This window comes from Kitasatospora sp. MAP5-34, assembly GCF_029894335.1.
Taxonomy (GTDB): Bacteria; Actinomycetota; Actinomycetes; order Streptomycetales; family Streptomycetaceae; genus Kitasatospora.
The window spans coordinates 285721-333741 of the sequence record NZ_JARXZC010000004.1; the positions used below are offsets into that span (position 1 = coordinate 285721).

Annotated in this window: 35 protein-coding genes (1 of these 35 only partly in view); 12 read left to right on the top strand and 23 right to left on the bottom strand. The window is 70.4% G+C overall.

Going from position 1 to position 48021, the window contains the following annotated elements:
* Positions 1 to 722, top strand: the 3' portion of a protein-coding gene (locus P3T29_RS06545; RefSeq protein WP_280715322.1) for an SDR family NAD(P)-dependent oxidoreductase. Its footprint begins 265 nt before the window's first position; only the last 722 of its 987 coding nucleotides appear in the window; its start codon lies beyond the left edge, outside the window; it ends in the stop codon at positions 720 to 722.
* 26 nt (positions 723 to 748) lie between these two features.
* Here P3T29_RS06545 and P3T29_RS06550 read toward each other — a convergent pair whose 3' ends face one another.
* From P3T29_RS06550 to P3T29_RS06570, 5 genes are all read right to left on the bottom strand, one after another.
* Positions 749 to 1111, bottom strand: coding sequence for a hypothetical protein (locus P3T29_RS06550; RefSeq protein ID WP_280715323.1), 363 nt, complete (start codon positions 1109 to 1111; stop codon positions 749 to 751).
* A gap of 209 nt (positions 1112 to 1320) precedes the next feature.
* Complete coding sequence (locus tag P3T29_RS06555) at positions 1321 to 1683, bottom strand: hypothetical protein (RefSeq protein WP_280715324.1); 363 nt, start codon at positions 1681 to 1683, stop codon at positions 1321 to 1323.
* Positions 1680 to 2033, bottom strand: coding sequence for a hypothetical protein (locus P3T29_RS06560; protein ID WP_280715325.1), 354 nt, complete (start codon positions 2031 to 2033; stop codon positions 1680 to 1682). Before P3T29_RS06560 ends, P3T29_RS06555 begins: the two co-directional genes overlap by 4 nt.
* Before the next feature lie 49 nt (positions 2034 to 2082).
* Positions 2083 to 6165, bottom strand: coding sequence for a hypothetical protein (locus P3T29_RS06565; RefSeq protein WP_280715326.1), 4083 nt, complete (start codon positions 6163 to 6165; stop codon positions 2083 to 2085).
* Between the two features lie 288 nt (positions 6166 to 6453).
* Positions 6454 to 7131: a TetR/AcrR family transcriptional regulator gene (locus P3T29_RS06570; protein ID WP_280715327.1), complete on the bottom strand. Its 678-nt coding sequence runs from the start codon at positions 7129 to 7131 to the stop codon at positions 6454 to 6456.
* A gap of 434 nt (positions 7132 to 7565) precedes the next feature.
* Between P3T29_RS06570 and trxA the strand changes: the two genes are divergently transcribed.
* The 4 genes from trxA (at position 7566) to P3T29_RS06590 (ending at position 12010) form a co-directional block, all read left to right on the top strand.
* Positions 7566 to 8567 carry a thioredoxin gene (gene trxA / locus P3T29_RS06575; RefSeq protein WP_280715328.1) on the top strand — a complete coding sequence of 334 codons (1002 nt, stop codon included), beginning with the start codon at positions 7566 to 7568 and terminating at the stop codon, positions 8565 to 8567.
* Between the two features lie 686 nt (positions 8568 to 9253).
* Positions 9254 to 9904 carry a DUF6230 family protein gene (locus tag P3T29_RS06580; protein ID WP_280715329.1) on the top strand — a complete coding sequence of 217 codons (651 nt, stop codon included), beginning with the start codon at positions 9254 to 9256 and terminating at the stop codon, positions 9902 to 9904.
* Between the two features lie 124 nt (positions 9905 to 10028).
* Positions 10029 to 10562, top strand: coding sequence for a DUF6114 domain-containing protein (locus tag P3T29_RS06585; RefSeq protein WP_280715330.1), 534 nt, complete (start codon positions 10029 to 10031; stop codon positions 10560 to 10562).
* On the top strand, positions 10559 to 12010 hold the full coding sequence (locus tag P3T29_RS06590) for a hypothetical protein (RefSeq protein WP_280715331.1): 1452 nt from the start codon (positions 10559 to 10561) through the stop codon (positions 12008 to 12010). The genes P3T29_RS06585 and P3T29_RS06590 overlap by 4 nt, the downstream gene beginning before the upstream one ends.
* 184 nt (positions 12011 to 12194) lie before the next feature.
* Here the strand turns inward: P3T29_RS06590 and pyk are convergent, their stop codons facing one another.
* From pyk to P3T29_RS06625, 7 genes are all read right to left on the bottom strand, one after another.
* The gene (pyk, locus tag P3T29_RS06595) at positions 12195 to 13625 is read right to left on the bottom strand and encodes a pyruvate kinase (RefSeq protein ID WP_280715332.1); all 1431 of its coding nucleotides are present in this window, start codon (positions 13623 to 13625) and stop codon (positions 12195 to 12197) included.
* A 102-nt stretch (positions 13626 to 13727) separates the two neighbouring features.
* On the bottom strand, positions 13728 to 14936 hold the full coding sequence (locus P3T29_RS06600) for an acetate kinase (RefSeq protein ID WP_280715333.1): 1209 nt from the start codon (positions 14934 to 14936) through the stop codon (positions 13728 to 13730).
* On the bottom strand, positions 14933 to 17077 hold the full coding sequence (gene pta, locus P3T29_RS06605; protein ID WP_280715334.1) for a phosphate acetyltransferase: 2145 nt from the start codon (positions 17075 to 17077) through the stop codon (positions 14933 to 14935). The genes P3T29_RS06600 and pta overlap by 4 nt, the downstream gene beginning before the upstream one ends.
* 238 nt (positions 17078 to 17315) lie before the next feature.
* Positions 17316 to 19787 (bottom strand): 1,4-alpha-glucan branching protein GlgB, encoded by a 2472-nt coding sequence (gene glgB / locus P3T29_RS06610; protein ID WP_280715335.1) that lies wholly within the window; start codon positions 19785 to 19787, stop codon positions 17316 to 17318.
* A gap of 43 nt (positions 19788 to 19830) precedes the next feature.
* Entirely contained in the window at positions 19831 to 21306 is a 1476-nt protein-coding gene (locus P3T29_RS06615; RefSeq protein WP_280715336.1) for a maltokinase, read from the bottom strand.
* A 239-nt stretch (positions 21307 to 21545) separates the two neighbouring features.
* Positions 21546 to 23267 (bottom strand): maltose alpha-D-glucosyltransferase, encoded by a 1722-nt coding sequence (gene treS / locus P3T29_RS06620; RefSeq protein ID WP_280715337.1) that lies wholly within the window; start codon positions 23265 to 23267, stop codon positions 21546 to 21548.
* Positions 23264 to 25219 carry an alpha-1,4-glucan--maltose-1-phosphate maltosyltransferase gene (locus P3T29_RS06625; protein WP_280715377.1) on the bottom strand — a complete coding sequence of 652 codons (1956 nt, stop codon included), beginning with the start codon at positions 25217 to 25219 and terminating at the stop codon, positions 23264 to 23266. The genes treS and P3T29_RS06625 overlap by 4 nt, the downstream gene beginning before the upstream one ends.
* A gap of 913 nt (positions 25220 to 26132) precedes the next feature.
* Between P3T29_RS06625 and glgP the strand changes: the two genes are divergently transcribed.
* Positions 26133 to 28823, top strand: a complete 2691-nt coding sequence (gene glgP, locus P3T29_RS06630; RefSeq protein ID WP_280715338.1) for an alpha-glucan family phosphorylase — start codon at positions 26133 to 26135, stop codon at positions 28821 to 28823.
* Between the two features lie 118 nt (positions 28824 to 28941).
* On the opposite strand, the gene P3T29_RS06635 is transcribed toward glgP, so the two are convergent.
* From P3T29_RS06635 to glgX, 4 genes are read right to left on the bottom strand one after another with little or no spacing between them, the layout of a single operon-like run.
* Complete coding sequence (locus P3T29_RS06635) at positions 28942 to 29451, bottom strand: DinB family protein (RefSeq protein WP_280715339.1); 510 nt, start codon at positions 29449 to 29451, stop codon at positions 28942 to 28944.
* Between the two features lie 41 nt (positions 29452 to 29492).
* Complete coding sequence (locus P3T29_RS06640) at positions 29493 to 31325, bottom strand: ABC transporter ATP-binding protein (RefSeq protein WP_280715341.1); 1833 nt, start codon at positions 31323 to 31325, stop codon at positions 29493 to 29495.
* On the bottom strand, positions 31322 to 33247 hold the full coding sequence (locus tag P3T29_RS06645; RefSeq protein ID WP_280715342.1) for an ABC transporter ATP-binding protein: 1926 nt from the start codon (positions 33245 to 33247) through the stop codon (positions 31322 to 31324). Before P3T29_RS06645 ends, P3T29_RS06640 begins: the two co-directional genes overlap by 4 nt.
* A 43-nt stretch (positions 33248 to 33290) precedes the next feature.
* Positions 33291 to 35495: a glycogen debranching protein GlgX gene (gene glgX, locus P3T29_RS06650; protein ID WP_280715378.1), complete on the bottom strand. Its 2205-nt coding sequence runs from the start codon at positions 35493 to 35495 to the stop codon at positions 33291 to 33293.
* A gap of 354 nt (positions 35496 to 35849) precedes the next feature.
* Here glgX and P3T29_RS06655 point away from each other — a divergent pair, with 354 nt between their 5' ends.
* The 3 genes from P3T29_RS06655 to P3T29_RS06665 all read left to right on the top strand — a co-directional run bounded on the left by P3T29_RS06655 (position 35850) and on the right by P3T29_RS06665 (position 39256).
* Positions 35850 to 36947, top strand: coding sequence for an Ig-like domain-containing protein (locus P3T29_RS06655; RefSeq protein ID WP_280715343.1), 1098 nt, complete (start codon positions 35850 to 35852; stop codon positions 36945 to 36947).
* A gap of 357 nt (positions 36948 to 37304) precedes the next feature.
* Complete coding sequence (locus P3T29_RS06660) at positions 37305 to 38528, top strand: Ig-like domain-containing protein (protein ID WP_280715344.1); 1224 nt, start codon at positions 37305 to 37307, stop codon at positions 38526 to 38528.
* Between the two features lie 176 nt (positions 38529 to 38704).
* Positions 38705 to 39256: an ATP-binding protein gene (locus tag P3T29_RS06665; protein ID WP_280715345.1), complete on the top strand. Its 552-nt coding sequence runs from the start codon at positions 38705 to 38707 to the stop codon at positions 39254 to 39256.
* Between the two features lie 135 nt (positions 39257 to 39391).
* Here P3T29_RS06665 and P3T29_RS06670 read toward each other — a convergent pair whose 3' ends face one another.
* From P3T29_RS06670 to P3T29_RS06690, 5 genes are all read right to left on the bottom strand, one after another.
* Positions 39392 to 42415 (bottom strand): FG-GAP-like repeat-containing protein, encoded by a 3024-nt coding sequence (locus P3T29_RS06670; protein WP_280715346.1) that lies wholly within the window; start codon positions 42413 to 42415, stop codon positions 39392 to 39394.
* A 54-nt stretch (positions 42416 to 42469) separates the two neighbouring features.
* On the bottom strand, positions 42470 to 43459 hold the full coding sequence (locus P3T29_RS06675) for a hypothetical protein (protein ID WP_280715347.1): 990 nt from the start codon (positions 43457 to 43459) through the stop codon (positions 42470 to 42472).
* A 241-nt stretch (positions 43460 to 43700) separates the two neighbouring features.
* Entirely contained in the window at positions 43701 to 44867 is a 1167-nt protein-coding gene (locus tag P3T29_RS06680; RefSeq protein WP_280715348.1) for a damage-control phosphatase ARMT1 family protein, read from the bottom strand.
* 47 nt (positions 44868 to 44914) lie between these two features.
* On the bottom strand, positions 44915 to 45166 hold the full coding sequence (locus tag P3T29_RS06685; protein WP_280715349.1) for a DUF397 domain-containing protein: 252 nt from the start codon (positions 45164 to 45166) through the stop codon (positions 44915 to 44917).
* The gene (locus P3T29_RS06690) at positions 45163 to 45975 is read right to left on the bottom strand and encodes a helix-turn-helix transcriptional regulator (protein WP_280715350.1); all 813 of its coding nucleotides are present in this window, start codon (positions 45973 to 45975) and stop codon (positions 45163 to 45165) included. Before P3T29_RS06690 ends, P3T29_RS06685 begins: the two co-directional genes overlap by 4 nt.
* Before the next feature lie 173 nt (positions 45976 to 46148).
* Here P3T29_RS06690 and P3T29_RS06695 point away from each other — a divergent pair, with 173 nt between their 5' ends.
* Positions 46149 to 46637, top strand: a complete 489-nt coding sequence (locus P3T29_RS06695; protein WP_280715351.1) for an ATP-binding protein — start codon at positions 46149 to 46151, stop codon at positions 46635 to 46637.
* Between the two features lie 109 nt (positions 46638 to 46746).
* On the opposite strand, the gene P3T29_RS06700 is transcribed toward P3T29_RS06695, so the two are convergent.
* Positions 46747 to 46929, bottom strand: a complete 183-nt coding sequence (locus P3T29_RS06700) for a hypothetical protein (RefSeq protein ID WP_280715352.1) — start codon at positions 46927 to 46929, stop codon at positions 46747 to 46749.
* Positions 46930 to 46972: 43 nt separating this feature from the next.
* Here P3T29_RS06700 and P3T29_RS06705 point away from each other — a divergent pair, with 43 nt between their 5' ends.
* Positions 46973 to 47194 carry a hypothetical protein gene (locus P3T29_RS06705; RefSeq protein WP_280715353.1) on the top strand — a complete coding sequence of 74 codons (222 nt, stop codon included), beginning with the start codon at positions 46973 to 46975 and terminating at the stop codon, positions 47192 to 47194.
* Positions 47195 to 47250: 56 nt separating this feature from the next.
* Here the strand turns inward: P3T29_RS06705 and P3T29_RS06710 are convergent, their stop codons facing one another.
* Complete coding sequence (locus P3T29_RS06710; protein ID WP_280715354.1) at positions 47251 to 47373, bottom strand: hypothetical protein; 123 nt, start codon at positions 47371 to 47373, stop codon at positions 47251 to 47253.
* A gap of 187 nt (positions 47374 to 47560) precedes the next feature.
* On the opposite strand from P3T29_RS06710, the gene P3T29_RS06715 reads away from it, so the two are divergent.
* Positions 47561 to 48021, top strand: a 461-nt coding sequence (locus P3T29_RS06715; protein WP_280715355.1) for a transposase, incomplete at its 3' end; no start/stop codon positions are given.

Sequence of the window (48021 nt, forward strand, 5' to 3'; positions counted from 1 at the left end):
TCCCGTACAGCTACCAGTCGCCCGAGGCGTACGTGCAGACCAACGTGAGCGGCACCCAGAACGTCGCGGCGGCCTGCCTGCGGCACGGGGCCTCGCTGGTGCACACCTCCACCAGTGAGGTGTACGGGACGGCGATCACCGCACCGATCAGCGAGCAGCACCCGTTGCAGCCGCAGTCGCCGTACTCCGCGTCGAAGATCGGCGCGGACATGATGGCCCTCTCGTACTGGCACTCCTTCGAGCTGCCCGTCTCGGTCGTCCGCCCGTTCAACACCTTCGGGCCGAGGCAGTCCGCCCGCGCGGTGATCCCCACCATCCTGGCCCAACTCCACTCGGGTGCACGGGAGATCAGGCTCGGCTCGCTCACCCCGACCCGCGACTTCAGCTACGTCACCGACACCGCCGAGGGCTTCCTCGCGGCGGCCCGCTCGGAGCGCGCGTACGGCGAGGTGCTCAACCTGGGCACCGGCAGCGAGATCTCCATCGGCGACCTCGCCCAGGCCCTGATCACCGCCTCGGGTGCCGACGCCCGCGTGGTCGTCGACCCCTCCCGCCTCCGCCCGAACGGCAGCGAGGTCGAACGCCTGCTCGCCGACAACACCAAGGCCCGTGACCTGACCGGCTGGCAGCCCCGGATCCCACTGGACGAGGGCCTGCGCCGCACCTCCGCCTGGATCGCCGCCAACCTCCAGGCTTTTGCGCCGGACCGGTACCAGGTGTGAGGCCTGAGGCTTCGTACTGGTTGGTGCTACACGTCGTCGCTCTGCTGTTGGGCCTTCCAGTCCGCCATCTCCTGGCGTAGTTCGGCCTGGCGCTGCCGGGAGTGTTCCCGATCTGCGGCCCGCTCCTCGGGAGTGCGTTGTCTGGGTGCGGGGCGGGTGCGGGTCAGCAGGTCATAGACGTGCTGACATGCTGCTTCCTCGGACTCGAAGTAGCGGTCGACGTTGAGGCGACCGCGTTCCACTCCGCCCACGAACCAGCGGCCGTCCTCCGCCTGATCGAGCACCCCGCCCTCATCGAACCAGCCGGGCAGCCTGTGGCCCCGGATACAGAACGACTGGTCGTTCACCCCGGCCTGCTGAAGGGCAGCCAGCAACTGCTGGTGATCCATCAGTGGAGGTCCTTGCAGCACCTGGGGCCGATCACTCCTGGACGGTATTAGTGGTTTGGACCTGGGAGCTGAGCCAGGTCGCCGCCTAGACATAGCCCGTGATGCTATCTCAGGAGGTAGTCGAACGCCCCCGACCTGCCGGGCAACCGGTCTGGTCGGGGGCGTCGCAGTCGTGAGGGCCGCAGTAGGGCACGACCCTGCTTTCGGGTTCAACGACCTCGGGTGAGGACCCTGCGGGAGATCAGAGCGATGGTCTTCACGTCGCCGACTGCGGGAACCGCTCTGTCCCAACCATCGGATACGGGGTAGACGCCGTTGAGCGTGGTCCGCACGGCTTCCTGCGCTGCCGGAGCAGCTTGATGCGCCAGCACCTCCAGCACCTGCCGGTAAAGGGGCGCGGGCAGCTCAGGCAGATACAGGTGCACGGCGTCGGCGGACTCCCGCACGCTGTGGTCGCTCATTCCGGGCACGCGATCCCGAAGGAAATCCACGAGCCAGTCGAACATCGGAGCCTGCCCGTAGTACATAATCCAGCCGTAGTCGTCGGAGACGGAGACGCTGTAGTACTTCACTGCGCCTCCCCGCCGTTCAGCTCCCGCAGGACCTCGGCAGCCATCATCGAGAGAATCTCCAGACTGCTGATGAGGCGGCGGATTTCGGCCCGTTCCTGTGGCGACGGAAAGCGCCACGTGGCGTACGCTTCTGGCGCCCCCTCGGCCAGCACCCGCAGGACCCGGTGGCGGTGAGGCTCAGGCAGGTCGCTGACGAAGAAGTTGTCGACGGCCGCATAGCCCTCGGCTTCAACGAAGTCCCACAGTTCCCGATCCGGAATCCGGCTCTCCAAGTACTCGAGGACCCACTGGTACAACCCTGTGCTCGTGGTCCAGATGTACTCGTCGGAGACACTGATCTCCTTGCTCATTGCCCTCCCGCCACCATGCTCGTAGCCCCGCTGTTGTACCGCCGCCTGGTCAACTGTGCTCTCCGACCAGTACCACCTTCGAGAGCAGGTTGTTGTCCGTGAGATAGGTCCTGAGCGTGGCGATGTTGTCGGCGCCGATGTTCGTTACATCGAACACTGTCACATCGCACTTCGCGACATGCTTGGTGATCGTCGCCATGAGGCCGCTCTTCCCCGTCTTGGCCCACATCTGTTTGAAGAGGTCAGCGGTGAGATTCCGACCCATGGCGTCATAAGTCTTCCCCGCCGCGTCGACCCAATCCGGTGATGGCGGAGTCGACTGGCCAGGAACCGGCGCCGGGGGCTCGTACCTGATCAAGTCGGTCCCGGCTTGCTTCTCGAACAGGATTGCTGTCTGTGCCTCGTCGGCGAGGAACTTCACCTTGGTGGAGTCCCAGCCGAGCCGGTACACGTGCACCAGCCGGGCGAGTTGCTCGGCTGTCGTACCGCTCGCTGTGATCCCGGTGACCATCTGCAGCCGCGCGATCACCGTCGCGCCGACGCCCGCCTTGCCCGTGACGTTGAGGGCGTCAACTGCCTTGTCCAGTCCAACACCCGTGCGGATGGCCTCCTCCACGGCCAGCAGCAGCTTGGATGCCTCGAGGATCTTGGACGTTGGGACGAACCAGGTGGCGGCCCAGGCGCAGCCGCTGACGCTGCCCTTGGAGCAGTCGACGAAGTCCTTGGCAATGCCTGCCCACAAGCTCTTGAGGAGGGCCTTGTCGACTGTCGAGACGATGTCCCAGTTGCTGAAATGGTGGGTGACCTTCGCGGTCTGCTCGGGTGTGGTCTGGCTGCCGAGCCAGATGATGTCGGCGGCCGGGCAGGTCGCGGCGGTGACGTCGGCAGGGGCGGTCTGGTCGTCGCAGAGGTAGAAGTCGACCGTCAGGCTGAAACGGAGCGTGAAGGTGACGTCGCAGCCGCTGTTGCCGAGCCCGAGGACGCACTCGTTGTCGGGTGTCGGATCACCCAGTGGGGTGACCTTCTGCTGGGTGAACATGTGCGGGACACCAGTCGCCCCGCCGTTGCTCAGCGTGGTCTGGGCCTGCTGGTTTTCGGCCTGCTGCGCGGCCTGCTGTGCCTGTTCGGCGCTCTTTCGGGCGTTTGCTGCCGCCTGTTCGGCTGCGGTGGCGTCTTTGTCGGCCTGGGTTGCGGCGGTCCGGGCCTGGTCGGCTGCGGCGGTTGCCGAGGCGGCTGCCTGACGGGCGCTCGCGGCGTCCGTCTCGGCGGCGGTGGCGGAGTTACGGGCTGCCTCCGCGTCGCCTGCCGCTGCTGCGGCGGCAGTGGCGGCCGCAGCAGCGGCTTGCTGGGCCTGGGCGTTGAGCTGGGCAGTGTCCGCGTCGGCCTTGGCGGCGGCTGCCGCGTCGGTCGCTGCTGCCGCTGCTGAGGTGTGCGCGTCGGCGGCTGACTGCAGTGCGTTCGCGGCTTCGCTCGCCGCCTGGGCGGCGGACTGGGCCGCTGCCTTGGCGTCCTTGTCGGCCTTGGCCGCAGCGGCTGCCGCGTCCTTGGCGGCCTGGGTCGCCTGGGCTGCCTTGGCCTTGGCCAGCGCGTCCTGCTGCTGGGCGAAGGTCTTGGCGTCCTGTCCGACCAGGACGGCCAGGCCGGCGGAGGAGTCGGTCTCGCGGAACGGGGTGCCCAGGGCGATCGCGTCGTTGGCGGGCCTGGTCACGGCTGCGGCTGAGTCACCGGCCGCGCTCGCGGCGAGTGCGGCGGCGTACGCCTGACCGGCCGTCACAGCGCTGTCCGCCTGTGCCTGGTCGGCCTCGGTACGGGCCGCCGTGGCGTCGGCCTTCGCCGCGTCCGCCTCGGCCTTGGCCTTGGCTGCCATTGCCTGGGCGATGTTGGCGTTGCCGTTTGCCTGGTCGGTCGCGTTGATGGCGTCGGCAGCGGCCGAATGCGCCGTCGCTGCCTGGGCCTTGGTGGTGGCGGCGTCAGCGGCGGCCGCGCTCGCGGCGGCCTGGGAGCGGTCTGCGGCGCCGGTGGCCTCGGTCGCGGCCTGCCGGGCGGCCACCGCTGCCGTGGTGGCGTCGCCTGCCGCAGCGCGAGCCGCCGTAGCGGCCGTACCGGCGTCATCCGCCTCGGCACGTGCCTGCGTTGCCGCTGCCCGTGCGTCGGCTGCGGCCTGGGTACCGTCCGCAGCCGCTGCGGCGGCCTCGCTGGCGGCGGCCTTGGCGGCCAGCGCGTCGCGCCGCGTTTCGGCGTCCAACGCCGTGTTACGGGCGGTGGCGGCCTTGGCCTCGGCGGCGTCGGCGTCGGAGCGCTTGGTCGCAGCGGTACCTGCGTCGGCCTGGGCCTTGTCGCGGGCGGCCTGGACGGCGTCGTCCTGGGACTTCGCGGTGGCCTCGGCCGTGCCGGCCTTGGCCCGCTCGGTATCGGCGGTGGTCCGGAAGTGGGCGGCGTTGCCCCGTTCCTGCTCTGCGACCGCCTGCTGCTGGGCGGCCCGGCCGGCCGCGTCGCGGGCGTTCTGTTCCGCCTTCTCGGCGGTCGCCCGGTCGGTGTGCGCCCGGGCCGCCTGCTGCGCAGCCTGGGCGGCCTGCGTCTTGGCGGCGACCGCCGCCGTGTGGGCCTGGTCGGCGGCCTCCTGGGCGGCGGCACGCTGGAACTCGGCCTGCTGCCCGTGCGCCTGGGTCTGTGCCAGTGCGATCAGTGCGGCACTGTCCGCGCTGATCGCCTTGGTGGCGTTGTAGGCCGTCTCGGTGGCCTTGGCCGCAGCCTGCGCGGCGGCGGCAGACGCCTTGGCGACCTGCGCCGACTGCTGGGCGTAGGCGAGACCCCGGCCGTACGGGGTGCCGTTGGCGGCGGCGATGCCGCCCGCCTTGGCCTGGGCGGCCGTCACCTTCGCCGTCTGGGTCTGCGCGTCGGCAGCGGCCTTGTTGGCGATGTCGAGCTGGGCCTTCGCCCGGTTCTGGTCGTCCGCGATCGCTCGCTTGACCTGGTCGAAAGTGGCCGGCTTGGGGTAGGAGAGGTCGTCCTTCTTCTTGTAACTCAGCCAGTATGCCTGCCACTTGGTGAGCTGACCGGCGGTCCAGGACCGTCCGACCGCCTCGACCATCGCCTCCGAGGCCGTGGCCAGGTCGGCGGACGCGACGGACTCGGCGGCGAGGATGTCGGCTCGGGGCCCGGCCTGCGCGTCGAGCTCGGCCTTCCACTCCGCAGCCGCCGTCACCGATTCCGCCCCCAGCACGTGGTGGGGGTCGAGCGGGTTGGTGCTGGTGCAGCCCGCGAAGCGGACCTTCAGTGCCTCGGCGTCCATCCGGAAGTCCACCGAGCCGGGCGCCGGAGCGGCGGTGGGGAACCCGCCGTACTGCAGGAACATGCGGTAGTCGTCCGCCCACAGCGGGCTCGTGGGGTCCTTCGGGTGGAGGACGTTCTCCCAGGTCTGGCGGTCCCCGGCGTTCGCGGGGACATCCTGGCCGTAACGGGCGTTGTAGACCTTCACTGCTGCGTCCACCGAGGCCTGCGAGGCGCGCGGGGACAGCTCGGTGTTGGTGAACGACAAGTCGTCCAGGAAGATCCGGTTGCCGTAGAACCCGCCGATCTCCTTGCCGAAGTCGGGCGAGTGCTGGAAATCCCAGTCGGACTTCGCGGGCGGCCCGGTGAGGCCGGCGAGCTGGCTGTTCCAGGCATCGTGCCGCTTGTTCAGCTCGTCGGTCTTGGCCAGTGCCGCAGCACGGTCCTGCGAGTTGGGGTAGATGAACGAGGTCGAAGCGGTGATCTTCTGGGTGTCGCTGCCGGACAGGCCCGCCTGAGCCGCCGCTTTCACGGCCGGGCCGCCCTCCTGGAAGGCGTAGCCGAGGCGGCAGACGGCCTCCCGGACCTTGGCCGCCTGCGCCAGGTAGTCCGGGGCCGACGGTGCGGCCACGACGCGGGCTATGTCCGCGTCGGTCAGCGCGCCCTGCCAGGTCCCGGAATCACTGAGTGTGCCGTCCGAGCCCGGCACGTAGTTGTGTGCCGTGGCGCCGGAAGCATCGCTCAGGGGGTAGTAAGCCAGCTCCGTAGCCGACGCCGCATCAGCTGCGACCCGGGAAGCGGCGTGGGCGGTAGCCGGCGCCACCGACACGACCAGCGATGCCGCCGTCGTAAGGGCGGTCACCCCCAACACCCGTGTCAGAGCGTGACGCGCTGCACTCGCGCGCCTGGGGACTTTTTTCTGCATACTTTCGCCGTTCTCCTCGGTAGACAGCTGTGTCCAGGGAGGAGGCCGCGTCGTCCTGCGACGCGATCAGTCGAGATGCAGAGATATCGTCAGAATTTGCCCTCTTCGCAGTGCGCGACCTCATGGGTCGCCTGTGCGTGAACGGATGCCACCCCCCGGTAGCAAGGCGAATCGTCACACACTGCGGTCGCCCGGCGACACCGACTTTCGGTGGGGGTATCCCCGCTATTCGGCGGGGGGCGGCTCGGCGGCGGCTGCGGTCAGGCCCGGGAGGGGGCTGAGGAGGAGGGTGGTGAAGCGGTGGATCCACTGGGGGGTGGCGGGTTCGCCGATCACGAGCATGCGGTGTTCGACGGCGCCGGCGATGGTGTCGAAGATGATGTCGATCTCCTCGCAGGCGGTGGCCTCGTCCTGGTCGAGGCTCAGTTCGCCGCGTTCCTGGGCGAGGGCGCGGCCCTGCTGGACCAGGTGCTTCTGGGGGTCGACGATCCGTTCGCGGATGCGGCGCCGGAGCAGCGGGTCGCGGGAGCCCTCGGCGAAGAGGGCGAGCAGGGCCGCCTGGGTCTCCGGGCGGGAGAGCAGGTCGGCGAACTGGGCGACCACGGATTCGATGTCCGCCCGCAGGCTGCCCAGGTCGGCGATCTCGAGGTCGTCGAAGAGCGACGCCACGGCGTCCACGACCAGCTCGTTCTTGGACGGCCAGCGGCGGTACAGCGTGGTCTTGGCGACGCCGGCCCGGGTGGCGACGTGGCCCATGGTGAGCCCGCCCCAGCCCAGCTCGGCGAGGGCGGCCCGGGTGGCGTCCAGGATCGCCCGGTCGGCGGTGGCGCTGCGCGGGCGGCCCTTGCCCCGTGGCGGCGCGGCGGGGCCCGGGGAGACGGGCTGCCGGGTGGTGGGGGCCACCGAGCCTCCTTGCGATTTACTTGCCAGTAACTTCTCTGAGATGCGTAACGGTAGCGACATGTGGACCCCTGCGGCAGTCGGACATGCCGGGAAAGTGGGACAGCTCACGTCCCGGGATGGCCAGGGGGGCTTGCGACGGGGGACCGGGGTAGAGATACGCTACGACCTGTAGCGAAAGAGCGACAACCACGCGTCCGGACCCAGGGATCGGGCGGACGCGGGGCGCGGGTGGGGATCCGCGTCGGCTCCGGGTCGGCTCCGTGGGGGAGGAGACCCCACAGGAGCGCTTCGGCGGCTACAGGTTCGGTGGCTGCAGGTTCGGCGGCTACGAGGGGGCGGCCGAGTACGGACGGTCCGGGGAGTGCGGGAAATCCGGGACGGGCTTTCCCGGCGGTTGGTGCCCGTCAGTCGGGCGAACGGGGGAGGATAGTGCCATGCAGCCACGGAATTCGCATCTCAACAGCTCCGCCCTGCGCGGTGCGGTCGACCTCGCCGCAGTGAAGGCGGCCGGTGAGGCCGCTCAGAAGGCCGAGCAGGCCAGGGCCGAGCGGGCCCGCCAGGCAGCCGCTGCGGAAGCGGCCGGAACCGCCCCCGAGGGCCCCCTCTACCCGCTGGTCATCGATGTCACCGAGGACACCTTCGAGGCCGAGGTCGTGCAGCGCTCGGCCGAGGTCCCGGTGGTCGTCGACTTCTGGGCCGAGTGGTGCGGCCCGTGCAAGCAGCTCAGCCCGATCCTGGAGCGGCTGGCCGAGGAGTACTCCGGCCGGATCGTGCTCGCCAAGATCGACGTGGACTCCAACCAGCTGATCGCCGAGCAGTTCGGCATCCAGGGCATCCCGGCCGTGATGGCGGTCGTCGCCGGCCAGCTCGTACCGCTCTTCCAGGGCGCCGAGAACGAGGCCAACGTCCGCAAGATCCTGGACCAGCTGATCGCCGTCGCCGAGCAGCGCTTCGGGATCGTCGGCGGCACCGGCACCCCCGGCGGTCCCGCCGGCGAGGGCGCGGCGGCCTCGTACGCACCGGTGGACCCGGCGCTCTCGGCCGCGCACGACGCGCTCGACCGGGGTGACCTGGGCGGCGCCGTCCAGGCGTACCAGAACGTGCTGGCCGATCAGCCCGGCAACACCGAGGCGAAGCTCGGACTGGCGCAGGCCCAACTGCTGCGCCGGGTCGAGGCGCTGGAGCCGCAGGCCGTCCGTACGGCCGCCGCCGAGAACCCGAAGGACGTCGCGGCCCAGCTGGACGCCGCCGATCTGGACCTGGTGGGCGGCCATGTCGAGGACGCCTTCGGTCGGCTGGTCGACACGGTCGGACGGACGTTCGGTGCGGATCGCGACACCACGCGGCTGCGGCTGCTGGAGCTGTTCGAGGTCATCGGCCCGGAGGACCCGAGGGTGACGGCGGCGCGCAGCGCGCTGGCCCGGGTGCTGTTCTGACGGTGGTACGACGCTGGCGCCGACCTGCTGAAGTCGGGCCGGGTGGCACGGTCGGTGACCTGCGGTGTCCGTGGTGATTTGACGACAAAACGGCCAGAACATCAGAGCTTTATCAAATCTTGACAATACCCCTCGGCGGTCACCAATGGTGGCCGCCGAGGGGTGTTTCGCCCTTGTTTCGACGGAGTTTCGGCGACACGAATCCTCCATGGCGTCACGCTGAGTGTCCACGCCTTGGATTCCATGATCAATGACATCTGCTGTTGGATTACCCGTCAGTAACGAACCCCTTGTGCTTCGCCCGGGATTCAAGCACGATCGGCGACGCCCGGTCCCCTCTGTTTGGGGATCCCCACCGGGCGGCCCCCGGCTCCGGTCGGAGGCACTCAGGGCAGGGGGGTATCCGCGGATCCCACGCGCGGTTCCTGTCCTTCAAGCGGTCGCGCATCCCGCGCGGTCGCTGGTTGTCGCTCGGGGGTGATCGCCGGTGTCGTCGGTCGTACCCGCTGCCGTGAGGCAGCCGGTGCCAGGAAGGGAGTGCCAGCAAGTGACGGCAGCTCCCCGTTCCGCCGATTCCCGAGGCGCTCTCCGCTACCGAGGACGTAGCTCTCTCCCATCCCAGGCCAACTCCCGTGCGGGAAGCACCGGATACGGCCGGAGATGTACGTCCTAGAAGGAGGACTCGCATGTCCCAGACTTACGGCAAGACCAGCTGGAAGCGCTTCGCCCTGGTGATGGTGCCCAGCATCGCCGCGACCGCCGCGATCGGCGTCGGCCTGGCGAGCAGCGCGCTCGCCGCCTCGTTCAGCGTTTCGGGTATGAAGTTCAAGGTCACCGCCGCCGACCTGGACGGTACGAACTTCGCCCAGTACGGCTCGGTCGACCAGGGCTCGGGTGCGGCTCACCCCGTCGCCGTCTCGGCGTTCGACTCCGCCACCATCCAGCACCTCTGCCAGTCCGTGCCGATCCCCGTCCCGGGGCTGGGCACGTACATCCTGAAGCTGCACGCGGGCGACGACGTCTCGAACCCGGTCAAGGCCACCAACCTGATGATCGGTCTCGACTCGCTCAACGCCGACGCCACGTTCGACAACCCGGGCGACACCACCACCCCGGGCGGCAAGGGCGGCATCAACATCGGCCAGGACGCGGCGACCCTCCCGGGCCACGCGCAGGGCACATCCGGCATGTTCGGCCAGGCCGCGCCGCACGCGCACCTGACCAACGTCCAGCAGACGGCCTGGTCCACCTCGGCCGGCACGTTCAAGCTGCCCGGTCTCAAGCTCTCGGTGACCAAGGCCGGCGACCCCGGCGACGGCGGCACCGAGTGCTACTAGGCCTCTGACGGCCGACGGCGGGTGCCGTTGGCCTCAGAGCCTGCGGTCGGGAGCCTCCCAGGTCGGTCGCTCCCGGCCGCACCACCAGATATCCCCTCGTACCCATCATCGAGGAGCTCGCACCATGTCCAGCGCAATTGCCGCCGAGTGGCCCGAAGAGACGGGCGGCTTCGGCCGTCTGAGGCTGAAGTTCCGCACGTGGCGGCGTACCCGCCCGTTCTGGGGCGGCCTGCTGGCCATGATCGCGGGCCTTCCGATCATGTACTTCCCCTACGCCAAGCTGCACCTGGCCGGGCTCACGATGACGATGGCGACCACGGCCGGGGCCGGTTCGCTGATCATCGGACTGCTGATGATGACCCTGGGGCTGACCGCCTGGTTCCAGCCGCTCGTCCGGATCTTCTGCGGAGTGGCCGTCACCATCCTGGCCCTGATATCCGTCCCGGTCTCGAACCTGGGCGGCTTCGGCATGGGGCTGATCACCGGTCTGCTCGCGGGCGGTCTGCTCTGCGCCTGGGCCCCGCTGAAGTTGCAGCCAGGGACTGAAGGCGTCGCCGAGACCGTGGCCCAGGGGCCGGAGCGGCAGTACGTCGCTGAGCAGTACGCCCCCGAGCAGCACGCCCAGTCGGAGGCCGTGGACCCCGGGGAGCAGCGGTGACCGACAGAGGCGACCGGGCCGCCGAGCGCGCGGCCGTGCCGGGGCCCCGGCACGCGGCCCCCAGGATCAGCACGCGCAACCGTCTGCGTGGCCGGGCGATCGCGATCGCCGCCGTGCCGACCGCGCTGCTGATGGGGACGATCCCCACGCTTGCGATGGCCGACACCCAGAAGAGCCAGACCTGCGCGAGCGCCGCGGACACCGTGCTCCAGGAGACGCCGGTCCCGAAGAGCGCGATCACCCCGGTGCCGAACCCGTCCGGGTCGACCGTCCAGGTGCCCACGGCGCTGCCCTCGCAGCCGGCCAAGCCGACGCAGGCACCCACCCAGCAGCCGGGTACCCCCGCGCCCGGTCCGAGCACGCCGCACTCGTTGGTCTCGCCGCCCGCCATCACCGACCACGCGGTGACCCAGCACGCCGTGACCGCCGCGCAAGCCGCAGCCATCGCGCCCACCGCCATCGCGCCCACCGCTTCGGGATCACCGAGCACCTCGGGATCACCCACCGCGTCGGCGTCGCCCACCGCCTCGGCGTCGCCGAGCGCGTCCGCCGCCGGGGTGCAGTCGCACGGGATCATCGGCGACATCCTGGACGGCCTCCTGCACCCCGGTAGCCACGGCGGCCTGCACCCCAGCCAGCCGCCCACCCCGCCGCCGACCACCGACCCGTCCACCCCGCCCGTGCCCGTGCAGCCGCCGTCGACGCCCGACCCGGGTACCACGCCCGCGCCGGGGGCTCCGTCGTCCGCGCCCGCCGCGCCTCCGGCGGGCGAGGCCGGCGCCGTCGCGTCCGCCTCTGCCTCCACGCCCGCGTCGGCCCCGGCCACTGCCCCGGCTTCGCCCTCGGCGCCCGTGAGCAAGCAGCCCAAGCCCGCTGCCTCGCCGTCCGCGTCGCCGTCCAAGAACCCGAACTGCCAGGTGAGCACCAACGCGCTCACCGCCCACAGTGAGGAGTCGGACCGGGTCGTTCCCGAGCAGAACTGGACGCTGCTCTCGACCCGGCTGGGCCTGAACCACGCCCAGTTCTTCGGGCTGGTCGACGTGAAGACCGCCACGACCACCAAGCGGGTGCTGAAGTTCGTGGTCCAGAACGTCGACATCGAGAATCTCGACATGTCGACTCTGGAGGGTAACGGCGTGACGTTCCACGTGCAGAGCCGTCCCGGCTCGACCTCCACCATGCGCAACGGCCCGGTCACCATGTACGTGGAGCGACTCTCGGGCCACCTCAGCAAGGTGCTCGGCCTGCCGATCCCGATCGACCTCGGCGAGATCACGCTCACCCCGACCACGTTGCCGCAGTGGCTGTACGACCTGATCGGCGCGATCCCGATCCCGCTGGACCTGGAGTTCACGCAGGTCACGGCCGTACAGGCAGGCCAGTTCGGCGGTGCCCTGACCATCCCGGGCATGCACATGTTCAACGACAACGCCCCATACGCCAACTGAGGGCGCCGGCTACAGACAGGGGCGCGAGGAACTGCGCGAAGCGGAAGGCTGCGGACCGTTGCCTTCCGTTTCGCGCAGTTCCTCGCGCCCCTTGGGTTACCCGATCCTGAAGAGCAGACACGCCCGTGGGGCGCCCCCTCCGACCGGAGAGGGCGCCCCACAGGCGTATGCAGGAGCGCAGCGGTCAGACGCCGCCGCGCGCGCCCAGGTGGTGGACCTGGACCATGTTGGTGTTGCCGGGGATGCCGGGGGGCGAGCCGGCGGTGACGATGACGGTGTCGCCCGCGCTGAGACGGTTCATCGCCAGCAGCTCACGGTCGACCTGGAGCACCATCTCGTCGGTGGTCTCGACCTGCTCCGTCACGTACGCCTCGACGCCCCAGCTCAGCGAGAGCTGGTTGCGGGTGGCGGCGTCCGGGGTGAAGGCGATCACCGGGATCGGCGAGCGGTAGCGGGACAGCCGGCGGGCGGTGTCGCCGGACTTGGTGAAGGCGACCAGCGACTCGGCGTTCAGGAAGTCGCCCAGCTCGCAGGCCGCGCGGGCGATCGAGCCGCCCTGGGTGCGCGGCTTGCGGCCCGGGTTGAGCGGCTGGAGGCCCTGGCGGACCAGTTCCTCCTCGGCCGTCTCGCAGATCCGGCTCATGGTCTTGACGGTCTCGATCGGGAACTTGCCGACGCTGGACTCGGCGGAGAGCATGACCGCGTCCGCGCCGTCGAGGATGGCGTTGGCGACGTCGGAGGCCTCGGCGCGGGTCGGCCGCGAGGCGTGGATCATCGACTCCATCATCTGGGTGGCGACGATGACCGGCTTGGCGTTGCGGCGGGCCAGGGTGATCAGCTGCTTCTGGACCAGCGGCACCCGCTCCAGCGGGTACTCCACGGCCAGGTCGCCACGGGCGACCATGATGGCGTCGAAGGCGAGGACGATCTCCTCCATCGCCTCGACGGCCTGCGGCTTCTCGATCTTGGCGATGACCGGGACGCGGATGCCGACCTCGTCCATCACCTTGTGGACGTCGTCGATGTCACCGGCGTTGCGGACGAAGGAGAGCGCGATCATGTCGACGCCCAACGCCAGCGCGAACCGCAGGTCGTCCTTGTCCTTCTCGGACAGGGCCGGCACGTTGACGGCCGCGCCGGGGAGGTTGATCCCCTTGTTGTTCGAGAGCACGCCGCCCTCGACAACGACGGTCTTCACGCGGGGGCCGTCGACGCTGACGACCTCCAGGGCGATGACGCCGTCGTTGATCAGGATCGGGTCGCCGGGCTTCACGTCGCCGGGCAGGCCCTTGTAGGTGGTGCCGCAGATGTGCTGGTCCCCGGGCACATCCTCGGTGGTGATGGTGAACTCGTCGCCGTTGTCGACGGTCACCGGTCCGTTGGCGAAGGTCGCCAGCCGGATCTTGGGGCCCTGAAGGTCGGCCAGGATACCGATGGTGCGGCCGGTGTCCCCGGCCACCTGGCGGACCTTCTGGTACCGCTCCTCGTGCTCCGCGTGGGAGCCGTGGCTCATGTTGAGTCGGGCGACGTTCATGCCCGCTTCGACGATGGCCTTGAGCTGTTCGTAGGAGTCCGTGGCCGGACCCAGGGTGCAGACAATTTTCGCTCGGCGCATATCCGTCAGTCTATCCGTTCGTGTTATAGGTGCATTCCGCCCGAGTGGTGAGGAATCGCCAACGAAGCATTCCGAGGAGTGAGACAGGCGGCTGACATGCGGTCAGCCGGCCGCGTGTACCAGGGCGAAGGTCTGCTGCGCGATCTCCAACTCCTCGTCGGTCGGTACGACCGCCACGGTTACCCGCGAGTATTCAGGTGAGATCACCCGCGCCTCGCCGGAACGGACCGAATTCAGCTCGGCGTCCACCGAGATGCCGAGCTGCTCCAGCCCCGCCGTCGCCGCCGCGCGCACCGGCGCGGCGTTCTCGCCGACCCCGGCCGTGAACGCGATCGCGTCCACCCGGCCGAGCACGGCGTAGTACCCGCCGATGTACTTGCGCAGCCGGTGGATGTACGTGTCGAACGCGAGCCTGGCGTCCGCGTCCCCTTCGTCGGACCGCCGCATGATCTCGCGCATGTCGTTGTCCCCGCAGAGCCCGAGCAGGCCGCTGCGGCGGTTCAGCAGATCGTCGATCTGATCGATCGTCAACCCGCCGACCCGGTGCAGGTGGAAGACCACGCCGGGGTCGACGTCACCCGAACGGGTGCCCATCACCAGGCCCTCCAGCGGCGTCAGGCCCATCGAGGTCTCCACGCAGACGCCGCCTGCCACCGCCGACACGGAGGCGCCGTTGCCCAGGTGCAGCACGATCACGTTCAGCTCGGCCGGGTCCTTGCCGAGCAGGGCGGCCGTCGCCCGGGAGACGTACTGGTGCGAGGTGCCGTGGAACCCGTACCGGCGGACCCGGTGCTCGTCCGCGACCGCCTTGTCGATCGCGTACCGGGCGGCGTGCTCCGGCATGGTCGCGTGGAAGGCGGTGTCGAAGACCGCGACCTGCGGGAGGTCCGGGCGCAGCGCGCGGGCGACCTCGAGGCCGGTGATGTTGGCGGGGTTGTGCAGCGGGGCGACCGGGATCAGGCGGCGGATCTCCGCCAGCACCTCGTCCGTCACCATCGTCGGCGCGGTGAACCGCAGCCCGCCGTGCACCACCCGGTGGCCGATCGCGGCCAGCTCGGGGGAGTCCAGGCCGACCCCGTCGGCGGCCAGCTCCTCGGCGACGGACTTCAGCGCCGCGTCGTGGTCCGGGAAGGCCTGCAGCGACTCCCGCTGGAGCCCGCCGCGCTGGGTGTGGACCAGGCGGCCGTTGGTCTCGCCGATCCGCTCGACCAGGCCCGACGCCAGCCGCGAGCCGTCCAGCATCTCGATCAGCTGGTACTTGACCGACGAGGAGCCGGCGTTGAGGACGAGGACGCGGGTGCCTGCGCTCACTGGGTGGTTCCTAGGGGGTTCTGGGACTGTCCGCTCTGGGACTGGATGGCGGTGATCGCGACGGTGTTGACGATGTCCTCCACCAGCGCACCGCGCGACAGGTCGTTGACGGGCTTGCGCAGCCCCTGCAGGACGGGTCCGACCGCCACCGCGCCGGCCGAGCGCTGGACGGCCTTGTAGGTGTTGTTGCCGGTGTTGAGGTCCGGGAAGATCAACACCGTGGCCCGCCCGGCGACCGGGGAGCCGGGCAGCTTGGTCGCCGCGACATGGGCGTCCACGGCCGCGTCGTACTGGATCGGACCCTCGACCAGCAGGCCCGGGCGGAGTGCGCGGACGAGTTCGGTGGCCTTGCGGACCTTGTCCACGTCCGCGCCCGAGCCCGAGGTGCCGGTCGAGTACGAGAGCATCGCCACCCGGGGCTCCACGCCGAACTGGGCCGCCGTCTCGGCCGACTGGATGGCGATGTCGGCGAGCTGCTGGGCATCCGGGTCTGGGTTGACCGCGCAGTCGCCGTAGACCAGGACCTTGTCCGCCAGGCACATGAAGAAGACCGAGGAGACGATCGCGGCGTCCGGCGAGGTCTTGATCACCTCGAAGGCGGGGCGGATGGTGGCGGCGGTGGAGTGCACGGCGCCGGAGACCATGCCGTCGGCGATGCCCTCCTGGACCATCAGGGTGCCGAAGTAGCTCACATCCGTCACGACGTCCAGCGCCAGTTCGACAGTCATGCCCTTGTGGGCGCGGAGCTTGGCGTACAGCTCGGCGAACTGCAGGCGCAGCGGGCTGGTCGCCGGGTCGACGATCTGCAACTGGGCGCGGTCGGCGGCCGGGTCGGCGTGCGGGAGGTCGATGCCGAGGCCGGCCGCCTTGCGGCGGACCAGCTCCGGGTCGCCCAGCAGGGTGAGGTCGCAGATGTTGCGGCGCAGCAGGATCTCGGCCGCGCGCAGCACCCGCTCCTCGGTGCCCTCGGGCAGTACCACGCGTCGGCGGTCGGCCCGGGCGCGCTCCAGCAGGGCGTGCTCGAACATCATCGGGGTGACCCGTTCGGACCGGCTCAGCTCGATCCGGCTGGTCAACTCGGCGGTGTCGACGTGTAGTTCGAAGAGTCCGAGGGCGATCTCGGCCTTCCGGGGGCTGGTCGAGGTGAGCTTGCCCTCCAGGTGGGTGAGTGCGGCGGCGGTGAGCCAGCTGCCTTCCGGGACCACCGCGACCGGGGTGCCGGGGGCCAGCCGGGCGGCCAGCGCCAGCACGTTCGAGCCCGGGTGCTGACCGAGTGTCAGTAGTACGCCGGCGATCGGCGGGGCGCCGGCCGCGTGGGCGGCGAGCGAGCCGATCACCAGGTCGGCCCGGTCGCCGGGCGTCACCACCAGCGCGCCTTCGGTCAGCGCGGTCAGGAAGGTCGGCAGCATCGCGCCGCCGAAGACGAAACTCCGCACGTCCCGGGCCAGGCCCGCCGCGTCGCCGAGCAGCACCTCCGCGCCGGTCGCCTCGACCAGCTGCGCCACCGTCGGCGCGGCGAGCGCGAGTTCCTCGGGGATCACGTAGGCCGGGATCGGCAGCTTCTCGGTCAGCACCCGCTGGATCTGCTGTTTGGCGCCGGGGGTGACCCGGTTGGCGATCATCGCGAGAATGGAGCAGCCCAGGTCGCGGTAGGCGCGGTGCGCGTTACGCACCTCGGCGACGACGGCCTGCGCGTCCTCGTCGTGGCCGCCGACCACCGGGAGCACCCAGGCGCCGAACTCGTTGGCGAGCCGGGCGTTGAAGGCCAGCTCGTCCGGGATGTTGGTGTCGGCGAAGTCGGTGCCCAGTACCAGCACGGCCTGGCACTTGCGCTCGATCGCGCGGAAACGATCCACCAGTGTGGAGACCAGCTCGTCCTGCCCCTGCGCGGCCTGCAGTGCGGCGGCCTCCTCGTAGGTGAGGCCGTAGAGCTCGGCGGAGGTCAGGTCGAGCCGGTAACGGGCCCGCAGCAGCTCGACCACGTGGTCGGTGCCGGGCTCGCCGGGCGCGGCGGCGTGCACCAGCGGCCGGAAGACGCCGACCCGGTCCACCTGGCGGGTGAGCAGTTCCATGACCCCGAGTTCGACGGCCTGCCTGCCGTCCCCCCGGTCGATCCCGGTCACGTACACGCTGCGCGCCACCTGGGTTTCTCCGTTTCGGTCGTCGTGGTCCGACATGAGCCACTTCGACCATACCTTCGCATTTTGATCATCCATTCGCACTCGGATCAAGCCGAAGGAGGCAAGGGGCGAAGGTCCTGCGAACGTTTGCGACTGAGCGCCCACGGGGGCACGGGGAGCGGCGCGACCAGGGCACGACGTAGGTGCACGGTTGGTCGCGCGCGCAGTTGATCTGACAGAGCCCCGCACTCCTGGTCGGCTAGCCGGCCGGGCGGAGCCAGATGGTGGCGAGTGGGGGGAGGATCAGTTCGGCGCTGCGGGGCTGGTCGTTCCAGGGGGTGGGTTCGGCCTTGACCGGCTGGGAGTTGGCGGTGCCGCTGCCGCCGTAGCGGGTGGCGTCGGTGTTGAGGGCTTCCTCCCAGAGCTGCTCCGGGCCGTCCAGCGGGGGGAGGCCGACGTGGTAGCAGTGGCGGACGACGGGGGAGAAGTTGCTGACGGCGACGAGCGGGGTGCCGTCGGCGGCGTAGCGGACGAAGGAGAGGACGTTGTCCTCGGCCGCGCCGCCGTCGAGCCAGCGGAAGCCGTCCGGGGTGGTGTCCTGCTCCCAGAGGGCCGGGGCGTCGAGGTAGGCCGCGTTGAGGTCACCGACCAGCCGCTGGACGCCCTGGTGGTCCGCCGAGCCGGGCCAGTCGTCGGCGAGTACCCACCACTGCGGTCCCTGCTCGTGGTCCCACTCCGCGCCCTGGGCGAACTCCTGTCCCATGAAGAGGAGTTGTTTGCCCGGGTGGGCCCACATGAAGCCGAGGTAGGCGCGGTGGTTGGCGCGCTGCTGCCACCAGTCACCGGGCATCTTGGAGACCAGCGACTGCTTGCCGTGGACGACCTCGTCGTGCGAGATCGGCAGGACGTAGTTCTCCGAGTAGGCGTACACCATCGAGAAGGTGATCTCGTTGTGGTGGTACTTGCGGTGCACCGGCTCCTTGGAGATGTAGACCAGGGAGTCGTGCATCCAGCCCATGTTCCACTTCAGGCCGAAGCCCAGGCCCCCGCTGTCGGTGGGCCGGGTGACGCCGTCCCAGGCCGTCGACTCCTCGGCGATGGTGACCACGCCGGGGCAGCGGCGGTAGACCGTCGCGTTCATCTCCTGGAGGAAGGACGCGGCGTCCAGGTTCTCCCGCCCGCCGAACTGGTTCGGCGTCCAGGAGCCGCCCTCGCGCGAGTAGTCGAGGTAGAGCATCGAGGCGACGGCGTCGACCCGGAGGCCGTCGATGTGGAACTCCTCGCACCAGTAGACGGCGTTGGCGACCAGGAAGTTGCGGACCTCGGTGCGGCCGTAGTCGAACTCCAGCGTCCCCCAGTCGGGGTGCTCGGCGCGCAGCGGGTCGGCCGGCTCGTAGAGCGGTTCGCCGTCGAAGCGGGCGAGGGCGAAGTCGTCCTTGGGGAAGTGCGCGGGGACCCAGTCGACGATCACGCCGATGCCGTGCCGGTGCAGGGTGTCGATCAGGTACTTGAAGTCGTCCGGGCCGCCGAGCCGGGCGGTCGGGGCGTAGAAGCCGGAGACCTGGTAGCCCCAGGAACCACCGAACGGGTGCTCCATCACTGGCATGAACTCCACGTGGGTGAAGTTCAAGTCCTGTAGGTAGGAGGGCAGTTCTTCGGCGATCTCGCGGTAGCTGGTGAGATCGGGGCGCCAGGAGGCGAGGTGCAGCTCGTAGACCGACATGGGGGCGCGGTGGTGCACGGTGCGCGCCCGGCGTGCGAGCCAGTCGCTGTCGTTCCACTCGTACGTGGAGGTGTGAACGACGGAGGCCGTCTCCGGGGGGCGCTGGGTGGCCCGGGCCAGCGGGTCGGCCTTCTGCAGCACCCAGCCCTGGCGGGTGTGGATCTCGTACTTGTACTGGGTGCCGTCGCCCAGGCCCGGGACGAAGAGCTCCCAGACGCCGGACGAACCGAGCGAGCGCATCGGGTGCCCGGTGCCGTCCCAGTGGTTGAAGTCGCCGACCAGGCGGACCCCGGCCGCGTTCGGGGCCCAGACCGCGAAGGCGGTGCCCTGCACCCCGCCGACCGTCCGGACGTGCGAGCCGAGCGCCTGCCAGAGCTGCTCGTGGCGGCCCTCGGAGATCAGGTGCAGGTCGAGTTCGCCGAGGGTGGGCGGCGTCCGGTAGCCGTCCTCCTGGCGGATCGGCCCGCTGCCCGGGTACGTCACCTGGAGGTGGTAGTCGGGGATCTCCTGGCCCGCCAGCAGGCCGGTGAACAGGCCCGACTGGAGATGCGTCAGCTCGGCCGGGCCGTGCTCGGTCTCGATCACCACCCGCTCGGCGAAGGGGCGCAGCACCCGGATCGTCACGCCCTCGGTGGCGGCGTGCGCCCCTAGCAGGGCGTGCGGGTCGTGGTGCACTCCGGCGAGCAGGCGGTCGATCTCGGCCGGCGGCAGCGGAGCCTCCGGCAGCCGCAGTGCGGCGTGCGGGCCGGTGGACGGGCCGGCGGACGCGCTGGTGAACGCGCCGGTGCGCGAAGTGCTGCTTCGCGAGCGGGCGTGCGCTCCCTGCTCCGTCGGCGCAGGCCGTTCCTGCGCGCCCCCCGCCGGGGCGGTCCGTACCACCGGCGCGGGCACCGCGGGCCTGCCAGCCCCCCCGGGAGTCCCGGTCCCGGGTGTCCCCGGCCGGCCGGGGAGGAAGGTGGCGGGCACGGCGGGCGTGCTGCGGTCGTGCTTCGGGCCGAGCGGAGTCACGGCGGGGTCCTCCTGCGGGGTTGGTGGAGCGTCGGGGGCGGCGTCAGACGGTGAGGGCCAGGCGGTTGATGGCGGCCAGCGGGATGGGCAGCCAGCTGGGCCGGTGCCTGGCCTCGTAGACCACCTCGTACACCGCCTTGTCGATCTCCAGCGCCCGCATCAGCTCGGGTGAGGCGCTCGGATCGCTGCCCCCGCCGGCGCTGTACCCCGCGCAGTACGCCGTACGGTTGCGCGCCGCCCAGGCCGCCGCGAGGTGGGCCAGCTCCGGGTCCGGCGGGGCGCCGGCCAGCAGGTGGGCGGCCGCGTAGTCGAAGGAGCGCAGCATGGCCGCGACGTCGCGCAGGGCCGGCTGCGGGAGCCTGCGTTCGGCCAGCGGCTTCGCGGGTTCCCCCTCGAAGTCCAGCAGGACCCAGCCGTGCGGGGTGCGCATCGCCTGCCCCAGGTGCAGGTCCCCGTGGATCCGTTGGACGGGTACGCCGTCCAGGTGGTCCGCCGTCAGCTGGCGGAAGGCGGTGCGCAGTGCGGGCCGGTAACGCAGCAGGCCGGGGACGGCGGACACCGCGTTGTCCAGCCGGTCCGCCATCGCTCCGGCGAGCAGGCCCAGCTGGGCCCGGTCCAGCCGGTCGACCGGCATCGAGCGGGCCAGCACCCGGTGCACCTCGGCGGTGGCGCGGCCGAGCCGGTGCGCCTCGATGGCGAAGTTGCCCGGCGAGGGGTCGCCCTTGAGCCGGGCGACCTGGTCGAGCGCGAGCTCCCAGCCGTCCTCCGCGTCGGGCAGGTAGCGCTGGAGCAGCCCCAGAGTGGCTGGTTCCGACCGCTCCATCCGGCTCTCGAACCACGCGGCGACCCGGGGGATCCGGGTGGAACCGGCCCGGGACAGGGCGAGCGAGAGCTCCAGGTCCGGGTTGGTGCCGGGGCTGATGCGGCGGAAGAGCTTGAGGATGAAGGAGGTGCCGTAGATCACCGAGCTGTTGCTCTGCTCGGCGGTGCTGGCGCGCCCCGGGAGGTTGCCGGGCAGGCCGGGGCCCGGGGTGCGGCGGAAGGCGAGTGCGCCGAACCGGTCTCCCGTCGCCAGGTGCTCCAGCAGCCGGCCCGTCAGTTCCGGGTCGTGCAGCGCGTCGTAGAGCACCGCGCCGTCGTACGGGCCGCCGGTCAGCCGCCCGAGCACGGTGGACGGGGCGAGGCCCGAGGGCTGCTGCGAACGGGTGCCGAGCAGCAGCTGGTAGATGTCGCCGCCGCCGGCGTGTTCGACCCTCAGCAGCAGGTGCAGCAGCGCCGGGTCGCCGACCTGCAGCGGAGTGCCGAGCACCGGCGTGAGGCCGGTGATCGCGCGCCCCTTGCCGGCGTACCAGCGCTGGCCGGGCAGCCAGGCGGAGATCAGCGGCAGCGCGGCCTGCACCAGCTCGCTGACCCCGGGGGCGGTTCTCCGAAGCCCGGCACCACGCGTCGCGACGGGCACGGGAGTGCCCTCGGACGGCTCGTGGTGCACACGGGCTTGAGAACGGGAGGTTTCGGACATGACTCCCTTTCCCCGGAAGCGGGCTGACTGCCCGACGGGTCTGGCCGGGTCCGTCAGTCTTCCGGATTTCGGCGGCGCGACGGCGACGGCACGCGAGCAGGGCTCGGGTGTCACGCCTTAGTGTGGGTGGCCGTTGGGCTGTTCTCCGTACGCGGCGGTGCAGAGATCTCCGGGGGCGCGAGTTCTGTCTCTCGCGCCCCCGGAGGTGACGAGCCTGATGGATCGTTACTTCGCGGTTGTCACTTCGCGCGCGGATCGTTGTTCCGCGCGGGGTTGCGCAGCTGGAACCAGTAGAAGCCGTGCCCGGCCAGGGTGAGCAGATAGGGCCACTCGCCGATGGACGGGAAGCGCACGCCGCCGATCAACTCCACCGGATACCGCCCGCTGTACCGCCGCAGGTCCAACTCGGTCGGTTGCGCGAACCGCGAGAAGTTGTTCACGCACATGACCAGGTCGCCCTCGTGCTCGCGCACGAAGGCCAGGACGGCGGGGTTGCTGGAGGGCAGCTCGGTGTAGCTGCCGAGACCGAACGCCGGGTTGAGCTTGCGGATCTCGATCATGCGACGCGTCCAGTGCAGCAGCGAACTCGAACTGCTCTGCTGCGCTTCGACGTTGGTCACCTGGAAGCCGTACACCGGATCCATGATGGGCGGCAGACTGAGCCTGCCCGGGTCGGCGGAGGAGAAACCCGCGTTCCGGTCGGGCGTCCACTGCATCGGCGTCCGGACCCCGTCCCGGTCGCCGAGCCAGATGTTGTCGCCCATCCCGATCTCGTCCCCGTAGTACAGGACGGGAGAGCCGGGGAGGGCGAGCAGCAGGGCTGTGAACAGCTCGATCTGGTTCCGGTCGTTCTCCAGCAGCGGGGCGAGCCGGCGCCGGATGCCCACGTTGGCGCGCATTCGCGGATCTTTGGCGTACTCCGCGTACATGTAGTCGCGTTCCTCGTCGGTGACCATTTCCAGGGTCAGCTCGTCGTGGTTGCGCAGGAAGATACCCCACTGGCAATTGCCCGGAATGGTGGGCGTTTTCGCGAGGATCTCGGAGACCGGATAACGGCTCTCCCGGCGGACGGCCATGAAGATCCGCGGCATCACCGGGAAGTGGAACGCCATGTGGCACTCGTCGCCGCCGGAGGCGAAGTCGCCGAAGTAGTCGACCACGTCCTCGGGCCACTGGTTGGCCTCGGCGAGCAGCACGGTGTCCGGGTAGTCCGCGTCGATCTCCTTGCGGACCCGGCGCAGGAACTCGTGCGTCTCGGGGAGGTTCTCGCAGTTGGTCCCCTCGCGGGCGAACAGGTACGGCACCGCGTCCAGCCGGAAGCCGTCGATCCCGAGGTCCAGCCAGAACCGCAGGCCCCCGATCATCTCCTCCTGCACGCGCGGGTTGTCGTAGTTCAGGTCCGGCTGGTGCGAGAAGAACCGGTGCCAGAAGTACTGCTTGCGGACGGGGTCGTACGTCCAGTTGGAGGACTCGCTGTCGACGAAGATGATCCGGGCGTCCGGGTACTGCTTGTCGTCGTCGGCCCACATGTAGAAGTCGCCGTACGGGCCGTCCGGGTCCTTGCGGGACTCCTGGAACCACGGGTGCTGGTCACTCGTGTGGTTCATCACGAAGTCGATGATCACCCGCATGCCGCGCGCGTGCGCGGCGTCGGTGAACTCCACGAAGTCGGCCAGGTCGCCGAACTCGGGCAGCACCGACTTGTAGTCGGCCACGTCGTAGCCGCCGTCGCGCAGCGGCGAGGCGAAGAACGGCGGGATCCAGAGGCAGTCCACGCCGAGCCACTGCAGGTAGTCCAGTTTGGAGGTGAGCCCCTTGAGGTCACCGATGCCGTCACCGTTGCTGTCCTGGAAGGACCGCACGAGGACTTCGTAGAAGACCGCGCGTTTGAACCACTCCGGGTCCAGGTTCTTCGGAGAGGTGTCGGCGAAGGTGTCGGGGACGGGCTCGTTCACTGTCACTGAGGGTTCCTCCGAACCGTGAGGAGGTGGGCCGGCTCGGCGGATGGGTCGAGCCGGACATAGTTGTGCCGGCCCCAGGTGTAGCTCGCGCCGGTCAGCTCGTCGTGCACCGTGAGCGGGCCTTCGCCGTCGAGGGTGACGGTGGCTTCCTGAGGGTGGTGCGGGTCGAGATTGACCACCACGATCACCCGGTCCGGCAGGCCGTCCTCGGTGGTCGCGGTCTTGCTGTACGCGATGACGTGCTCGTTGTCGGTGGGATGGAACCGCAGGTCGCGCAGCTGTTGCAGGGCCGGATGGCGGCGGCGCAGGCGGTTGAGGGTGGTCAGCAGCGGGGCGAGGGTGTCGGTGCGGGTCCAGTCGCGCGGGCGGAGCTCGTACTTCTCCGAGTGCGCGTACTCCTCGCTGCCGGGTGCGGCGGGTTCGTTCTCGTAGTGCTCGTATCCGGCGTAGACGCCGTAGCTCGGGGCAAGGGTGGCGGCGAGCACGGCGCGTAGCGCGAATGCGGCCCGGCCTCCGGTCTGGAGGTGTTCGGGCAGGATGTCGGGGGTGTTGGCGAAGAAGTTGGGGCGCATGTAGGCGGCGGCGTCACCGGTCAGCTCGGTGAGGTACTCGGTGAGTTCGGCCTTGGTGGTGCGCCAGGTGAAGTACGTGTAGGACTGGTGGAAGCCGACCTTGCCCAGGGTGTGCATCATCGCCGGGCGGGTGAACGCCTCGGCGAGGAAGACCACGTCCGGGTCGGTACGGGCGATGTCGCCGAGCACCTTCTCCCAGAAGACCACCGGCTTGGTGTGCGGGTTGTCGACCCGGAAGATCCGGACGCCGTGCGCCATCCAGTGCCGCAGCAGGCGCAGCGTCTCCTTGACCAGGCCGTCCAGGTCCTGGTCGAAGTTGAGCGGGTGGATGTCCTGGTACTTCTTCGGGGGGTTCTCGGCGTACGCGATGGTGCCGTCGGCCCGGTGGGTGAACCACTCGGGGTGCTTGTTGACCCACGGATGGTCGGGGGAGCACTGGAGGGCGAAGTCGAGGGCGATCTCCAGGCCGAGCGCGGTGGCCTCGGCGACGAAGTGGTCGAAGTCCTCGATGGTGCCGAGGTCCGGATGGACCGCGTCGTGGCCGCCCTCCGGCGAGCCGATCGCCCACGGGGAGCCGACGTCGTGCGGCCCGGCGCTGAGGGTGTTGTCCGGGCCCTTGCGCCAGGCGCGTCCGATCGGGTGGATCGGCGGGAGGTAGAGCACGTCGAAGCCCATCGCCGCGACGGCGGGCAGCCGTTCGGCAGCGGTGCGGAAGGTGCCGGAGACGGGCGGGGTGTTGCCGTCCGGGTCGACGACCGCGCCCTCCGAGCGCGGGAAGAACTCGTACCAGGCGCCGTACAGCGCCCGCTGCCGGTCCACCTGCAGCGGCAGCGGGCGCGAGCTGCTCACCAGCTCCCGCAGCGGGTAGCGCGCCAGCAGCTCCAGCACTTCCGGGACGAGCGCGGAGGCGAACCGGCTGAGCGGCGGCAGGGTGGTGTCGCGCAGCGCGTCCACGGCGGCCAGGACGTGCGCCCGGCCCTCCTTCTTCGGCACGCCCGTGGCGGCGCGGTCCAGCAGCTGCGCGCCCTCTTCCAGCACCAGCGCCGTGTCGATCCCGGCGGGCAGCTTGACGGCGGCGGTCTTACGCCAGGTCGCGAACGGGTCGCCCCACGCCTCGATCAGGTAGGACCAGCGGCCGGCCGCCGTCGGGGTGACGTACGCGCCCCAGCGGTCGGTGCCCGGGGCCAGCTCGCGCATCGGCGTCCACGGGCCGCTGCGGCCGCGCGGGTCGCGCAGCACCAGGTTGGCGTTGACCGCGTCGTGCCCCTCACGGAAGACCGTGGCGGTGACGAGGAACCGCTCGCCCACCACGGCTTTGGCCGGGCGCCGCCCGGCGTCGATGAGGGGGGACACGTCCAGGACGGGGATGCGGCCGATCACGGTGTCGCTCTCTGTCGTCTTGCGGGCGGAGGTCTTGCGCGGGGCGGCCTTGCGGGCGGGAGGCGTCGTCTTCGCCACGGTGGCCCGGGGGGCTGTCGTCTTCGCTTCGGCGGCCTTGGGAGCGGGGCTCTGTGGTGAGGTGCCCTGGGGTGCGGTGCTCCTGGGTGCGGCGGTCTTCCGGGGGGCGCGCGGGGCCGGGAGCGGGGGCTCCGCCCCTGACGGTGTGTCGGGTTGGCTGGTCGCCGAGGTGGACTGGTCCCGCGTGTCGCCGTGCATGCCAAGCTCCTGCCCGAGATCGGCGGCAGCTCCCGCCGGCCGGTGCAGGGCCAGGGGAGTACCGGGAGGACTGCTGGGGTGAGAGAGGACGTGCGACCGGAGACCTGACCCCCGCCGCAGCAGCCGTCAACCTGCCCGTCTCCGGCCTGATCCCGAAGGGACCGCGCGCGTCCCGGCGCGCGGCCCTCCGGGCGCGCCCCGGAGCGACCCAACCCACCCGAAAACGATCGGGAGCAGGAAGAGGACACGCCTGATGAGCACCGCAGAGGCCAAACGGGCTAACGAAGATGATGGTTCGCCAGGGGGGAAGGTTCCGGACGTGGGGCAGCAGGGGGCACCAACCGGATCGCACTCCCCACGGCTCCAACGACCTTTGTGCATCCTCGCACCACCGGCAAGACCTACGGGTGGGTAAGCGCGCGATTTCGGACGGTAGGCGGGGGCATATCGACCAGTGGAAACGTAGCCGTTCCAGACTGTTCACACGCTGGGAGCGCGTGTGCCGCACCGATTGCGCCCCCTCGCGCCCCCCGTGCACCCGAGTGCGCCGAATGTGATCTCACCAATGGTCCGAACGGGTGTGTAAGACGACAGTTGACGACCCATCATGTGATGTCTCGGGTCTAGGCTTCAGGTCGTGAAGGCAATCCGCAGATTCACCGTCCGCACCGTCCTGCCCGAGCAACTCAAGCCGCTGCACGAACTCGCGCTCAACCTCCGCTGGTCCTGGCACCCCGAGACGCGGGAGCTCTTCCGCTCCGTCGACCCGGAGGTCTGGGCGGCGGTCGGCGAGGACCCGGTGCGGCTGCTCGGCGAGGTACCGGCAGGCAGGCTCGCCGCCCTGGCGGCCGACCGCCGTTTCCTCCGCCGACTGGGCGACCTCTCCGACGACCTGCGCGACTACCTGACCGGCCCGCGCTGGTACCAGTCCGCGCTCCCATCCGCGCTCCCACCGGGCGACGGCAGCAGTCCGCTGCCCGCCGGCATCGCCTACTTCTCGCCCGAGTACGGCATCGCCGCCACCCTGCCCCAGTACTCCGGCGGCCTCGGCATCCTCGCCGGGGACCACCTCAAGGCCGCCAGCGACCTCGGCGTGCCGATCATCGGGGTCGGGCTCTTCTACCGGCACGGCTACTTCCGCCAGTCGCTCTCCCGGGACGGCTGGCAGCAGGAGCGGTACCCGCTGCTCGACCCGGACGAGCTGGCCGTCAGCCTGCTCCGGGAGAGCGACGGCACGCCCTGCCGGGTCGAACTCGCGCTACCGGGCGGCCGGACTCTCGCCGCCCACATCTGGAAGGCCCAGGTCGGGCGCGTCCCTCTGCTGCTGCTCGACTCCGACATCGAACCGAACACCGCTGCCGACCGGAACGTGACGGACCGGCTGTACGGCGGCGGCAGCGAGCACCGCCTGCTCCAGGAGATGCTGCTCGGCATCGGCGGCGTCCGCGCCGTCCGTACGTACTGCCGCCTCACCGACCACGCCGCGCCCGAGGTCTTCCACACCAACGAGGGCCACGCCGGCTTCCTCGGCGTGGAGCGGATCCGCGAGCTGGTCGACGCGAGCGGCCTCGACTTCGCCGCCGCGCTGGAGGCTGTCCGGGCCGGCACGCTGTTCACCACCCACACCCCGGTCCCCGCCGGGATCGACCGCTTCGACCGCGACCTGGTCGCCCGGCACTTCAGCGGCGACACCGCGCTGCCCGGCGTCCCGGTCGACCAGGTGCTTGCGCTCGGCGCGGAGCACTGGGAGGGCGGCGACCCGAAGCTCTTCAACATGGCCGCGATGGGCCTGCGCCTGGCCCAGCGCGCCAACGGGGTCTCGACGCTGCACGGCGAGGTCAGCCGGGGCATGTTCAACGGCCTCTGGCCGGGCTTCGACGCGGCGGAGGTGCCGATCACCTCCGTCACCAACGGCGTTCACGCCCCCACCTGGATCGACCCGGCGGTGGTCCGCCTCGGCGTGGCCGAACTCGGCCTGGAGCGCGCCGAGAACGCCATGATGACGGGCGACACCAAGCGCTGGACGGGCCTGGAGAAGATCCCCAACGCCGAGATCTGGGAGCTGCGCCGCACCCTGCGCGCACAGCTGGTGGACGAGGCCCGCCGCCGGGTCCGCGCCTCCTGGCGCCAGCGCGGCGCGGGCGACGCCGAGCTCGGCTGGGTCGGCTCGGTGCTCGACCCGGACGTGCTCACCATCGGCTTCGCCCGCCGGGTCCCCTCGTACAAGCGGCTCACCCTGATGCTGCGGGACCCGGCCCGGCTGCGGGCCCTGCTGCTGCACCCGACCAACCCGATCCAGATCGTGGTGGCCGGCAAGGCGCACCCCGCCGACGACGGCGGCAAGCGCCTGATCCAGCAGATGGTCGCGTTCGCCGACGACCCGGCGGTGCGGCACCGGATCGTCTTCCTGCCCGACTACGACATGGCGATGGCCCAGCACCTCTACCCGGGCTGCGACGTCTGGCTGAACAACCCCCTCCGCCCGCTCGAGGCCTGCGGCACCTCAGGGATGAAGGCTGCGCTGAACGGGTGTCTCAACCTCTCCGTCCTGGACGGCTGGTGGGACGAGTGGTACGACGGCCAGAACGGCTGGGCGATCCCCACCGCCGACGGCATCAGCTCCGACCTCGACCCGGAGAGCACCGAGGCGGAGCGGCGGGACGACATCGAGTCAGCCGCGCTCTACGACCTGATCGAGCACCAGGTCGCGGCCCGGTTCTACGACCGCGCCTCGGACGGGCTGCCGCACCGCTGGATCGCCATGGTCCGGCACACCCTGGTCACGCTCGGCCCGAAGGTGCTGGCCGGCCGGATGGTCCGGGAGTACGTCGAGCGGCTGTACGCGCCGGCCGCCGCCGCGCAGCGCGAGCTGTCCGCCGCCTCGGCGGGGGCCTCGCACGCGGGTGCGCGGGTGCTGGCGGAGTGGAAGTCCCGGGTCCGGCAGGGCTGGCCCGCCGTCCGGGTCGAGCACGTCGAGGCCGAAGGCCCGGCGGAGGCCCAGGAGTTGGGCTCGACGCTGACCCTGCGGGCCCAGGTCTCACTCGGCCTGCTCCGACCGGGTGACGTGGAGGTCCAGGTGGTCTCCGGCCGGGTGGACGAGACCGACGGCCTCTCCGACGCCGTAGCCCTCGCCCTCAAGCCGGTCGGCGGCCCCGACCTGGACGGCCGCCACCGCTACGAGGGCTCCCTGGAACTCTCCCGCACCGGCCCGTTCGGCTACACCGTCCGCGTCCTCCCCACCCACCACCTGCTGGCCTCCCCGGCAGAGCTGGGTCTGGTGGCCCTCCCGGTGGAGTCGGCGGGGATGGAAACGGGACTGCTGCGGTAGCCCGTTGGACAGGACGGGGTGACCAACAGGGGTGTGAGGAACTGCGCGAACTCGGAAGGCAGCGGTCTGCAGCCTCCCGCCTAGCGCAAGTTCCTCGCCCCGGGCCCTGGTGGAGCCGCTACGCGCCGACGACTCCGTCGATGCCCTCGCGCAGGAAGTCCGCGTGGCCGTTGTGGCGGGCGTACTCGGTGATCACGTGGAGCATGACCATCCGGAGGGAGACGTCCTCGCCCCACCTGGCGAAGTGGCCGGTGAGGTCGAGGGAGTCCGCCGCTGCCTCGATCCGGCGGGAGTGGTCGACCTCGGCCTGCCAGGCGGCGAACGCCTCCGGGCGGGTGGAGGTGGTCGCGTCGTACGCCTCCTGGAAGTCGAACTTGTCGGACCAGACGAGCGGGATGTCCTCCTGGTTGATCACCCGGCGGAACCAGGTGCGCTCGACCTCGGCCATGTGCCGGACCAGGCCGAGCAGGGAGAGGGTCGAGGGCGGCATCGACTTGCGCCGCAGGTCCTCGTCGGAGAGGCCCTCGCACTTCATGGCGAGCGTGGCGCGGTGGACTTCGAGGTAGCCGCGCAGGGTCTCGCGCTCGTCTCCGGTGCGGGGCGGGTCGATGCGGTTGTCGGTGGTCACTGGTGATTCCCGTTCTGTGGTGCTCAGATGAGGCGCGGTGCTCAGACTAGGCTGTCCCGCCAGGTCCGGTGGAGGTCGGCGAAGCGGCCCTGGCCGCTGATCAGGTCGGCGGGGGTGCCGTCCTCGACGATCAGGCCCTCTTCCATCACCAGGACGCGGTCGGCGATCTCCACGGTGGAGAGCCGGTGGGCGATGATCACGGCCGTCCGTCCGGCCAGCACGGTACGCATGGCGCGCTGCACCGCCTGCTCGCCGGGGACGTCCAGTGAGGAGGTCGCCTCGTCCAGGATCAGCACCGCCGGGTCGGCGAGCAGGGCGCGGGCGAAGGCCACCAGTTGGCGCTGGCCGGCCGAGATCCGGCCGCCGCGCTTGCGGACGTCGGTGTCGAAGCCGTCCGGCAGCGCCATGATGAAGTCGTACGCGCCGATCTCGCGGGCCGCCCGTTCGATGTCCGCGCGGGAGGCGTCCGGCCGGCCGATGCCGATGTTCTCGGCGACCGTCCCGGAGAAGAGGAACGACTCCTGGGTGACCATCACCACCGAGCGCCGCAGCTCGGCGTTGGAGAGTTCCCGCAGGTCGACGCCGTCGAGGGTGACCCGGCCGCTGGTCGGGTCGTAGAACCGGGCCAGCAGTTTGGCCAGCGTGGACTTGCCCGCGCCGGTCGCGCCGACCACGGCGGTGGTCCGTCCGGCGGGCAGCACCAGGTCGAAGGCGGGCAGCACCTCCTTGCCCGTCCGGTACGCGAACCGCGTACCGATGAACGCGACCTCGCGGCCCTTGCTACCAAGAGCGGGCAACGAGACCGGCGCGGCCGGTTCGGCGACGGTCGGCTCGTGGGCGAGCAGGCCGGCCATCTTCTCCAGGGCGGCGGCGGCCGACTGGTAGCTGTTCAGGAACATCGCCAGCTGGTCGATCGGGTCGTAGAGCCGCCGGAGGTAGAGCACGAAGGCGGTGAGCACGCCGAGTTGCAGGCTGCCCTCGGTGACCAGGACGGCGCCCAGCAGCACCACGCCGGTGATCCAGATGTTGGCGGTGGCCCGGGAGAGGCCGACGTACCGGGCCATCTCCAGCAGGCCGTCGGCGGTGGCGGTGGCCGACCGCCGGTTCGAGGCGTCGAAGGTGGCGTCGTTGGCGGCCTCGCGGCGGAACGCCTGTACCGGGCGGATGCCGTTCATGGTCTCGGTGAACTTGACGATCACCGAGGCGACGGCCGTCCGCGAGCGCCGGTAGACCCGCAGCGAGCGGCGCCGGAAGGAGCGGATGACCAGGTACATCGGCAGGAAGGAGACCAGCGCGACGAGCCCGAGCCGCCAGTCCATCACCAGCAGCAGGACGGAGATGTAACAGACCGACAGGATCACCGTGAGGAGTTCCTGCAGGCCCTCGTTGAGCAGCTCGCGCAGCGCGTCCACGTCGCTGGTGGCCCGCGAGATGATCCGGCCCGAGGTGTAGCGCTCGTGGAAGTCCAGGCTGAGCCGCTGGGCGTGCTGGAAGATCCGGCCGCGCAGGTCGACCAGGATGTCCTGGTTGATCAGCGCGCTGAGCCGGATGAACGCGCGTTGCAGCACCGTGCTGAGCGCGGCGCAGCCGAGGTACGCCGCCGTCACCGCGATCAGCGGGCCGCTGTCGTGGTCGCGCAGCGCCGGGATGCCCCGGTCCATCGCGATGGCGACCAGCAGCGGGCCGGACTGCAGCGCCGCCTGCTGGATCATGATCACCAGCATGGCGAAGGCGATCCGGCGCTTGTGCGGGCCGAGCAGCTGGCCGAGCAGGGCCCGGGCGGCGCCGGGTGGGACGGGTATGTCCTCGTCCTCCGCCGTCGTGAGGGTCGGCTCCTCGGTGTCAACAGACGGTTCGAGCGTAGTGGTGGTCATCGCGCGGGGCTCCCTTCGAGCGCGGGGGCGTCGAGCACGGGATCAGCGGCCTCGCCCGTCATCAGCTCGCGGTAGACCGGGGAGGTCTTCAGCAGCTCGTGGTGGGTGCCGACGGCCGTGATCCGGCCGTCGTCGAGGACGGCGACCCGGTCCGCGAGCAGTACGGTGCTCGGGCGGTGGGCGACCACCAGGGCGGTGGTGGAGCCGAGGACCTGACGCAGCGCCTGCTCGACCAGCGCCTCGGTGTGTACGTCGAGGGCGGAGAGCGGGTCGTCCAGCACCAGGAAGCCGGGCTCGCCGACCACCGCGCGGGCCAGCGCGAGGCGCTGCCGCTGGCCGCCGGAGAGGCTGAGGCCCTGCTCGCCGACCTCGGTGTCGACGCCGGCGGGCAGCTTCTCGACGAAGCCGGCCTGCGCGGTGCGCAGCGCGGCCGAGAGCTGCTCCGGGGTGGCGTCAGGGGCGCCCATCAGGACGTTCTCCCGGATGGAGGCGGAGAACAGGGTGGGTTCCTCGAAGGCGGTCGCGACGAGTTCGCGCAGCCGCTGCCGGGGGATGTCCCGCAGATCGCGGCCGTCCAGGGTGATCGAGCCGCCGGTGGCCTCGTACAGCCGGGGCAGCAGCGCCGTCAGCGTGGTCTTGCCGCTGCCCGTGGCGCCGACCAGGGCCATCGTCTCGCCGCGCCGGATGTGCAGGTCGATGCCGCGCAGCATGTCGGGCGTGTCGGTGGGGGCGTCCGGGTAGCGGAACCTGACGCCGCTGAACCGGATGCCCTCGTCCGCGAGCACGGCCCGGCCGGTCGGGCGCTCGACGTCCTCGGGTTCGTCCATCACCTCGAAGAACCGGTCCGTCGCGGTGGCGGCCTCGTTGGCGTACGCGAGCAGCCAGCCGAGCGACTCGACCGGCCAGCGCAGGGCGAGCGCGGTGGAGAGGAAGGCGACCAGGGTGCCGGTGGTCAGCTGGTCGTGGGCGACCAGGACGGCGCCGACGGCGAGCGCGCAGCCGAGCGCGATCTCGGGCAGGCCGACGATCACCGCCCAGAGGTTGGCGAGCAGCCGGGCCTTGCCGAGTTCGGTCTCGCGCAGTTCGCGGGTCTGCTGCCGGTAGCGCTCGGCCATCGTCCGGTGCCGGCCGAAGGCCTTGAGGACGCGGATGCCGAGGATGGACTCCTCGATCACGGTGGCGAGGTCGCCGGTCTGGTCCTGGGCTCGGCGGGCGGCCTTCGAGTAGCCGCTCTCGAAGTGCCGGGTGATCAGCACCAGCGGGACGGCGGGCGTCAGGGTGATCAGGCCGAGCCGCCAGTCCAGTACGAACATCATCACCGAGCCGGTCGCGAAGACCAGCGAGTTGACGATCAGGAAGACCAGCGGGAAGGCCAGGAAGAGCCGCATGGTGAACATGTCGGAGGTGGCCCGGGAGAGCAGCTGACCGGACGGCCAGCGGTCGTGGAACGAGACCGGCAGCCGTTGCAGCTTGGCGAAGAGGTCACCGCGCATCCGGCTCTCGACCCCGGCGAGCGGGCGGGCCACCAGCATCCGGCGGGCCGCGAACAGGCCCGCCTCGATCAGTCCGAGCAGCAGGAGCAGCCCGGCGAGCGGCCAGAGCCCGGCGTAGTCGTGGTGGGCGATCGGCCCGTCCACGATCGAGCGCAGCACCAGCGGAACGAGCAGCACACTGCCCGAGGCGATCGCGGCGCACAGCGTCGAGGCCGCGAGCCGCCAGCGCACCGCGCGCGCGTACGGCCCCAGGCGCAGCAGTGAGCGCACCGTGGACCGTCGGGGAGATGGTGACGGTGCGTCAGGTGCGTCAGATGTGCCGGGTTCGTCCGGCGTGTCGGGCGCGTCGGATCTGTCGGATCTGTCGGTGGACGGATCCTGTGGGTCCGCCGGGGTGGGCGGTGCGGTGGTCATCGGGTTCTCGTCCATCGCGGAGAGCGTAGGCCGGGAGCCGGTCATTTCTCATCCGGTTTTACGGGCCTGTCGGCGAGAACCGGCCATGGTCGCCGGTGACCCGCAGCAGCCGGGCCGACCTGCCGCGGACCGTCACGGAGGTCAGCGCGGGATGCCAGGTCGGCGGGGTCCTGGCCTGGCCGGTGTCGACCACGCTCTCGTAGTCGGAGGCCCACGGCTCGCCGGGCAGCACGAAGGGAGTCGGCTGGTCACCGGCGTTGAGCAGCAGCAGGAAGCTGTCGTCGGTGAGCGCGTGGCCGTGCTGGTCCCGCTCGGACATCGCGGTGCCGGAGAGCAGCATCCCGAGCACGCCGGTCGGGGTGAACCAGTCCGACTCCGTCATCTCCCGCCCCCGCGTGGTGAACCAGGCCAGGTCGCGCTCGCCGCCCGGCACGGCGGCGCGCCCGGAGAAGAAGGCCCGCTGCCGCAGCACCGGGTGCTCGCGGCGGAGCCGGATCAGCCGGGCCGTCAGCTCGGACAGCTCGCGCCACTCGGGCTGGTCGAGCAGCGACCAGTCGAGCCAGCTGGTCTCGTCGTCCTGGCAGTACGCGTTGTTGTTGCCGCCCTGGGTGCGGCCGAGTTCGTCACCGGCGGTGAGCATCGGGACGCCGGTGGAGAGCAGCAGGGTGGTCATCAGATTGCGCAGCTGACGGTGTCTCAGTTCGCGGACGGCCGGGTCGGCGGTCTCGCCCTCCGCGCCGCAGTTCCAGGAGCGGTTGTCGCCCGTCCCGTCCCGGTTGTCCTCGCCGTTCGCCTCGTTGTGCTTGTCGTTGTACGAGACCAGGTCGCGCAGCGTGAAGCCGTCGTGCGCGGTGACGAAGTTGACGGACGCGTACGGGCGCCGCCCGCCGCGCTGGTAGAGGTCGGAGGAGCCGGAGAGCCGGTAGCCCAGCTCGCGGACGTCCGGGCGGGCGCCGCGCCAGAAGTCCCGGACGGCGTCCCGGTACTTGTCGTTCCACTCGGCCCAGAGCGGCGGGAAGCCGCCGACCTGGTACCCGCCGGCGCCGATGTCCCAGGGTTCGGCGATCAGTTTGACCCGGCTGAGCACCGGGTCCTGCGAGACGGCGCCGAGGAAGGGGTGGTGCATCTCGACGCCGTCGCTGCCCCGGGCGAGCGCGGCCGCGAGGTCGAAGCGGAAGCCGTCCACGCCCATCTCGGTGACCCAGTAGCGCAGCGAGTCGGTGATCAGCCGGACGGTGTGCGGTTGGCGGGTGTCCAGGGTGTTGCCGCAGCCGGTGTAGTCGGCGTACCAGCGACGGCTGCGGTCGAGGCGGTAGTAGCCGCCGTTGTCGATGCCGCGCAGACTCAGGGCCGGCCCGGCCACGCCGCCCTCGGCGGTGTGGTTGTAGACCACGTCGAGGATCACCTCGATGCCCGCCGCGTGCAGCGCCCGGACCATCCGCTTGAACTCGCCGACCTGCTGCCCCCGGGTGCCGGAGGCCGAGTACCCGCCGTGCGGGGCGAAGAAACCGAGGGTGTTGTACCCCCAGTAGTTGGTGAGCCCGCGCTGCTGGAGGTGGTCCTCGCTGACGTACTGGTGGACGGGCAGCAGCTCGACGGCCGTCACCCCGAGGCCGGTCAGGTACTCGATCGCCGCCGGGTGGGCCAGCCCGGCGTACGTGCCGCGCAGTTCGGGCGGGATGCCGGGGTGGCGCATGGTGAAGCCCTTGACGTGCAACTCGTAGATCACCGTCTCGGCCCACGGGGTCTTCGGCCGCTGGTCGTCGTACCAGTCGTCGTCGTCGTGGACGACCACGGCCTTGGGCACGTACGGCGCCGAGTCCCGGTTGTCCCGGACGGTGTCGGCGACGTCGCGCTCGGGCCAGTTGCGGACGGAGGAGCAGACCGCGTCGTCCGCCGTGTAGTCGCCGTCCACCGCGCGGGCGTACGGGTCGAGCAGCAGCTTGGCCGGGTTCCAGCGGGCGCCCGTCCACGGGTCCCAGCGGCCGTGCACCCGGTAGCCGTACCGGGTGCCGGGCAGGACGCCGGGCAGGAAGCCGTGCCAGGTCTGGAAGGTCCGCTCGGTGAGCGGGTGCCTGCTCTCCTGACCCGCGTCGTCGAACACGCAGAGCTCGACCGCCTCGGCGTCGGGGGCCCAGAGTGCGAAGTTGGTGCCCCGGGTGCCGTCCGGGTCGGTCCGGTAGCGGGCGCCGAGCGGCTGCCAGCTGCCCGGCCAGGGCGTGACGGGGTTCGGACGGGCTCTGACCGGCGCGCCTCGGCTCATGTTCTGCTGCAGCTCCTGCCACGCCGTCATCGACCGCATCCTCCCAGCGCGGGGAGTCCCTTTCCCCGCTTCCCTCTTGTTCCCTGATCGGATGCCGCTGTCACGTGATCGATCATCTTGTGACGGACTGTGAACGATTCTCTGCGTCGGAGCGCCTTTCCGACGGCTTCTGTGTGAACTTGCTCGTCCGTGTCCGGCGGCGGGCGTGGTCGTTATGCCCGGGACGGACAACTGAGGCGGAGGGCCGGAATGTACCCAGGAGCAGGAGTCTGGGCTCGGCGGGTGACGGTCCTCGGGTTGTGCCTGCTCACCGCCTGCTCGGCCGCACGGTCGGCTGCGCCCAGCGGTGACGTCGTGGCGAGCCCGCCAGTCTCCGCCGCCGTGATCACCGCGACCCCGAAGGACGGCACCCAGGAGGTCGCCGCCGAGGACCCGGTCAAGGTGGCCGTGGCCCAGGGCAAGCTGGTCTCCGTCCGGCTCGCCGACGACAAGGGCGGCGTGCTCACCGGGAAGATCAGCCCTGACGGCACCTCCTGGGCCCCGGACGGCAAGCTGCAGCTCGCCACCCCGTACACCCTGGACACCGTCGCCGTGGACGCGGCCGGCCTCCGGGCCGCCCAGCACTCGGCGTTCGCGACCCTGACCCCCGCCCACACCTTCGCCGCCTTCTTCACCCCCGAGGACGGCAGCACGGTCGGCGTCGGCATGCCCGTCTCGCTGCGCTTCACCCGCCCGATCGCCGACCGGGCCGCCGTGGAGAAGGGCGTCACCGTCACCGCCGACCCGCCCGTCCCCGTCGTCGGCCACTGGTTCGGCAACCAGCGCCTCGACCTCCGCCCGGAGAAGTACTGGGCGGCGGGCACCAAGGTCTCGCTGGTGCTGCGCCTCAAGGACGTCCAGGGCGCACCCGGCGACTACGGCACCCAGGAGAAGGACGTCCACTTCACCGTGGGCCGGTCCCAGATCAGCGTGGTGGACCTCGACGCCCACACCATGTCCGTACGGCAGGACGGGCGGAACATCCGCACCCTGCGGATCTCGGGCGGCAGCCCCGACCACAGCACCTACCTCGGCGCGATGGTCATCTCGGAGAAGTACGAGGTGACCCGGATGAACTCGCAGACGGTCGGGATGGGCGACGAGTACGACATCAAGGACGTCCCGCACGCGATGCGGCTGACCAGCTCCGGCACCTTCGTGCACGGCAACTACTGGGCCGACCGCGCCATCTTCGGCACCGCCAACACCAGCCACGGCTGCATCGGCCTGGCGGACGACAAGGGCGGCGCCCCGGACAGCCCGGCGGGCTGGTTCTTCGACAACTCGATCATCGGCGACGTGGTCGACGTCCGGGGCGAGGACGGCGACGCCGTGCCGCCCGACAACGGCCTGAACGGCTGGAACCTGAGCTGGTCCCAGTGGGTGCACGGCAGTGCCCTCGCCGCCCGCTGAGCCGCTGTATGTGCTACCCACCGTGGTCACCCAGCTTCCACTCACCTTTCACCGACCTCCCGCCGAGGATTCACTCATACGGCCCGGTTATCCTGGCGACCCGCGCCGCCAGTGAGATTCGCCAGTGAGATTCCGAGTCCGGTGAGCCCGCGCGGAAGCAGTCTCCGGCCCCGGTGCGACTGTCCCTGGGTGACGAAACGTTCCTGGCCGGGGACTTCGGACCTGGCCCTGCCCGACCGCTCCCCGCAGGGGTGGCCGGGCCGTTGTCGGTTCGTGACGGAATCGTCGGGGGCCGGACGCAACTTATTGGTAGGTGTAGGCGTGTATACGGCTGGAACCAGGGATGGGGGAGTACGGATGAAGTCCATGGGCAGGGCCCTGGCAGCCGGTGTGCTCGGCGGAGCACTGGCACTCACCACCGCGTGCAGCGGTGGCAGCGGGAGCGGCGGGACCGGCGGAGGGTCGGGCAGCGGGGGTGCGAAGTCCCCGAGTGCCTCCAAGTCGGCCGTCTCGGCGGCAGTGGTGAGCATCGCGCCGGCCAACGGCGCGACGGACGTGAAGCCGAGCGGCGCGCTGAAGGTTTCGGTGGCGAGCGGGAAGCTCAGCACCGTCACGGTGACGGACAAGGACGGCAAGCCGGTCGCCGGGTCGATATCCGCCGACGGCGCGAGCTGGCTGCCGACGGGGAACCTGTCGGTCGGCATGCAGTACCAGGTGAGCGCCCAGGCCGCCGACGCCAACGGTGTGGTCGCCGCCTCCACCAGCACCTTCACCACCCTCACGCCCACCAAGGACGCCAACCCGCACGGCAACGTGACGGACGGTGAGACGGTCGGCGTCGGGATGATCGTGTCGCTGTCCTTCGACCACGACGTCAAGGACAAGGCCGCCGTGCTGCAGGGCGTCACCTTCGACACCCCCGGCAACATCCCGGTCAAGGGCCACTGGTTCGGCAGCCGCCGGGTGGACTTCCGTCCGGAGCAGTACTGGCCGGCCAACTCCAAGGTCACCGTGCACTACCGGCTGAAGAGCGTCGAGGTCGCCCCCGGCATCTACGGCGGGGTGGACGCGGACCGGCAGTTCACCATCGGCCGCTCGCAGATCAGCACCGTCGACGCCTCGACGCACGAGATGTCGGTGGTCCGGAACGGCCAGCCGTACGAGACCATCCCGATCAGCACCGGCGCCTCCCAGCCCAAGTCCTGGAACGCCTACAACGGCACGATGGTGATCGAGGCCAAGGAGGGCACGGCGACGATGGACTCCTCCACCGTCCCCGGCCTGCAGGGCGCCGCGTACAAGGAGAAGGTGCCGCACTCGCTCCGGCTCACCGACAGCGGCACGTACGTGCACGGCAACAACTGGTCGTCGCACAGCGTCTTCGGGAACACCAACGTCAGCCACGGCTGCGTCGGCCTGGAGGACGCCCCCGGCGACGCGGGCAGCGAGAGCTCCTCGGCCGGCAAGTACTACGCAGACGCGATGGTTGGTGACGTCGTGACGATCAAGAACTCCGTCGGCGAGCAGGTCAGCCCGGACAACGGCCTCAGCGGCTGGAACATCAACTGGGCCAACTGGTAGACCGGCCCGGCCTGCTGACTGCCGCGTGCGGCGGTCGGCGGGCCACCGGGGGGCCGCGTGTGGTGCAGGTGTGGTGCGCCTGGCGAACCCGACTTGCAGTTGTCATATGCCAGGTGAATAGTGATCGTTTGGTCATTGTCCGTACGCGGCCGCATGCGTTCCGCAATGATTGGCCCATGGCGGGATGGGGCGAGGCGGAATGGGCGGCACTTCCTGGGGCCGGGCCGGTGTCCGACGGCTCGCGCAGGGGATGCTCGCTGGTACTGGAGTCGCTGGAGCGGCTGACTCCAACAGAACTCGAAGAACAGTACTTCGCCCGGTTCTGCGAGGAACTGGCAGCCGAGCACGAGGTGTTCCTGCCCTCCCGCGCCGAGTTCGTCGGCGTGGCCCGCAGACTGATCCTCGCCGTCCTGCAGAACCTCGGCCTCCACCAGCAACTGGAAGCCGGTGAACTCCTCACCGGCGAACTCATGGGCAACGCCGTCCGCCACACCGGCGGCCGCACCGCCGGCCTCCGCCTGGCCCGCCGACCCGGCCGCCTCCGCATCGAGGTCCGCGACTCCTCCCGCGCCCTCCCCTGCCGCATCGTCGCCGAACCGGGCAACGAGACCGGCTACGGCATGGCCCTCGTCGACGCCCTCTCCGAACGCTGGGGCGCCGACCTGCTGCCCCGGGGCAAGGGCGTCTGGTTCGAACTCAAGGTCCGCGAACGGGCCTTACCGCTCTGAGGATCGTCCTGATCCGCTGCGGGCTACGCAGCCTGGGCTCCGCCCCGCCAGGTCCGCAGACCCGGCGGGGCGAAACCCGACCAGCAGCGTCCGGCCCGGCCGCAGCATCGGCGCCGGGTCGGAACTGAGCTTCCGTCAGGAGTCCGTGAACCCGTAGGAGGTTGCCGCCGAGCGGTTGCCCGAGGGGTCGACGGCCACCACCGACAGGGTGTGCGTCCCCGCCGTCAGGCCGTGCAGCTGGATGTCCAGGCTGTTGTGCCAGGCGTCCAGGCTGACCGGCGCGCCCGCTCCGTCCAACGTGTACTCGAAGGACGCCACCCGGCCGCGGTTGTCCGAGGAGCGCAGTGTGAACCGCGCGTCGGGGCCGCTGACGGTGGCCGGAGCGGGGTTGGCCAGGTTCGCGGTGCCGTTGCCGTCGACCAGCAGGCTGCCGTCGGCCCAGTGGTAGAACATCTTCGCGCCCTGGGCCGGGCCGTAGATGGTCCCCTGGGCGACGTCCATCACGTCCGACAGGTCGCCGGCTGCCTTCACCGGGATCGAGGGGCCAAAGCCGTGGGCATTGGGGTCGAGGGGGTTGCCGGTGCCGGGGTAGAGGAAGGCGCTGCCCGCGTTCCAGCGGACCAGTAGGTCGTCCTTGCCGTCGCCGTTGAAGTCGCCGGCCGTGATGGTCCGCGCATCGCTCCAGCCCCCGGCCGACCTGACAGTGACCGGGTTCCCGAAGGCGCCACCGGTGTTCTGGTAGAGGACGACCGAGCCGTCACCGTAGCGGATGACCAGGTCGGAGAGCGGGCCGCCGAAGAAGTGGCCGGCCACCACATCGAGGGCGTTCTGCCAGTTGCTGCTGGACAGGCCCGGGACGCCTGCGGGGGCGGCGAGCGGTTGGGTGCTGATCGGGTAGATGCCGGCGCTGCCGCTCGTCTTGTCGCGCGCCAGCAGGCCCAGCGAACCGTCGGAGGCGAAGTTGCCGACCGTCAGGGTGCTCGCCCAGTCGAAGGCGTGGTGGTCGACGCCCCCGATGTTCTGGGGCGGACCCCCGAGCTCCTGGCCGGAGCCGAACTGGCCGTTGCCGCTGCCGTACTTGAGAACGGTCGCGCCCGGAGACTGGCGGGTGATCAGATCAGTCTTGCCGTCCTTGTTGACATCGGCGGCCAGCACGTCGGCGGTGTTGGTCCAGACACCCGGAGAGGCCGACTTCAGCACGCTGGGCGCGCCGAACAAGACCGGGGCGGTGCCCGGCGTGGAGGGTAGGAACTCGGTCTGACCGGCTCCCGGGGCCTTGTCGTCGTACTGGCTCATCCAGTGCAGGACGACGTCGTCCTTGCCGTCCCGGTTGAAGTCGCCGGCGGTGATGTCCTCGACGGCCTTCCAGCTGAACGTGCTCTGGTGGGCGAACCCGCTCCAGTTGCGGCCGTCGGTCACCTGGGTGCCCTGCGACTGGTAGATCCCGCCGGGGATACCCAGGTAGAACGTGATCGAGCCGTCGGCGCCGCGCAGCAGCAGATCGGCGATGCCGTCGCCGTTGAAGTCGCCCGTGGTGAGATCGACCACGGTGTTCGGCATGGCGAACCCGGGCCGCTCAAGCGTCGAGGGCGTGCCGACCGAGTAGCTGCCATCTGCGGCCCGGCTGACCTGGCTGGCGGTGATGCTGCCATCACTCCAGCGGATCACCACATCGGAGTTCGGGCCGCCGAACACGTTGCCGGTGGTGACGTCCAGAGCTTTGAGCGAGGACGTGGTGTCCAGGGTGCTTGGCCAGGACCCCGGAGGCAGCAGCGGGACGGAGCCTCCGAGCTTGCCGGTGCCGTCGTTCGGGTACAGGTAGACCCGGCCGTTGTTCCAGCGGACCAGCAGGTCGGCCTTGTGGTCGTTGTGGCCGTCGCCGTTGAAGTAGCCGGCGGTGACGCCGGCGGCGTCGTACCAGCCGTTGGCCCGCGAGACCAGCTGTTGCCCGGTGCCGAACGTCCCGTCGCCCAGGCCTGGGTAGCGCATGACACTGCCGTCGGCGTAGCGCAGCACCATGTCCGCGGTGCCGCTGCCGGTGAAGTCGCCGGCGGTGCGGTCGACGGCGTTGGCCCAGTCGTTGCCGGTGCCGATGGTGGCGGGATTGTTGAAGACCTGCGGCGCGGACGGGGCCTGGGTGTTGGGGTTCCAGTTCAGCGTGGCGCGGTACATCAGGTGGTCCTGGTAGGTGATGTCCTGGCCGCTGTACGTCAGCATGGTGGTGTCCGCCTGCGCCGTGGTGAAGTCGGCGCTGCTGCTGAAGATGTAGTCGAACTTCCGCGCCGGGTCGGTCACCGTGCCGGTCTGGTCGGTCTGGTTCAGCGTGGTCATCTCACCGGAACGGCAGTTGGCGAGCTGGCGGCAGGCCGGGGAGAAGTAGGCCCGGTTCCCCTGCTCTGCCTCGGTGAAGGTGCCGTTGCCGTCCTGCGCCGAGTAGAGCAGGCCGAGGTTGGGGTCGGTCGGGTCGGCGTTGAAGTCACCCGCGAACACGGTCGGCCGGCTCACGCCGCCCCAGTACTGCATGCGGTTGATGGCCTGCGGCAGCCCCTGGGCCTTGAGCCCGCCGACGCCGCCGTCCAGGTGTGCGGTGCAGGTCTGATAGGGCTGGCCGCTGTCCGTGGCCTCGGCGCAGATCAGCGGTCGGGGCTCGACCGCGGGATCCGCGGGCTTCAGCACCTGGTCGTTGAAGGTCGGGGATTCGGTGTTCTTGACCAGCATCCCGGCCCCGAAGGCCGTGGTGTCAGTGAATTGGGGGTCAGTCGGGGTGGAGTCGTACACCCACTTCTGGCACCCGGTCTGGCCGGCCGCGAGCGTCTCGGCCTTCAGGTAGTGGAAGGTGTAGCCCGGCAGCGCGGCCGCCAGCGACTGGCCCTGCCCCATGCAGAGTTCCTGCAGGTCGACCACGTCCGCGTCGTAGCTCGTGACCGCGCTCTTCAGCGTGGCCGTCCACTGCGCAAGTGTGAGGCCGTAGCGCGAATGGCACAGCGACTGCCCGCAGGTGTTGAAGGTCACCACCTTCAGCGGCGGCGGTGTGGTGGCGGCCTGAGCGGTTGCCCCGCCCCAGTGACCCGGCACCAGCGCGCTGCTGAACGCCAGTAGCAGCCCGGCGCCGACGGCCGCTATTCGACCTGTGGTGCCGCGCAAAAGACGTACCGTCATCGGTTCCCCGTTCGGATGATCAACAAATGTGTCGACGCACCCTACCGGTCTCCGTCACGGAGTGCGGCTACGTCCCCGGCGGGCCGCAGCGCGGAGCTGCTCGACGCGGGAGTGGACGTCGGTGCTGCTCGGACGGATCGGACGGCTCGGCTCGGGGGACGGGACGCCCGGTCGGCAGGTGCGGCACAGGCCGCCGGGCAGTGCCTCGGGGCGGCCCGGCGCACCGCAGTCCGTGCACTCCATGATCCGGCGGGCCGTGGTCTCGGCGATCCGGAGGGGTGCGGGCGGCATCTTGGCGATGAGCCGCTTGCGGGTCAACGCACCTGCGCTGTGGACCGTTTCGGGCAGACCAGCGGTGAGGGTCGCCTTGAACTGAGCCGCCGTCACCCCGCAGGCCAGCCACTCGGCGGCCAAACCCTCCAACTCGGCGCATTCGGAGGCCGAAAGCGTCATCCGGGCGTCGGCGCGACCGAGCGATGCCAGCGCCTCGTACGCGTCGGAGCGGGCGGGCCGGGACAGCACGGCGGTCGCCTGCCGCTGGCGGGCCGGGGGATTCGGGTGCTGTGGTGGCGGTGTGGGCCTCGGGCGGGGACGCTCTTCCGGGTGAATGTCCCGTGGCTGGCTCACGGTCACGTCAGCTGAGGCGCCGTCGTCGGAGAGGCCGGTCGCGAGGAAGTGCGCCCACCAGGCGTCATCGCGCGCGGTACGGGAGAAGTACGTCCGGTAGACCCAACGGGTCTGACCGGCCCCCGCGTTCTCCCTGACCCGGCGCAGGTGCCCGGCCAAGGAGAGCGCGTTGAGCGCCGACCGCACGGCCTGCTGGCCGTAGAGCGGCTGCTCCTTGGCGAGGGTCTTGGTGTCGATCGCGGCGCCGTCCGGCAACCGGTCGATGAACGCCGCGATGCCCGCCTCGCGTACGGGCAGGTGTGCGAAGTCGCCCTTGCGGCGGGGCCTTTGGCCCGGAGCGGATCGCTTTCCGTAGCCCGACGCGGCCATCGGAGGGGCGTACGGGCGCGGGGCAGCGCTAAAGTTGTCAGTAGCCACGGGATCGACTCCTAATCGATCGTGCTGGTCAAGCCCCCTCTGGTGTCGCAAGCACCGGTGGGGGCTGTCTGTTGCTGCGCACGCTACACGGCGAATGCACACCGTGGCGAGTCGGTAACGAAAAGTCATACTCCCAGGCTGGTACGGGTGTTGGGAGGGTGGGTGGGTCAAGTGACCCACCCATTCGACATACAGGACGCTCGGCTCCCGCCACCCGAATTCCGCCCCCCGAGCTCCGGCGCTACACCTGCGCGTGGGCCTGGATGAGGCCGTACTTGCCGCTGGTGCGCCATGGCTCCCCGGTGGCGTCGAGCCCGGCGACCATCTGTGCGTCGAGGCCGACGACGACATCCGACTTCAACGTACGCAGGGCTGCTACCGGGGACGGGAAGTGGCCGGCCCTTTCGGCGAAGGGGTCCGTGGCGTCCCAGAGCTGGTCCCCGACGAGGCGGCGATAGTTGAGGTCGCCCTTGAGGATCGTCATCGTGGCATCGGCGAGTTCGGCCCTGAGGTCGGTGGGCATGTCGTGGAACGGCAGTGGCGCGCAGAAGAACTGGTGCGTGCGGACCATGAGGGTGCCGCTGTTCATCGCCTGCCAGAGCCGACGGCCGATCCCTTCCGCCTCCTGCTCGGGTGCGGCGCGAAGGCGCTCGATGGTCACGAGGACGTCGGCGGTGGTCGCGTCCGACACGTAGTAGGGGGAGGGCTTGACGTACAGGACGACCTCGGCGGCCAACCCGCTCGTGAGGAGGTGGTCGACCAGCACGAGGTCGGGCAGCAGCTCCCGCCCGGCGTTGTCCGCGATGACGCAGACTGTTGAGTCGCTCGCGGCGGCGAGCGTGGACCACAGGAGCGGGCTGTCGTCCGCGATCAGGGCGGGCGACTTGGCGTCCCCCGGCGAGGCGGTGATCTGGAAGCTGAGGTCCGCCCGGTTGCCCCAGAGCGCGGACGAGAGCAGCACCTCGGCCCGCTTCTCGGCAGACAGCGACGGCAGGTCGCGAAGAGCCGCCAGCTCGTCGTCCACCGCCGGGCTGGCCAGTTCGGCGTTCTTGAACGGTGCGAACGGGTCGATGCCCTGCCAAGTCCCGGGCCGGAAGTAGCCGACGGCTTCGAGCAGCCTGCGGTAGAAGTAGCTCTCGGCCCACAAGAACGGCGCCTCGCCCCATGGCCGCCCGAACAAGCCCTCGCCCCACTCCAGCCACTGCTGGTGATCGTGGGCGCCCTTGCCGAGCGGCTCCAGCACGCCGCTGGTGCTCTCGGTGAGCAGCTGCTCGACCGCTGCCCGCTCAGTCGGCCCGTACGGCAGGGCGTCGAGCACCTGCCCGATGAGCTTCGGGTGCCGCTCGTGGAAGACACTCCAGGCGAACGACCCGGGGGTATTGGACAGGATCGTGGGTGCGGTGGGCATGTTCAGACTCGTTCTTTTCTTCGTCGGCCGTCACCAGGACTCCGGCGCTACCCGACGGGCTGGCGGGCGGCGTACGAGACGAACTCGGCCCAGGCGGCGGGGGTGAAGGCGAGCTGCGGGCCGGCCTTGTCCTTCGAGTCCCGGACATGGACGGTGTCGGGGCAGGTGGCGACCTCGACGCAGTTACCGCCCTCGGTGCCGCTGTGGCTGGACTTGACCCAGGAGATGGCGACTTCGATGCAAGCGCCGCCCTGATCATTGCTGTAGCTAGACTTAAACCAGGTGAGCTGCGTGCTCATAGTTCCTCCGCCACCTTCCTGATGAACTGTGCTGACTCCTGGACGCTGAGGGCCTGCATGCGGATCATTCCATGGCGTTGGGTGAGAGCGCTCACCTTGACCGGGTCGGCGTACAGGACCCCTGTCTCCTGCCCTTCCACGTAGGCGAATTGGTCATGGTCGACGGTTTCCAGCAGGACCAAGGAGCCGCTGAGTCCCGGATAGGCTTCGCGGCCTACAGGCAGCACCTGGATGGCGACATTGCGAAGCTTGCCGATCTCCAGTAGATGATGCAGCTGACGCTTCATAGCGCTGGCGCCGCCGACCAGGCTGTGCAGGGCGGCCTCGTAGATCACGAACCCGAACAGCGCAGTCGGGCAACGCTTCAGTCTCTCTTGTCGCTGCAACCGGCCTGCCACGCGCTCCGCGACGGTCTCGTCGTCCAGTGGCGGGCAGCTGCTGCTGATCAAAGTGCGCGCGTACTCCTCGGTCTGCAGCAGACCGGGAATGAGCAATGTCTCGTACCAATGCAGCGCGATCGCTTTGCTCTCAGCGTCCGTGAAGTCCTGAGAGTAGGACGGAAACCTCTCCGGCCGTAGGAACTCCGCCGCCGCCACCAGCAGCCCCCGCGCGTCGCACATCTCGTCCGCGACCTCGAGCAGCCGCAGTGTCGGCCGCCGGCGCCCTTGCTCCATCGATTTGACGCTCTCGGGCTCGTAGTTGGCGGCCTTGCCCAACTCCTCACGCGTGACGCCTGCTTGAGTGCGCCAGAGCTTGATCTGGTTCCCGCAGTACCGCCACGCCATCGGTGGCTGGGAAGCCTCGCTCATCACCGGACCCCTGTCCCCTCCAGGTACGGCACGGGTACAGCCACCTTCTGTACCTGTGCAGTCACTCCCGAGGCTATGCCCCGACCAGCACCGTTGGAACGTCAATCGGCGGAACTCCCCACCTGTGGGTGACGCCTGACTTCCCGTGCCCGTCTTGAGCAACAAGGACAGCGATGACAGTGCGACCTACGCCCCGCCGCACCGTGCCCGCATCCGGCCCCGAGCTGCCAACTCCGAGGCAGGGCCCCGAATCCGGCGTCCTGCCCTCGTACATCGAGTGGCTGTTGGCGCGTCACGCTCGCAGCGTCGGCCGGTCCCGCACACTGCTGCGGCTTCAGGCCCGTTCGTGGGGGGTCCCGGACGAGACGACGGAGACCGCCGTGCTTCTGCTCAGCGAGCTGATGACCAACGCCTGCCGCCACGCACGAGTCCCACCAGGCCGTCTGATCGGCACCCGCTGCGTCCTGCTCGACCGCGTGCTGCGCATCGAGGTCTCCGACGCGAGCGACGACCTGCCCCAACCACGCTCGGCCTCCCCCGACGACGAGTCAGGCCGGGGCCTCGCACTCGTCGCCGCCCTCGCGGACGTGTGGGGCGCGCACCCCCGGGAATGCGGCATCGGCAAAACCGTCTGGTGCGAGCTGACCATCACTGGTGGCTGAGCGGTGACGGCGGCACTACGGCGTTCGGGGGCGGGCAGGGTCGTGGGCACGTACAGCTGCCGCGCCATCGTCCTCTCGGCGGTGCACGGCACGGTGGCCGCAGGGCTGTTCAGGTGTCCATGTGGTCGACGAAGATGCCGACCAGGATGCGCCCGTCATGTTCGGGGATGGGGAGGGAGAAGTGGACGCGGTCGCGTCCCCACAGCCGCTTACCGTGCCACTCGCAGCGGTATGACACATCCCGGTAGGGGACCATGCGCTGCGCCCACGCCTTGGTGTACTTCCGGGTCAACGGGCTTTCGGGGGAGATGTCCAGGCCCAGAGCGGAGAAGCGGGTGATGATCTGGTTCTGGTCGCCGGCATGGTGGGTCAGAGTGTCAGCGAAGTGGTCGTTGACAGCGCCGAGCCTGGTCCGTCAGCGCTCGATGACGTTGATCGCCAGCCCGCCGCCCGAGGTCTCCTTGTACTTGACCTGCAAGGAGATCTACGGCGATCAGGTTCTGACCGGCGGTTTCGTCGCTGATGGCACTGTCTGTGGCTGGGCCGGGGACTTTTGAGGGACAATAAGCTATCCCGAGCCGTTCGTACGCCCCCGGAGGGGCCGTGATCAATCTCAATGCTGGAGGAGCAGCTTGCTCTTCAGGATGGACGTCACCGACGGGTCCAGGTCACCCGACTCGGGGTGGCTGTAGTAGCGCGAGCCCTGCTGGTGGATCGTGTGAACGCCTTCGGACATGCTCCCTCCCTGTCTGTGGACATGAAACAGCCCCAGCGGTCCAGAGAGGGCGGCCGGGGCTAATGGTTACTTAGACCGACCGGCAATAGGCGGCTGCCGCTGAGCGATGGGGTGGGGTGGATGCAGTGCGGGCACGGGTCCGCGTGATCATGGAGTTCTCTACGCTCAGTGATCACGAAGGACGGCCGTGCCCGCGCTGCCATCTTGCCTGCTCGAACCTCTCTGGGACCAGTTCGCCGCTCTGCTGCCCGCCCGGGGAGAGTTCGCTGCTGACCACCCGCTGGGCTGCCACCGCCGCCGGATCGCCGACCGGACGGTCTTCGAGCACATCGTTCTCGCGTTGGTGCACGGCTCCGGCTACGAGCGCATCTCTACTTCCGGGTGTTCCGACCGCACGATCAGACGCCGTGTCAACGAGTGGGCCGTGCTGGGGATATCTGAGAAGGTGCACGCCATCGCGCTCGAGGCCTACGACCGGATGATCGGCCTCGGGCTGGACGAGATCTCGGTCGACGGCTGCATCACCAAGGCCCCGTCCGGCGGCGAGAAGGCCGGGCGGTCGCCGGTCGACCGGGGCAAGCAGGGACTGAAACGCTCGGTCGCGTCCGATGCGTGCGGTGTCCCACTCGGGATCGTCTCCGACGGGGC

Excerpts from the sequence above, each read along its gene's own strand:
- P3T29_RS06550 (WP_280715323.1), bottom strand. The coding sequence starts at position 1,111 with ATGGATCACCAGCAGTTGCTGGCTGCCCTTCAGCAGGCCGGGGTGAAC.
- P3T29_RS06560 (WP_280715325.1), bottom strand. The coding sequence starts at position 2,033 with ATGAGCAAGGAGATCAGTGTCTCCGACGAGTACATCTGGACCACGAGC.
- trxA (WP_280715328.1), top strand. The coding sequence starts at position 7,566 with ATGCAGCCACGGAATTCGCATCTCAACAGCTCCGCCCTGCGCGGTGCG.
- P3T29_RS06580 (WP_280715329.1), top strand. The coding sequence starts at position 9,254 with ATGTCCCAGACTTACGGCAAGACCAGCTGGAAGCGCTTCGCCCTGGTG.
- P3T29_RS06585 (WP_280715330.1), top strand. The coding sequence starts at position 10,029 with ATGTCCAGCGCAATTGCCGCCGAGTGGCCCGAAGAGACGGGCGGCTTC.
- pyk (WP_280715332.1), bottom strand. The coding sequence starts at position 13,625 with ATGCGCCGAGCGAAAATTGTCTGCACCCTGGGTCCGGCCACGGACTCC.
- P3T29_RS06615 (WP_280715336.1), bottom strand. The coding sequence starts at position 21,306 with ATGTCCGAAACCTCCCGTTCTCAAGCCCGTGTGCACCACGAGCCGTCC.
- P3T29_RS06640 (WP_280715341.1), bottom strand. The coding sequence starts at position 31,325 with ATGACCACCACTACGCTCGAACCGTCTGTTGACACCGAGGAGCCGACC.
- P3T29_RS06645 (WP_280715342.1), bottom strand. The coding sequence starts at position 33,247 with ATGGACGAGAACCCGATGACCACCGCACCGCCCACCCCGGCGGACCCA.
- glgX (WP_280715378.1), bottom strand. The coding sequence starts at position 35,495 with ATGAGCCGAGGCGCGCCGGTCAGAGCCCGTCCGAACCCCGTCACGCCC.
- P3T29_RS06660 (WP_280715344.1), top strand. The coding sequence starts at position 37,305 with ATGAAGTCCATGGGCAGGGCCCTGGCAGCCGGTGTGCTCGGCGGAGCA.
- P3T29_RS06665 (WP_280715345.1), top strand. The coding sequence starts at position 38,705 with ATGGCGGGATGGGGCGAGGCGGAATGGGCGGCACTTCCTGGGGCCGGG.
- P3T29_RS06670 (WP_280715346.1), bottom strand. The coding sequence starts at position 42,415 with ATGACGGTACGTCTTTTGCGCGGCACCACAGGTCGAATAGCGGCCGTC.
- P3T29_RS06680 (WP_280715348.1), bottom strand. The coding sequence starts at position 44,867 with ATGCCCACCGCACCCACGATCCTGTCCAATACCCCCGGGTCGTTCGCC.
- P3T29_RS06685 (WP_280715349.1), bottom strand. The coding sequence starts at position 45,166 with ATGAGCACGCAGCTCACCTGGTTTAAGTCTAGCTACAGCAATGATCAG.
- P3T29_RS06690 (WP_280715350.1), bottom strand. The coding sequence starts at position 45,975 with ATGAGCGAGGCTTCCCAGCCACCGATGGCGTGGCGGTACTGCGGGAAC.
- P3T29_RS06695 (WP_280715351.1), top strand. The coding sequence starts at position 46,149 with ATGACAGTGCGACCTACGCCCCGCCGCACCGTGCCCGCATCCGGCCCC.
- P3T29_RS06710 (WP_280715354.1), bottom strand. The coding sequence starts at position 47,373 with ATGTCCGAAGGCGTTCACACGATCCACCAGCAGGGCTCGCGCTACTAC.